Origin of the sequence: Pseudomonas sp. R15(2017), assembly GCF_002112685.1 — a bacterium.
Taxonomy (GTDB): Bacteria; Pseudomonadota; Gammaproteobacteria; order Pseudomonadales; family Pseudomonadaceae; genus Aquipseudomonas; species Aquipseudomonas glycinae.
On record NZ_NEII01000009.1, the window covers coordinates 1 to 57671 of the forward strand.

Consider the following 57671-nt stretch of genomic DNA (forward strand, 5'->3'; position numbering starts at 1 on the left):
CTTACTTAACTCATTGAATCTCAAGGAGTTTTCCGTTTCGACTGCGCCGGAAGTGGGGCGAATTATAGAGACTCAGAATCTGCCGTCAACCCTTAATTTGAGTTTTCTATCAAGACAGGGAAAAAGGCCGCTTCTATATAGACGGGAACGTAGCGAGTGCGCACTATATTGCTCAACACAACAGCTACCTCCCCGGATGATGCCACGCAATGAACCACCAGCCTCGCAGCCTTGCCTCAACCCTGTTCCCGGTTGGCCTACTATTAATAGCCATGGCATCGATCCAGTCCGGCGCATCCTTGGCTAAAAGTATGTTCCCCATTGTTGGCGCTCAAGGCACGACAACGCTTCGCCTGATCTTCGCCAGCGTGATCATGCTGTTACTGCTCAAACCCTGGAGAGCGAAGCTGACAGCCAAGTCGCTGCGCACAGTGATTGTCTACGGGATGGCGCTGGGAGGTATGAACTTCCTCTTCTATATGTCGTTACGTACCGTTCCGCTCGGCATCGCAGTCGCTCTGGAGTTCACCGGCCCGCTGGCAGTCGCCATCTATGCCTCACGTCGCGCTATCGACTTTCTCTGGATTGCACTGGCTGCCATCGGCTTGTTGCTGCTGATACCAACTGGCGCTACAACAGCGGGTATTGATCTGATCGGCGCAGGCTATGCGCTGGGAGCGGGGGTTTGCTGGGCGCTCTACATTCTGTTCGGCCAAAAGGCGGGCGCGGATAACGGTGTGACCACCGCGGCGCTTGGCGTGATGATCGCCGCCCTGTTCGTTGCCCCCATTGGCATTGTCCATGCCGGCAGCGCACTGCTGACACCTGCACTGATTCCGATCGCCATTGGCGTTGCAATCCTCTCCACAGCCCTGCCCTACACGCTGGAAATGGTTGCGCTCACCCGAATGCCCGCACGCACCTTCGGCACATTGATGAGTATCGAACCAGCGTTTGGTGCGCTATCAGGTCTGCTGTTTCTGCAGGAATACCTTTCTTTGTCACAATGGATGGCAATTCTGTGCATTATTCTGGCCTCGGTCGGAGCAACCATGACGATGGGCAGTACCTCTAAACCCGCCATCGCTGCAGATTGAAAGAGGATTTTACGAAGGTCTGGCAATTGGCGCTCATTTAGGCCATGTTTAGCCTCGCAACCCAATGCCAGACATGGATTTTTTCGGATAGGGACATCAGAACGCTTCAAGCGAGAGCGCATAAAGGCAGACCCGAGCGCCAGACTCGAGGCCGCCATAAGGACGGTAATGAAACGAATTTTGATACTGATCGCCATACTGGCTGTTGCAGGCTGCGCGGCGACGTCGAAGACCCACGTCAAACATGGCAAGAAAGGGTTACACATCAACTGTTCGGGGCTGTCCTCTTCTTGGGACAAGTGCTACACCAGCGCCGCCAACTCTTGCGCACCAAAGGGCTACAAAGTCATTGCAAAATCAGGCGATACGGTGGAAGAGCCGGGTGATTACCCCTTTGGCCTCAACCCTGCCGGCTATACCAGCCGCAGCATGATCGTCATCTGCAAATAAACCATCGCCGCTACTGCACTCGCGAAGCGGCGAGCTGGTTCCCGATCTCTTCATGACAGGACTTCAGCACCCGCTGCTGAACCTGCGGGGACGCCAGCATTCGTGCCACTACCAGCGCCCCGACACACTGCGACAGAATCGCCCAAGCCAGGCTGTCGCTTTCCAGAATCTGCGCCCAACTTTCCTGAAGCTTGCAAATCCACAGCTCGGCCTGTTCCCGCACAACATTATCCGACCGCGCAATCTCGGCGCCCAACGCAGGCAATGCGCAGCCCAACTCAGGCTGCTCGACATGGGCCATGCTCAGATAAAGTTTCAGGCACCGCTCCAGTCGCTCGCGATCCTGCGTACCCTGCCCGCCCAAGCGCTCAAGACTCTGGCACAACTCGCGTTCGACGATAGCCGCGAACAAGGCATCCTTGGACGAGAAATGACTGTAGAACGCCGCCCCACTCAGGCCGATTGCCTTCATCAGGCCATCGACACCCATTGATGAGAACCCGTTTCTTTTCGCAGAAAGCGAACTGCTTTGCAGAAGCTTTTCTTTGGTTTCCAGCTTGTGACCGGCGGAATACCGCATGTATTTGTCCTCACATTGAGTGCCTTGACGCTGGGAAAATCCTAGCATAACGTTCGTTCACTTAACGATCGTTTAATAAAGGGATCCACCCATGAATAACAAGAAGGTCGTATTGGTTGTCGGTGCAGGTGATGCCACGGGCGGCGCCATCGCCAAGCGGTTCGCCAAGGAAGGTTTCGTCGCGTGCGTCACGCGGCGCAGCGCCGACAAGTTGCAGCCGTTGGTGGAAGCGATTCAGGCGGACGGCGGTGAAGCCCACGGTTTTGCCTGCGACGCGCGCAAGGAAGAAGACGTCATTGCGCTGATCGAAGATATCGAAACCCGCCTCGGTCCGATTGAAGCATTCGTTTTCAATATCGGCGCCAACGTGCCCTGCAGCATCCTCGAAGAAACTGCACGCAAGTATTTCAAGATCTGGGAAATGGCCTGCTTCTCCGGTTTTCTCAATGCCCGCGAAGTCGCCAAACGGATGGTGACCCGTAGCCGCGGCACTATCCTGTTCACCGGCGCGACTGCCGGATTGCGCGGCGCCTCAGGCTTCGCCGCATTCGCCGGAGCCAAGCACGGTATCCGGGCTCTGGCACAGAGCATGGCCAGAGAGCTTGGCCCGATGAACATCCATGTCGCCCACGTCGTGGTCGATGGCGCCATCGATACCGACTTCATCCGCGACAATTTCCCTGAAAAATATGCCACCAAGGATCAGGACGGTATTCTCAACCCCGACCACATCGCCGAGAACTACTGGTATCTGCATAGCCAGCCACGGGACGCCTGGACGTTCGAGCTGGACCTGCGGCCCTGGAACGAACGCTGGTAATCCCCCAATAACAAAAACAGAGAGCAGCGAACATGAGCAAAACCGTGGAGTTCTATTTCGATCTCGGCAGCCCCGCCACTTATCTGGCGTACACCCAACTGCCGAAAATCTGCGCCGAGACCGGCAGCCAGTTGATCTACATTCCGATGTTGCTGGGCGGCGTCTTCAAAGCCACCGGCAACGCGTCTCCGGCAATGATCCCGGCCAAGGGTCGTTACATGTTTCAGGACCTGGACCGCTACGCCAAACGCTACGGCGTGCCCCTTAAATTCAATCCGCACTTCCCGATCAATACCCTGATGTTGATGCGCGCGGTCACCGGCATTCAACTGCGTCATCCCGATCGCTTCCAGGCGTTCATCGATTGTCTGTTCAAAGCGCTGTGGGTTGAAGGCCGCCCCCTCGATGAGCCGGCAGCGGTTGCCACCGTGCTCACCGAACATGGCTTCAATCCTGAAGAAGTACTGGCATTGACCAACGATGAAGCAGTCAAGGCCGCGCTCAAGGACAACACCGAAACCGCCGTGAAGCGTGGCGTCTTCGGAGCGCCGAGCATGTTCATCGACAAGCAGTTGTTCTTCGGTCAGGACCGGCTCGACTTCGTGCTGGAAGCCCTTCGCTAAATCTCCACCACCAGACGCCCCTGAGCTGCTTTCGTTGCAAGCAGCTCATGGGCTTCTGCTGCGGTTTCCAGCGTGAACCGATGCGGATCGAGCAGCGGTCGCAGCTGGCCGGACTCAATCAACGCGGCAGCCTGGCGCAAAATCTCGCCATGATGCTCACGCCCACTGCCGGTCAGTAACGGCAGCAAGGTGAACACTCCCGCGGCCAACGCATACACCTCATCGCCCGGCGTCCAATTCTGCACGCCCTCACCCACTGCTTCGATCACACCTGCCAGATCCAGTCCCACCACTGCCGGCAGCGGTTGCCGGGCATGGGTGGCCTGCCCCGCACGAATTTTCAGATAGTGCTGCGCGCCCTTGAAAATGAATTGGGCGGCAAGCTGATTGCCCGCAGCACACGCAAGCTGTCACTGACCGATGAAGGTCAGCGGTACTACAGCGAATGTCGAAATATCCTCGCGGCCGTGGACGCCGCCGAGCACAGTTTCCAATCCGGCAGGGAAACCGTGGCCGGACCTTTGCGGATCGGCTCCTCCGTCAGTTTCGGCCGTTTGCAGATCGCCTCGCGGCTGGCGGAATTTCTGCAACGTTATCCTCAGGTGCAGATCGACCTGCAACTGAGCGACCAGAACCTGTGGAGCTACGAGAAGGATGGCCAACACCACGACGTACGCATCCAGGGCAACGCCCAGAGCAACAACTCCGAAGCGATCCGTGAAATGGTCTTGGGGGGACTGGGGATTTCGCTGTCACCGGTCTGGCTGTTCAGCGAAGATTTGAAGGTGGGCCGAGTGGTCGCCCTGTTGCAGGACTACCAGACATTACCGCTGCCGATTCACGCCGTGTCCCCGGCGAACCGTCGCCAGTCCGCCAGGGTCAACGCGTTTGTCGATTTCATGACCCAGGCGCTGGCAGCAGCGCCCGAGCTTCAACCAATCAGATAGCGGCAGTACGCGTGTTCAGCCATTCCAGTGCCGCGCCTTCAAGCAGCGGGCTCAGACGCTCGCGCACTTCGGCGTGATAGGCATTGAACCATTGCTTCTCTTCCTGCGTCAGCAAGGACGGTTCCAGGCAACGGGTGTCGATCGGGCACAGAGTCAGGGTTTCGAACTTGAGGAACTCGCCGAACTCGCTGCTTCCTGCTTCAACGTTCATCGCCAGGTTCTCGATCCGCACACCCCAGCGGCCCGGACGATAAGTGCCCGGCTCAATGGAAGTGATCATCCCCGGTTGCATGGCGGTTTGCGGCGCCGGAGCAGCTTGATAGGCGATCACCTGCGGACCTTCGTGAACGTTGAGGAAATAACCCACACCGTGACCGGTGCCGTGACCGTAGTCCACGTTCTCGGCCCAGATCGGCGCACGGGCAATCGCGTCCAGCAGCGGCGACAGAATGCCTTTCGGGAAATGCGCGCGGGACAAAGCAATCACGCCTTTCAACACACGAGTGCAATCGCGCTTCTGCTCATCCGTTGGCGTACCAACAGCCACCATGCGCGTGATGTCGGTAGTGCCGCCCAGGTATTGACCACCGGAATCGATCAGCAACAAGCCATCACCTTCGATCACCGCGTGTTCTTCCGGGGTGGCATGGTAGTGCGGCATCGCGCCATTGGCGTTGAATGCAGCGATGGTATTGAAACTCAGCGACACGTAATCCGGACGACGCTCACGGGCCGCCGTGAGTTTTTCGTCGATGGTCAGCTCGGTAATGCGCTCGCGGCCCCAGGCCGATTCCAGCCAGGCGAAGAATTCACACAACGCCGCGCCATCCTGCTCCATCGCCTGACGTATATGCCCGGCATCCGCCAGGCTCTTTTGCGACTTGGCCAGAGTGGTCGGGTTCAAGCCTTCGACCAGCTTCACGCCACTGTCGAGGTTATCCAGCAGGCCACTGGTGACCCGCGCCGGATCCACCAGCAGGCTCGCGCCACTCGGAATCGCACGTAGGGCATCGGCGACTTCGCTGTAGTCGCGCAGGGTTACGCCGTCTTTTTCCAGCACGGCGCGCAGCTCAGCATCGACCTTGCTCAAGGCCACAAACAGTGTGGCTTGTTGCTGGCTGATCAGCGCGAAGGAAACGAACACCGGGTTGAACGACACATCGCCGCCGCGCAGGTTGAACAGCCAGGCGATGTCGTCGAGGGTGGCGATGAAGTGCCAATCGGCGCCGCGTTCCTGCAAGGTTTCGCGCAGTTTGCCGAGTTTCTCGCCACGGCTGACAGTCGCCTGCGGCGGCAGGTGCTGGTAGATCGGCGCGTTCGGCAACGCCGGACGATCGCTCCAGACTTCTTTCAACAAGTCGATGTCGGTCCGCAGGCTGGCACCCCGGGCTTCGAGCTTGCTGCCCAGCGTACGTGCCGACGCGACAGCCATCACCGCACCATCGACTGCGACCACGCCACCTTCCGGCGTCTGCTCGGCCAGCCAGTCCAGCGGGCTCGGCTGACCCGGTTGCAGTTTCACCAGCTCGATGCCGCTGCCCCTGAGTTCCTTGGTCGCCTGTTCCCAGTAGCGACTGTCGGCCCAGACCCCGGCGAAATCGGGGGTGACAATCAATGTGCCCACCGAGCCATGGAAACCCGACAGCCATTGCCGGCCCTGCCAGTAACCCGGCAAGTATTCCGACAGGTGCGGGTCGGCGGACGGCACCAGCAACGCGTGGATACCTTCGCGACGCATCAGTTCACGGGTGTGCGCGAGGCGCTGGGGAACCGTTCCTTCGGTCAAGGTCTGGGTACTCATCATGTCTCCTGCCAATCACTTCATCGTTATTGTTCGTAGCCGTCAGGTCGGCTGGTTAAAGTCCTGTCGCCCAGAATGCCGGAGCACTGGCGCAGGCGGTCTTGATCAGTTCTACAGCCTTGTCGATGTCTTCGGCGGTGGTGAAACGGCCGAGGCTCAGGCGAATCGTGCGGCCGGCCAGGTGCGCGTCGTGCCCCAATGCCAGCAAAACGTGGGACGGTGTATTGCTGGCGGAATTGCAGGCCGAAGTCGCGGAAAACGCGATCGAATGGCTCAGCGCCGCCGGGTTGAACTCGCCTTCGCTGAAGGTCAGGCTCAAGGTGTGCGGGATACGTTGGGTGCTGCTGCCGTTGAGGCGCACGCCGGGCAGGCTCAAGAGTTGTTCGAGCAGTCGCTCGCGCAACGCGACGATGGTTTTCTTCTCGTCATCGAAAGCCTCGGCGGCCAGGGCAAACGCCGAGCCCATGGCAGCGATCTGATGAGTCGCCAACGTACCGGAGCGCAAGCCGCCCTCGTGACCACCACCGTGAATCTGCGCCTGCAAGCGCTGCTGCGCACGCGGGCCGACATACAGCGCGCCGATGCCTTTTGGGCCGTAGAGCTTGTGCGCCGAGAACGACATGAGATCCACCGGCCATTGCGCCAGATCGATCGCGACCTTGCCGGCGCCTTGCGCCACATCGACATGGAACAACGCCCCACGCCCACGCACCACTTCGCCGATGGCCGGGATGTCGTTGACGGTGCCGAGTTCGTTGTTGACCAGCATCAGCGACACCAGAAAGGTGTCATCACGCATCGCTTCGCTGACCGCTTGCGCAGTGATCAGGCCTTCGGCGTCCGGCACCAGATAGGTCACGGCGACACCGGCGTCCTGCAATTGCCGGGCGGTGTCGAGGATGGCCTTGTGTTCGATCTGACTGGTGATGATGTGCCCGCCGGACACACCACGGGCCTGGGCCACGCCTTTCAGTGCAAGGTTGTTGGATTCGGTGGCGCCGGAGGTCCAGACGATCTGTTGCGCCTGGGCGCCAACCAGTTCGGCGACTTGCCGGCGAGCGTTCTCGACCGTTTGCCGGGCCTGCTGACCAAAGGCGTGGGAGCTGGAGGCCGGGTTGCCGAAATTACCGTTGAAACCCAGACACTCGATCATCACCTGGATGACCCGCTCGTCCACCGGGGTGGTGGCGGCGTAATCGAAATACAGCGGACGTGTGTTCATAAAAAGACTCGCAGAGCGTGTTCCGGGATCAGGATGCTCGTGTCTGCAAACGGCACGACGCAGCCTTGTGAGCTGCGTCCGGGTTCGAGAGCGTCATCAATACCTGATCGGAGGCCGTTAAAGAAGAACAACTTCATTTAAAAGTGCGTAGGAACGCTCCTGAACGCGACTTTAACAGGCATCGGGCCGGCGGTTGTAGCACTGCGTCAGCCAAAGCTTTCAAGGAGTAACGGATACAGCGAAATCACCAGCAGCGCCGCCATGCCCCAGTTGAACACCCGCAACCAGCGGCGATCCTTGAGCACGTTGCGCAACAGAGTCCCGCACGCCGCCCAGACACCGACGCTCGGCAGATTGATGATGGCGAACACCGCCGCAATCACGATTACATTGGTGAAGTAACCCTGCATCGGCGTGTAGGTGCTGATGGCGCCGATGGCCATGATCCACGCCTTGGGATTGACCCACTGAAAAGCCGCCGCGCCGAGATAGCTGATCGGCTTCGCTTCGCCCTGCTCGCTATCACCGACCGGGCCGGAATGAGCGATTTTCCACGCCAGGTACAGCAAGTACGCCGCCCCCACATAACGCAGGACCGTATAAAGCAGCGGATAAGTCTGGAATACCGCGCCCAGGCCAAAACCCACCGCCACCACCAGCACGAAGAAGCCGCAAGTAATGCCGAGCATATGAGGGATGGTGCGGTTAAAGCCGAAGTTCACGCCCGATGCCAACAACATGGTGTTGTTCGGCCCCGGTGTGATCGAGGTGACAAGGGCAAACAGGGCAAAGCCCAGCAACAGGTCGAGCGAGAGGGTCATGGCAGGCAGTCCGTCAGGGTCATTCAGGTGTTGACCCTATCCCACGGCGCCGTGCAAACCCAAGGACAGTTGGGCAAAACTTCGAGCAGTACAGTTCTCAATCAGCTTGGACGACCGTGCAGCTGTACGGCCCGTTCGGCGCTCATTTCACCCTTGGTATCGAAACCGAATGTCTTCTGTGGCTGGCCGAGCAATTCGGCTTTTTTCGCGTGGTATTCCTCGAAGGACAGACCGCGACGGTTCAGCGATTCAAGCGCCAGTTCGCGGGTTTCTTCCGCCGTGTAAGGACGCAGTTCCGGGGAAACGTGGCTCGCGCAACCGGCGAGAACGGAGACAGCGAGCATCAGCGAAACAGTCAGTAAACGATTCATGGGAGCGTCCTGGCGAGCAGTGTGGGTCGATGGAGAAAGGCTACGCCCGGGCCCGCTCTGGCAGAAATCAACGCTCTCAATAGTGGCTATCAGAATTCGGGCAGGAATCGCTCTCATATTCTCAAAAGACCTATCAATATCAATTAACAGTCTTTTGCGGAATAACAGTCAGCCTTTATAAATCCTTCATCGCGTTCGGCACTGTTGCTCCAGCAACTGTTTCCCAGGCAACAGCAGTTCAACAAACCGGCCTGAAAGTCACACGAGTACAGCCGCCGACAACGCTCGAAGCCCCGGAATACGGGCCTTACAGGAATTGGTACAGCGCTTGCTCTGACCCGGTGACTACTCACTGCTCGCCGAGCAACTGTTGAAAAAGGAACTGACCATGTCGCGTCCACTGAAAGTCGTCGCCCTGTCCGGCGGAACCTGGCGTCCGTCCCGCACCCTGGTGCTGACCCAGGCCCTGCTGGCCGAATTGTCCGGGCACCTGCCGGTCGAGAGTCACCTGATCGAACTCGGTGACATCGCCCGCCCGCTGGGCGCCGCGCTGTCCCGTCAAGAACTGCCAGCCGAGATCGAAGCCGAACTGCAAGCCATCGAACAGGCTGATCTGCTGATCGTCGCGGCGCCGGTGTATCGCGGCTCCTATCCGGGTTTGCTCAAACACCTATTCGACCTGATTGATCTGAATGCATTGATCGACACGCCTGTGCTGCTCGCCGCCACCGGTGGCAGCGAACGCCATGCGTTGGTCCTCGATCACCAGTTGCGCCCGCTGTTCAGCTTCTTCCAGGCCGTGACCCTGCCGATCGGCGTATATGCCACCGAAGCCGACTTCGCCAACTACCAGATCACCAGCGAACCGCTCAAGGCGCGCATCCGTCTGGCCGCCGAACGCGCCGCGCCGCTGTTCGGTGCTCACCTCAAACCGTTGCTGAAAATCGCCTGAGGAGCTGTTCATGGATGTTTTCTGGTTCCTGCCGACTCACGGCGACGGTCACTATCTGGGCACCACCCAAGGCGCACGCCCGGTCACCCTCAATTACCTGAAACAGGTGGCGCAAGCTGCGGACAGCCTCGGCTACCACGGCGTGCTGATTCCCACCGGGCGTTCCTGCGAGGACTCGTGGGTGATCGCCTCGGCGCTGGTGCCGCTGACCGAACGCCTGCGTTATCTGGTGGCGATCCGTCCGGGGATCATCTCGCCAACCGTTTCGGCGCGCATGGCCGCCACCCTGGATCGACTGTCCAACGGCCGCCTGCTGATCAACGTTGTGACCGGCGGTGACCCGGACGAAAACCGTGGCGACGGCAATTTCCTCAGCCACAGCGAACGCTACGAAGTCACCGACGAATTCCTCAAGATCTGGCGCCGCGTGTTGCAAGGCGAAGCGGTGGATTTCGAAGGCAAACACCTGAAGGTACAGAACGCCAAAGCCCTGTATCCACCGGTGCAGAAACCCTACCCGCCACTGTATTTCGGTGGTTCCTCCGACGCAGCTCACGATCTGGCCGCCGAGCAGGTCGACGTGTACCTGACGTGGGGCGAACCACCGGCCGCCGTCGCCGAGAAACTCGCCGACGTGCGCGAACGCGCCGCCCGTCACGGGCGCAAAGTGAAGTTCGGCATCCGCCTGCACGTGATCGTGCGCGAGACCGCCGAAGAAGCCTGGAAAGCCGCCGACAAACTGATCGAGCACATCAGCGACGAAACCATCGAGGCTGCGCAGAAATCCTTTTCCCGTTTCGACTCCGAAGGCCAGCGACGCATGGCCGCGCTGCACGACGGGCGCCGCGACAACCTGGAAATCGCCCCCAACTTGTGGGCCGGCGTCGGCCTGGTGCGCGGCGGTGCCGGCACTGCATTGGTCGGCGATCCGCAGCAAGTGGCGGCGCGAATCAAGGAATACGCGGATCTGGGCATCGAGAGCTTCATCTTCTCCGGTTATCCGCATCTCGAAGAAGCCTACCGCTTTGCCGAACTGGTCTTCCCGCTGTTGCCCGAACCGTACGCGAGCCTGGCCGGACGCGGCGTCACCAACCTCACCGGGCCGTTTGGCGAAATGATCGCCAATGATGTTCTGCCCGCCAAAGCCAACGCCTGAGGAAGACCGAGTGACTGCCAAACCGCAAAGCACCCTGCTTTCCCCGTTGCAGACCGCCCGCCAACTGGCCGCTGAATTCGCCCTGACCGCCGTCGAGCGCGACGAGCGTGGCGGCACGCCGAAAGCCGAACGCGACGCCCTGCGCGACAGCGGTCTGCTGGCCCTGAGCATTCCCACCCGTTACGGCGGCCTCGGCGCGCGCTGGAGCGAAACCCTGCAAGTCGTGCGCGAATTCGCCAAGGTCGACAGCTCGATCGCCCACGTCTTCGGTTTTCATCATTTGATGCTCGCCACCGTGCGCCTGTTTTCCCGCCCGGAACAATGGCAGCCGTGGTTCGAACAGACCGCGCGGCAGAACTGGTTCTGGGGCAACGCGCTCAATCCGCTGGACACCCGCACCGTGGTCAAGGACCTCGGTGGCTGGCGCGAGTTTTCCGGCAAGAAGAGCTTCTGCTCCGGCGCCAGCGATTCGCAGATGCTGATCGCCTCGGCGGTGGACGAAAGCAACGGCGGCAAATTGCTGATCGCGGCGATCCCGAGCGGGCGCAGCGGCATCACCCTGCACAACGACTGGAACAACATCGGCCAGCGCCAGACCGACAGCGGCAGCGCCACGTTCGAACGGGTGCGGGTCGAAGAATCGGAACTGCTGCTGGATCCGGGGCCGCTGAGCACACCGTTCGCCTGCTTGCGCCCGTTGATCGCGCAACTGACGTTCACCCACATGTTCCTGGGCATCGCCGAAGGCGCCTTCGAAGAAGCGCGGCAATACACCCTCAGCGAAACCCGGGTCTGGCACAAATCCTCGGTGCGCGACGTGCGTGAAGATCCTTATGTGCTGGCCCATTACGGCGAGTTCTGGGTCGCTCTCGAAGGCATCCGTCTGCTGGTGGAACGCGCCGCTGCGTTGCTCGACGAGGCCTGGGCCAAAGGCCCGAACCTCAGCGCCGAAGAACGCGGTCATCTGGCCACGGCGATTGCCACGGCCAAGGTCGCCGCCAGCCGACAGGGCCTGGAGATTTGCAGCCGATTGTTCGAAGTCACCGGCGCCCGTTCGACCCACGCCTCGCTGCGCCTCGACCGACACTGGCGCAACCTGCGCACGCAAACCCTGCACGACCCGCTGGATTACAAACTCCACGAGCTGGGCGACTGGGCGCTGAACCAGTCCCTGCCGGTGCCGACGTTCTATTCCTGATTTCCTTTCGTGGAGCGAGACCCATGCAACTGCTGACCCTGCCGCCTTCACCCGCCCTGGCCACCTCAATCCGCGCCACTGCTCAGGTCTTCGAAGACCCGAAATCCCAGGCCCTGCTCGCGCATCTGCAACAGGTCGCACCGAGCGAAGCCAGCGTGCTGATCATCGGCGAAACCGGCACAGGCAAGGAGTTGGTGGCGCGGCATATCCATAACCTGAGCAACCGGCGTAACCGGCCGTTCATCGCGGTCAACTGCGGGGCGTTTTCCGAATCGCTGGTGGAAGCCGAACTGTTCGGCCATGAAAAAGGCGCCTTCACCGGCGCCCTCAGTGCGAAGGCCGGGTGGTTTGAAGAGGCGGATGGTGGCACCTTGTTCCTCGATGAGATCGGCGATCTGCCGATGGCGATCCAGGTCAAATTGCTGCGGGTGTTGCAGGAACGCGAAGTGGTGCGCCTCGGATCGCGCAAGAGCATTCCCATCGATGTACGGGTGCTGGCGGCGACCAACGTGCAACTGGAGAAAGCCATCAACGCCGGGCATTTCCGCGAGGATCTGTATTACCGGCTGAACGTAGTGAATCTGGAGCTGAGCCCGTTGCGCGAGCGGCCCGGCGACATCCTGCCGCTGACCCGGCATTTCATCGAGGCCTACAGTCAGCGCCTGGGTTATGGGCGCGTCACCATCAGTCCCGGCGCCGAACACAAACTGCGCGGCTACAGTTGGCCGGGCAACATCCGCGAACTGGAAAACGTCATCCATCACACGCTGCTGATCTGCCGTAACGGCGTGATCGAACGCGACGATCTGCGCCTGTCGAACCTGCGCATCGACCGGCCCGACGATCAGCACGCGACCGCCGACGACTCACCGGAAGCGCTGCTGGAACGCGCCTTCCAGAAACTCTTCGAACAACAGGCCGGCGCCCTGCATGAGAAGGTCGAAGACGCGTTGCTGCGCGCGGCTTATCGCTTCTGCCATTACAACCAGGTGCACACCGCGTCCCTGCTCGGCCTGAGCCGCAACGTCACCCGCACGCGCCTGATCAAGATCGGCGAACTGGCGGTGAACAAGCGGCGGCCCACGGAAAACCTGCAAGGCGAGCGCTTGATCCAGCTGTCGATCTAGCCGACCAGTTGGCAGTGCAAACCGTCGTCATGATTGCGAGCGATGCTGCTCAGCACCTGGAAGGAACCGAAGGTCACGGTGCGCGCCTGATGAGTGCGAATCAGTTGCCAGAAATCCTGCTCGCCGGTTTCGAAACTCTGGAACGCCGCCTCCCCCGCCTCCCGGGACTGCCATTGCAGAAAGCTCAACACTCGCCGGCCATCGTCGCTGGCCTGGACGCTCGCGCTGACGAAGCCTGAGTAACGCTGTGCCAGACGTTCGGTCTGCAGCGCCAGCGCCGACACCAGCGCCGGTTGCTGGCCGGGTTCGATTTCAAATTCGATCAATTGGGTAAAGCTGCGGTTTTTCGCTGGTGCTTGCATGAGATCCCCACTCGGTCAGGCGAATCTTGCGATTCGAAGGCCTGCAGGGTAAAACCTCGAGTTAACTAGAGGTCAAGGGGCAATTTGCAGATGATCACTGCGCAAAATGTGCACAAGCAACTGACCGTCGGCGAAGTCGCGGCCCGCAGCGGCGTGGCGGTCACCGCCCTGCACTTTTATGAATCCAAGGGTTTGATCAAAAGCCAGCGCAACGCCGGCAACCAGCGGCGCTATCCACGGGAAGTGCTGCGGCGGGTCGCGTTGATCAAAGTGGCGCAACGCCTGGGCATTCCACTGGCGGAAATCGGCGAAGCGTTGAAACAGCTACCGGACAACCGCGCACCAACGGCAGCGGACTGGAAGGTGCTGTCGGAGCAGTGGCGGCGAGAGCTGGACGAGCGGATCAATCAGTTGATGCTGCTGCGCGACCGGCTGACCGGTTGCATCGGTTGTGGGTGTCTGTCGATGGAGGCCTGCCCGCTGCGCAATCAGGGCGACGTGCTGGGCGAGCGAGGGCCGGGAGCGCACTTTCTCGACGTTCCCGACTGAGGACTCGCTGCGCTCCGGCGTCGCGAGGGCTGCTCGTCGGCTGCTCGGTCATGGCGGCGGCACGGATCTATAGTTGAGCGACCGGCAACCCCGGCGAAGGCACACCTTCAACCACTAATAAAAACCAGGCAACAAATAACAGGGAGTACCGCCATGAGCGTCAAACCCATTCCCGAGGGGTATCACAGCATTACCCCGTACCTCGGCATTCACAAAGCTGCCGAAGCCATCGATTTCTATAAAAAAGCATTCGGTGCCACCGAAGTCATGCGCCTGAGCATGCCCGACGGCGGCATCGGCCACGCCGAACTGCGCATCGGCGACAGTGCGATCATGCTCGGCTCGCCATGCGATCAAGGGCCTTTGAGCAATCCGGACAAAGCAGTGTCGGTCGGTTTGCATCTGTACGTGACCGATGTCGACAAATCCTTTCAGCGTGCGCTGGAGGCCGGCGCGAGCTCGGTGTCCGAGGTCAAGGATCAGTTCTACGGCGACCGCAGCGGAACATTGAAAGATCCGTACGGGCATCTGTGGTTCCTCGCCACGCGCAAGGAGGACCTGACCCAGGCACAGATCGAGCAACGGGCAAAAGAGATGTTTCAGCAAGATTAGCCACGCCGAATATCCATTCCCGCGCAACGCGCGGGGGTGGGCGAACACGATTCATGAACCGTCGAACCACGCTTCACGTCTTGTCATGAACGCCCGGCGATTTCAGGATGCAGGCCACTCGCCTGAATAAAGGATCACCCGATGTTTGCCGGATTCGTCAAAGACCAGCGCCACGTCAACGGTGTGGACATCACCTACCGCATCAAAGGCAGCGGCCCGGGCCTGCTACTGTTGCACGGGCACCCGCAGACCCACGTCATCTGGCACAAGATCGCCGGGCAACTGGCCGAACACTTCACTGTGGTCGCTGCCGACCTGCGTGGTTACGGCGACAGCAGTCGTCCGCCGGCCGATGAAGCTCACCTCAACTATTCCAAGCGCGAGATGGCCCGCGACGGCGTGGAATTGATGAAGGCGTTGGGCTTCGAGCAGTTCTCGATCCTTGCTCACGACCGTGGCGCGCGAGTCGCCCATCGTCTGGCGCTCGATCATCCCGCCGTCGTGCAGCGCATGGTCCTGCTCGACATCGCGCCGACGCTGGCGATGTACAGCCAGACCAACGAAGCCTTTGCCCGGGCCTATTGGCACTGGTTTTTCCTGATTCGTCCGGCACCGCTGCCGGAAACCCTGATCGAAGCCGACCCTGAAGGCTATCTGCGCAGCGTCATGGGCAGTCGCAGCGCCGGGCTCGCGCCCTTTACCGACGAGGCATTCAGCGAATACCGGCGTTGCCTGGAACGTCCCGGCAGTGCTCGTGGGATCTGCGAGGATTACCGCGCCAGTGCCGGCATCGACCTGGAACATGATCGCGCCGACCTCGCAGCCGGCCGCCACCTGACCCTGCCGTTGCTGGTGCTGTGGGGCGCCGAGGGCACCGTCGGTCGCTGCTTCGATCCGCTGAGGGAATGGCAACATGTTGCCACTGATGTACGGGGCAAGGCTTTGCCTGCCGGTCATTACCTCGCCGAAGAAGTGCCCGAATTGTTACTGACCGAAGCACTCGACTTTCTCCGCTGATTCCCCTCCTCCAATCCGGCGGCATGCGCCGTCGGACTGCTTCGCCTGCCCCGCAGAAATTCGCCCACGCGACAGCAACCTGCAATCGCGAAACATTTACTTTCATATCGTTTATCGGGATTTGCTTCGGTCATCCGTCTTATAGAGATGCGGGCCGGTCGCGTAGGCAAAAGCCACGACCGGCCTTTCAGGGGAACCCGTGCTGCGAAGCCCGTAGTACCGCTCCCTCTCACTGAATCAAGACCCGTCATCATGTCGAAGAAGTCCCGCTCGAAACTGTGGTTCCTGGTACACAGCTGGCTGGCGTTGCCGATCTGGTTTTTCGTTTTGATCGTCTGCGTCACCGGCACCCTGGCGGTGGTCAGCCAGGAAATCGTCTGGCTGGCCAACCCGCAGATGCGCGCCAGCGCACCGTCGGACGATGCACCGCGCCTGAGTTACGACCAGATCCTCGCCGAAATCAAGAAAGCCGAACCTCAGACCCTGGTGCAGAGCATCAACCGCCCGGATGAGTCGCACTTTGCCCTCGACGTCGAGGTCAGCTATCCCGACGGCCGTTCGCTGACGGTCTACGTCAACCCCTACACCGGGGTGATCCAGGGCACGGCGCCAAACTTCAACTTCAAGGCGTTCACCCGCGCACTCCATGGCTGGTGGCTGGTGCCGTTCACCAACGGTTTCAGCTGGGGCTGGTACCTGGTGTCGTTCCTCGGCCTGCCGATGCTGGCCTCGCTGGTGACCGGGCTGGTGGTGTACAAGCGCTTCTGGAAAGGCTTTTTCCGCCCGACCCTGCGCTTCAATCATGGCGCGCGGATCTTCTGGGGCGACTTCCACCGCTTGAGCGGCATCTGGTCGATATGGTTCATCGCGGTGATTTCGGTCACCGGCACCTGGTTCCTGATCCAGGCGCTGCTGTCGGACAACCAGATTTCCATTTCCAGCGAGCCGATCATTCCGGCCATGTCCCGCGAAGCCGTGCCATTGTCGAGCGACGGTTCGCCACCGCCGCGTATCAGCCTGGACCGCGCCATCGAAATCGCCCAGACAAAAATCCCCGGCCTGGAAGCCAGCTTCATCAGCCTGCCGGGCAATGCCTACGCGCACCTGGATATCGGCGGTCGCGGCTGGTATCCGCTGATGTACCAGACCGCCACGCTCAATCCGTACAGCAGTGACGTGGCGGCCTCGCGGCTGTTGTCCGATCGCACGTCACTGGAGTTCGTCACCGAATCCATGCGTCCGCTGCACACCGGTGATTTCGGCGGTCTGTGGATCAAGCTGATCTGGTTCTTCTTCGGCCTGCTGCTGAGCATGATGGTCCTCAGCGGCCTGCTGATCTGGACCAAGCGCACCGCGCTGGCCACCGCCAACGCCCTCAAGCGCGAGCACAAGAAACAGCGCGTGCAGGCACAACCGGCCCTGCGCGGTGAAACGTCGGAGGCCAACCTGTGAGCAAGTCCACTAGCGTGGCTCAGCCTTCACGGCTGAGCGTGATCTGGCACAAATGGCGCTTCCACATCAATGTGCTGTTGCTGCTGATCCCCTTGGGCTTCATGCCCAAATACTTTGCCGACGCTGCGCTGTTCCGTGGCGACAGCGGCCTGGGCGAGCGCGAGATCGGCGAAATCCAGGTCGGGCCATGGAGTCTGCGTCTGGCCGAATTGCGTGACGAGGCCCCGCGTTCCGACGGCCCGGCAGGCTATCTGAAAGGTTTTAATGCCGCGCTGTGCGAGGCCTGTATCGAGCCGGTCAAGGCCACTTACCTGCGCATCGGCAAGCCGCGCAGCCTGCGAGCCGCCGGTTCGATCTTCTTCGGCACGCCATACCGCATGGGCATTCAGTTGCCGGTGCCGGAAAGAACCAAAGCCGACGCCGAACTGTGGATCACCATGGAAGGCTGGGACGGCAGCATGCATCAAGCCTCGATTCCACTGAGCCAGGCTTCCCCCGCCACGGTGGCCTGGCTGAACAAACAAGGAGCCAAACCATGAGCCGTCCTTTCCGCCTTGGCATGAGCGCCGCATGGCTGGCACTGTGTGCCGGTTTCAGTACCAGCGCCCTGGCCCACAATCCGATGTGCGAGTGCAAGGCCATCGACGCCGAGCAGATCAAATGCACCGGCGGCTTCTCCGACGGCAGCGGCGCACCGGGGGTAACCCTCGATGTGATCGGCTACGACGAAACCATCCTGGTGCCGGGCAAGCTCGGCGCCGATTCGACCCTGACCTTCAAGAAACCCGGCGCCGAATTCTACGTGCTGTTCGACGCCGGCCCCGGCCACGTGGTCGAAATCGACCAAGCGGATATCGAAGCCCCATGATCCCACCGACCACCCAGGTTGTACGCCCGGCCGGTGCCGGGCATGAAACCCTCAACGTGCTGCTGATGTGCCTGCTGATCCTCGCGGTCGCCGGATCGGTAATCGCATGGCGCGGCGTCTCCCACGAACCGGAGCCGGTTTCCAGCCATCAGCTCGATGCCCGGCGCGATCTCGGCGCCAGCGAGCAAGGCATCTATGCCGACTTGCGGGTAACCCTCGACGAGATCCGCCTGCTGCGCGAGGAACAGCAAGCGCTGCCGACCCCGCAGAACCTGGCGGATGAAGGTTTCGCACCGTTCGCCCAGGACGCCAGCTCTGTGAGCCGTGGCGGCCATGTCTGGCAATTGCTGGCCAATGCCGCCTACTTCGGCCACAGCCAGGCACCCGCCGTGGCCGGCTCGTTTCTGATGCGCCTGAACGACGCCGCGCCGGACATCTGGCTCAACCGCGCCACCGATCTGCAAGCGCCGACAGACCTGTCCGATGCAGCGCTAAGCGCTGCCGGCTGGAAACAGATCGTCGCGCAATTCGATGCCGGGGTGACCCGCGAACATCGTCATTGAACCCTCGCCTTCATTCGAGAGAAGACCGCTTGCCCATGCCTAGTTCATCTCAACGCCGTCCTTTCCTGCGCCTGCTGCTAATCGGTCTGTGCGCCTGCCTGCTGAGCCCGCTGGCCAGCGCCGATCAGGCCAAGCGCCTGCGCATCGGCATCACCCTGCATCCGTATTACAGCTATGTGGCGAACATCGTCGGCGACAAGGCCGAAGTCGTGCCGCTGATTCCCGCCGGCTTCAACCCGCACGCCTACGAGCCGCGCGCCGAAGACATCAAGCGCATCAGCGGGCTGGATGTGATCGTGCTCAACGGGGTCGGCCATGACGACTTCGCCGACCGCATGATCGCCGCCAGCGAAACGCCGAAGATCAAGACCATCGAAGCCAACGAAAACGTGCCGTTGCTGGCCGCCACCGGGGTTGCCGCGCGCGGTGCCGGCAAAGTGGTGAACCCGCACACGTTCCTGTCGATCAGCGCCTCGATTGCCCAGGTCAACAACATCGCCCGGGAGCTGGGCAAGCTCGACCCGGACAACGCCAAGACCTACACCCAGAACGCCCGCGCCTATGGCAAACGCCTGCGGCAGATGCGCGCCGACGCCCTGGCCAAGCTGACCCAGGCACCGAACGCCGAACTGCGGGTGGCCACAGTGCACGCCGCTTATGACTACCTGCTGCGCGAGTTCGGTCTGGAAGTCACCGCCGTGGTCGAACCCGCCCACGGCATCGAGCCTAGCCCGAGCCAGTTGAAGAAAACCATCGACCAACTGCGCGAGCTGGACGTGAAAGTGATCTTCTCCGAGATGGATTTCCCGTCCACCTACGTCGACACCATTCAGCGTGAATCCGGTGTGAAGCTGTACCCGCTGTCGCACATTTCCTATGGCGAATACACCGCCGACAAGTACGAAAAGGAAATGACCGGCAACCTCAACACCGTGGTGCGGGCGATTCAGGAGTCCGGCGCATGACGGCTCAGGAAAACCTGTCGATTGCCAGCAGCGGCCCGACCCTGGATTTCGCCGACGTCAGCCTGACCCTCGGCCGCACGACGATCCTCGACAAAGTCACCTTCCAGGTGCAGCCCGGCAGCGTGCATGCGCTGGTCGGTCCCAACGGCGGCGGCAAGAGTTCGCTGATCAAGACCCTGCTCGGGCAGATGCCCCATCAGGGCCGGCTCAGCCTGCAATGGCCCGGCGAGCCCGGCACCATCGGTTACGTGCCGCAGGCGCTGGAGTTCGATCGGGGCCTGCCGATGACCGTCGACGATTTCATGGCTGCCATGTGCCAGCGCCGCCCGGCCTTTCTCGGCCTGAGCAAACGCTACGCCGGCGCTATCGGTGATGCGCTGGAGCGGGTCGGTATGCAGGACAAGCGCAAGCGCCGGATGGGTGCGCTGTCCGGTGGCGAACGCCAGCGGGTATTGCTCGCCCAGGGCCTGATTCCGGCACCGCAACTGCTGGTGCTGGACGAACCGATGTCGGCCCTCGATGAAGCCGGGATTCAGGTCTTTGAACGCCTGCTGGGCGACTGGCGTGCGGCGGGCATCACCGTGCTGTGGATCGAGCACGATCTGGAAGCAGTCGGGCGTCTGGCCAATCGCGTCACCGGCCTCAACCGCCGAGTGCTGTTCGACGCCTCGCCGCAACAGGCCCTGACCCCGGAACGTTTGCTGACCCTGTTCTCGACCCATCCACGGAGCGCTGCCTGATGAGTTACGAAGCCTTTCGTTTGATGGTGCAGGGCTGGGCCGCCTCCGGTTACCTGCCGGAAGCCCTGGCCTACGGTTTTGTGGTCAATGCGCTGCTTGCCGGCCTACTGATCGGCCCGGTGCTCGGTGGCCTCGGCACGCTGGTGGTGGTCAAGCGCTTCGCGTTTTTCTCCGAGGCGGTGGGTCACGCGGCACTGACCGGCGTGGCCATCGGCATTCTGCTCGGCGAGCCCTACACCGGGCCGTACGGCAGCCTGTTCGGCTACTGCCTGCTGTTCGGCATTCTGCTCAACTACTTGCGCAACCGTACCGGCCTGGCTCCGGACACATTGATTGGCGTATTCCTGTCGGTGTCCCTCGCCCTGGGTGCCAGTCTGCTGCTGATTCTGGCGGGCAAGATCAACGTGCACATTCTGGAAAACGTGCTGTTCGGCTCGGTGCTGACGGTCAACGGCAATGACCTGCTGGTGCTGGCGATTGTCGGCTCGCTGGTCATGGCGCTGGCCCTGCCGTTGTACAACCGGATCATGCTGGCCAGCTTCAACCCGCAACTGGCGGCGGTGCGCGGCGTCGCGGTGAAAACCCTGGATTACCTGTTCGTGATTCTGGTGACGCTGATCACCGTCGCCGCCGTGAAAGTCATTGGCGCGATTCTGGTCGGTGCGCTGCTGGTGATTCCAGCGGCGGCTGCGCGCCTGCTCAGCCAGTCGCTCAAGGGCTTTTTCTGGTGCTCGGTGCTGATCGCCACGGTCAGTACCCTGTGCGGGATTCTTGCACCGATCGTGTTCGACCTGCCGATTCCGTCCGGCGCCGCGATCATTCTGGTCGCCGGTATCGCCTTCGCCCTCGCCGCGATTGCCCGGGGCGTCGTCCCCAGTCTGAAAGGGAACCTTGGATAAATGGCTTTTTCATTGCGACAACTGACCCTGGCCATCGCCCTCACCGGCGCGGTTTCGAGCCCTCTGCTGGCTGCCGAGAAACCGTTGCGGGTGCTGGCCTCGCTGCCGATCACTTATGGTCTGGGCGAAGTCCTGCTCAAGGGCACCGACATCAGCCTCGAACGCGCTGCGCCGGCGAATCTGCCGGGCAGCCGTCAGACTGCCTACTTCACCGGTCGCGGCGCCCCGGCGCTGAGCAAACTGGCCACCGGCGCCGATGCCGTGATCGGCGTGCGCTCGCTGTGGGCCGATGATCCGCTGTACCCGATCGCCAGACGCAGCAACATCCGCATCGTCGAAGTCGACGCCGCCCGCCCGGTGGACGGCGCCCTGCCCGGCATTGCTGTGCAACCGGGGCTCAAGGTCGACGGCCTGAACAGTCAACCGTGGCTGGCGAGCAACAACATGGGGCGCATGGCCGATGTGATGGCGGCGGATCTGGTGCGCCTGGCACCGAAGGACAAACCGAAGATCGAAGCCAATCTGGCCGCACTGAAACAGCGCTTGCTGAAACTCAGTGCCGACAGCGAGGCGCGCCTGGCCAGTGCCGACAACCTGAGCGTGATGAGCCTGAGCGATCACTTCGGTTACCTGATCGGCAGCCTGAATCTGGAATTGATCGGACAGGACGCCCGACCGGATGCCGAGTGGACGCCGGAAGATCTGAAAAAACTCACCGCGACCCTGAAAGACAACGACGTAGCAGTGGTGCTGCACCATCGGCAGCCGTCGGACGCGGTCAAAGCGGCGATTGCCGAATCGGGCAGTCATCTGCTGGTGCTGAGCACCGACGCGGCGGATCCGGTGGCAGAGCTGGAAGGCAATCTGGATGTGCTGCTCAAGGGCCTGGCCGGCGCCTGAGGCCAGTTGCCCCCCCGTTGATCGTTCCCACGCTCCGCGTGGGAATGCAGCCCGGGACGCTCCGCGTCCCTTGCGAAGCGGACGCGGAGCGTCCAATGAGGCATTCCCACGCAGAGCGTGGGAACGATCATCAAGGCCGATCTTCCAGACATGAAAAAACCCGCTGACTGTTTCCAGTCCAGCGGGTTTCTTTTTAGCTGAAGGCTTACTGGGCAGCCGCTTGCGCTTCCATCTTCTGACGCAGGCTCAGCGGGCGCATGTCGGTCCAGACTTCTTCGATGTAGGCCAGGCATTCCTTCTTCAGGCCGCTCTTGCCCACGGTGCGCCAGCCTTCCGGGATAGCCTTGTAGTCCGGCCAGATCGAGTACTGCTCTTCGTGGTTGACCACGACTTGAAAGAGGATGTCCTCGCGGTCGAATACTGACGTCATGCTGTGTCTCCATCGCTGTAAGGGTGGGCTGCACGACGGTGCAGCCGGGTATGTAGAAAGAACGTTCGACGCGGCGAAAAATTTACAGGGCTGCGGTCGCCGCGCTGAGTGCACGGCCGAAGATCTCGGCGACGCGATCGATTTCGGCGGCGGTGATCACCAGCGGCGGCAGAAACCGCACCACCGCACCATGGCGCCCGCCCAGCTCCAGAATCAGCCCGCGCTTGAGGCATTCGCGCTGAACCAGCGGCGCCAGACGCGCAAACGCCGGCGGATGTCCAAGAGCGTCCGGCGTGCCGCTTGGATCGACCAGTTCGACACCTAGCATCAGACCACGACCGCGAATGTCGCCCAGTTGCGGGAAATCGCGCTGCAGAATGCGCAGGTGCTCACTCAGGCGCTCGCCCATGGCGGCAGCGTGTTCGCAGACCTTGTGCTCGACCAGATAACGCATCACCGCGGAACCGGCGGCCATCGCCATCTGGTTGCCGCGGAACGTACCGGCATGGGCACCCGGCTGCCAGGTGTCGAGCCATTCGCGATACACCACCACCGCCAGCGGCAGGCTGCCGCCGATGGCTTTGGACAGCACCACCACGTCCGGGGTAATGCCGGCGTGTTCGAAGGCAAACATCTTGCCGGTGCGGGCGAAGCCGCTCTGGATCTCATCGATGATCAGCGCCACGCCGGCCTTTTCGGTGATGCGGCGCAGACCGCGCAGCCACTCGACGTCAGCCGGGATCACACCGCCCTCGCCTTGCACCGCTTCGACGATCACCGCTGCCGGCAATTGCACACCAGCCTCGGGATCATTGAGCAGGTTTTCCAGGTAGCTCAGATTAGCCTTCACACCCGCCGCGCCACCGAGGCCGAACGGGCAACGGTAGTCGTACGGGAACGGCATGAATTGCACGCCGTTGCTGAGCAGCGCACCCAGCGGCTTTTTCGGGCCCAGGCTGCCCATCAGGCTCAAGGCGCCCTGGCTCATGCCGTGGTAACCGCCGGAGAACGACAGCACGGTGCTGCGCCCGGTGGCGGTGCGCACCAGTTTCAGCGCGGCTTCCACGGCGTCGGTGCCGGTCGGGCCGCAGAACTGGATTTTCGCTTCCTTGGCCAATGCAGGTGGCAACAGGCCGAACAGGTCCTGCACGAACTGGTCTTTCACCGGCGTGGTCAGGTCCAGGGTGTGCAGCGGCAGTTCATCGGCCAGCACCTGCTGGATCGCCTCGATCACCACCGGGTGGTTATGCCCCAGCGCCAAGGTGCCGGCACCTGCCAGACAATCGATGAAGGTGCGGCCCTCGACGTCTTCGACGTACAGGCCTTTGGCGCGCTTCAGCGCCAGGGGAATCCGGCGCGGGTAGCTGCGGGCATTGGATTCCTGCTGGCTCTGGCGGGCCAGCAACGGCGACTCATTGAATTGATACAGCGTTTCTGCCGGCGCGGAGGCGATCCGGGCCGACGACTCTTCGATAAGGCTGGTGGCGACTGACATCTCTCGACCCCTCAATACGCTATGGATAGTGACCAAAACTGCACACCGGGCAGGTGCGCGTTCCGGTCGCGGAGCGCACATGCTGGTTTTCCTGTTCTGGAAACGCACCAGCGTGTCGAGGATTTACACCCTTGATCGAATGTCAGGCCGACAACCCCAGCGGCTTGTGCATCGGCAGGCTCAAAACGCCGTGATGCGTGAAAGCAGATGCTGCTTCGCGATACCCCAGACGCCGGTAGAACGCCTCGCCGGTTCGCGTGCTGGCGAGCGTGACGCAAGGCTGGCCACGAATCCGCAGCCAACCCTCGAGATCGCCCATCAGTGCGCGCCCCGCACCGCGACGAAACCACTCCGGCTGCACATGACAGAAGGTGACCTGGCCATTGGCCGCGGCCATGCCGACGCCGACCGGCTTATCGTAAAGAAGCGCGATATTCAGATAGAGATGCGGATCAGCGAGCCATCCGCTGATGTGTTCCGCCGATTGTCGGCGAACCCAGTGGTCGACCAGTTGTGGATCGTTGCGATGATCGAGCGCGCAACCGACGCGGATCGAGCGTTCGAGAATCCGGCTGATGATGCCGGCGTCGGCGACTGTGGCGGGACAGATGTGGATGGGTGCTTCCATGGCGCTGTTTCCCTCAATCCATTGAGTCAAAGGCTGGCCGACAATAACGTCGCGGCCGACGGATGACTAATGGAGAGAGGTTACATTTGATGTGCCCGGCATCAAGTCAGACCGGTTGCAGCGGCATGGTCAGCTCGACCCGCAAACCATCCGGGCGGCTGTCGAAATGCAAGGTGCAGGCGCAGCGCTGAACGATGGCCTGGACAATCGCCAGCCCCAGTCCACACCCGGTGCTCTGGCCGTTGCGCCAGAACCGTTGGGTCAGATGCTGCAGATCGTCCGGGGCAATGCCCGGGCCGTGATCACGTACCACGAAACGCACGCGATTGGCGGTGGTCTCCAGGCTCAGGTCCACCGCGCCGTCCGTCGGCGTGTGACGCAAAGCGTTATCCAGCAGGTTGCGCAGCGCCGCGATCGACAGGACCGCCGGCATTTGCAGGGGCGCAGCGGACAAGTGTTCCGGCAGGTGAAGCCTGATCCGCTGGCGCTGGTCGCTGGCCGAGTCCTGAATCGCCAGTTTCGCCACCTGCTCGGCGCTGCACTGCACGCCGTCGTCGAACGACAGACTGCCTTCGACCCGGGCCAGCAACAGCAATTGCTCAAGGGTCCGGTGCAGGCGGTCAGCGCCCTCCTCGGCCCGGGCCAGGGACTGATCGCGAGCGCTGCCTTCGGTCATGCGCGCCACTTGCAGGTGGGTCTTGATCGCGGTCAGCGGGCTGCGCAATTCATGGGCGGCATCACCGGTCAGGCGACGTTCGCGCTCGATGGTCTTGCCGATGCGCTGGAACAGCTGATTCTGGGTTTCGAGCAGCGGTTTCAGTTCACTGGGGAATGACTGCAACTGCAACGGCTCAAGCGAGTCGGCGTTGCGGCGCATCAAGGCTTCACGCAAGCGGTTGAGCGGTGCCAGACCCTGGCCGATCCCCAGCCACAACAGGCACAGGCAGCCGAGCAACGCCACGCCCACCGGCACCGAGGCCGCCAGCAGGATCGACATGTTCAGGGCCTCGCGCTCGATCACCCGGTCGGCAGTGGTAATTCGCACATCGCCCCGAGCCAGGGTGAAGCTGCGCCAAGGCGCGCCATCGATCATCTGATCGTGGAAACCCATTTTCTGCGCTTCCAGTGCCTGTTCCGGATTATTGTGGCTGCGAGCGAGGATTTCTCCGCGCAGCGAGCTGACCTGACACGCCATGCCGCCGGGAATGTTCAGTTGCTCGGCGCTGAAATGCGTACCCTCGCCTTTGCTCGGAATGGCCGGCAATTGTTCCAGCAAGCCGGCGACCATCCGCGCCGACGCCACCAGGCGCTGGTCGAGGGAAAACATCATCTGGTTGCGCAGGTCGCTGAGCATCCAGGCGGCCGCCAGGGCCCAGATCAGCGCGAACGCAGCGCCGAGAGTCAGGCTCAGGCGCAGGCGCAGACTCATCACTTGTCGGTTTCTCCGCCATCGGCCGGGCCCAGGCGATAACCCAGACCGCGCACGGTTTCGACGATGCCCTTGCCCAGTTTGCTGCGCAGGTGATGGATGTGCACGTTGAGCGCATTGCTCTCCAGTTCATCGTTGAAACCGTAGACGCTGTCCTTCAACTGCTCGGTGGACAGCACCCGGCCACGGTTGTGCAGCAAGGCTTGCAGCAGGGATTGTTCGCGACGGGACAGATCCACCGGACGGCCCGCCAGCGTGGTTTCGCGACTGCTCGGGTCGTAGGTCAGTGCGCCATGTTCGATCAGGTTGACGCTGCGCCCGGCCACCCGGCGCAACAGGGTTTGCAGACGGGCGAACAGTTCGCGCAGGTCGAACGGTTTGAGCAGGTAGTCGTCGGCGCCGGACTGCAAGCCGTCGACCCGATCCGTGACCGAATCCCGCGCAGTCAGGATCAGCACCGGAATTTCCAGCCCTTGCTGACGCAGTTGTTGCAGCAACTTGAGGCCATCTTCGTCCGGCAGGCCGAGATCGAGCACCATCACGTCAAATTCGGCGACCTTGAGAATCGCCCGCGCCTTGGAGGCCGTGTTGACGTGCTCGACGGTCAGGCCTTGCGCTGTCAGCCCGGCAACAATCCCGCTGGCGATCAACTCGTCGTCTTCGCAAACCAGTACGTGCATGGGAGCTCCATGAGAAAAAACGCGATTCAAGCAGCAGAGGATTAAGCGGCAATTATGGACACTGCCCGCGCCAAGGAAAAGCACGATCCCGATGGCTACGCCCACGGGCGAGTTTCTTATCAAAGCCGACTGCCGCAACGGCAACTAAAAACTTAACAAACAACAACTCAACAAGTTCCAACTGACACAAACAGCAATCACAAACCCAGTGCGAAAAAGTTATTCACCACGGTAATCTCAAAGCGCAAAAGATACAAAGCCGATACAACCGAATAATAACCACTACTTATCAAAGGAAAACCCAATGTCCAAACTCAATAACTTTGTCGCTATCGACTGGCGCTCCGGTGCTGACCGGATTTATTTTTTCTTCAAAGATGCTGACATCTTCTCCCGCTATGACAATGGCGACGAAAAAGTACTGAATGATTATCCAAAACCGATCAAGGGCAACTGGGAAGGGTTCGATGCCTATGCCAAGCACCTGCGCTTCGGATTTACACAAACACAGGCGGGCGACAAGGACATTAGCTGGTTGTTCTTTTACAACGGCAATCGTCCATGGGTTTGCGCCTATAACCAGGACACTGACAAGGCTGATGCCTTTTACAATCTCGCCAATTCTCTCTGGACCCCTATCCTGCCGTACTTCGACAGAATTGTTGCCGGCACCTGGCTGGAAGCAATCGGGCACAAGTACCTGTTTCGCTTCCTGTTGAATGATGGCACTCATCTGACATTCGATACTGTAACGCAAAAAAATAAACCACCAACCCAATTCAGTACTACCTGGACTTGAACCGTATAAACATCGTCTTATTACCGCTGCGCAAATCGACCCCACTTTCAGCGATAACCTCTGGTACATCTTCCTGACTAATGAGCAATTCGTGATTTACAACATGCAAAAAGGCCGAGTCGAAGGAGATGCGCACAATATCAATGGCAGATTCGCCGGATTAACCCGGGGGCTCTGACGGCCCATTTAGCTGGAAGCTTCAGTGCTTCGCGGTTTTGGCGCATGGATGTCCCCGGTTAATCATCGGTTAATCACTGCCCGCCATTGTGCCCCTCAATTGCACAGGGACAAGGCTTCTCCATGCGTCATTTTTTTCTGTTTTTTGCACTGTTGATTTCAAGTCTGGCCCAGGCGGGGAAAGATCCCTTTGCTTCAAAACCGGAGTTTCTTCCGGTCGACAAGGCATTCGTGTTGACCTCGGAACGTCTGGATTCCGGTGAGACCCAACTGTTCTGGCAAATCGCCGACGGCTACTACCTGTATCAGAAGCGTCTGAAATTCGACGGGCTGGCGACGCAGAACGTCCCGGCCCTGCCTGAAGGGGAATCCCACAGTGACGAATATTTCGGCGAGCAACCGGTTTATCGCCAGGGCCTCGAGCTGAAAATCCCGCCTGCCGCCCAGGGCCAGATCAAGGTCAGTTATCAGGGTTGTGCCGACGCCGGTCTTTGCTATCCCCCGCAGACCCGAGTGATCGACCTCGGCGGCAAAGCCGCAGCAACGACAGATGAGGCGCCGGATCAGGCACTGGCCAGCGGTCTGCAACAGCACTCGCTGGGCTGGAGTCTGCTGGTGTTCTTCGGCCTGGGGCTGTTGCTGGCGTTTGCGCCGTGTTCGCTGCCGATGCTGCCGATTCTGGCGGGCATGGTGGTGGGCAGCGGTGCCACGCCGCGTCGCGGTTTCGCGCTGGCCGGCAGCTATGTGGTATGCATGGCGCTGGTGTACGCGGCGATGGGCGTCATCGCCGCGCTGCTGGGGGCCAACTTGCAGGCGTGGTTGCAGAACCCGTGGCTGCTCGGGACGTTCGCGGCGGTGTTTGTGGTTCTGGCGCTGCCGATGTTCGGCTTCTTCGAGCTGCAATTGCCGGTCGCCCTGCGGGATCGACTGGAACACGCCTCACGCAGTCAGCGCGGTGGCAGCCTGATCGGCGCCGGCATATTGGGCGCGCTGTCCGGTCTGCTGGTCGGCCCGTGCATGACCGCACCGCTGGCCGGCGCCCTGCTCTACATCGCGCAAAGCGGCAACGCACTGCACGGCGGCCTGATCCTGTTTGCCCTGGGCATCGGCATCGGCGTGCCGCTGCTGTTGCTGGTGACGGTCGGCAATCGCTTCCTGCCCAAGCCCGGCGCGTGGATGAATCTGCTCAAAGGCGTGTTCGGCTTCCTGTTCCTCGCCACCGCGCTGCTGATGCTGCGACCGGTGCTGGATCCGTCGCTGTGGCTGGGTCTGTGCGGTGCGCTGCTGTTGATTGCCGCTTACAGCGCCTGGAAACAATCCGACGGCTTTGGTCGCGTGGCGCAGTTGTTCGGTGCCGGTTCGCTGTTACTGGGCTTGTGGGGCAGTCTGTTGGTGGTCGGTGCGGCGGGGGGCAGTGACGACCCGTATCAGCCGTTGCAGGTGTACAGCGCCGGACGCGTCGGCACGGCGGCCCCGAACGGCCACGAAGCCTTCACGACGATCAAGGATCCCGCCGCCCTGCAACGTGAGCTTGACGCCGCCAGAGCTCAGGGCCAATGGGTGCTGCTCGACTACTACGCCGACTGGTGCGTGTCGTGCAAAGTCATGGAGAAACAGGTGTTCGGCCAGGCGCGGGTGATGCAGGCCCTGAGCGATGTGCGCTTGCTCCGACTCGATGTCACCGCCGACAATGCCGCCAGCCGCGAACTGCTCGGCCGTTATAAAGTGCCGGGGCCACCAAGTTTCGTGTGGATCGGCGCCGACGGCGAAGAGCGCCGCAGCCAGCGCATCACCGGCGAGGTCGATGCCGATACTTTCCTGCAACGCTGGACCACCACCCGAGACGCCCGTTAATGCTGACCTTCACCCTCGGCACCTTTGCCATCGCCCTCAACCACCTGCTGCTGATCAGCGCGCTGGCGCTGGCGACCTTCGTCGGCTGGCGGGTGGCCAAGCGCGGCGGTGACAACCCCGAGTCGGCGCTGTTCAGCCTGTTTCTGCTCGGCATGCTGGCGGCGCGCATGGCGTTTGTCGCCATGTACTGGGGGCACTATCGCAACGATCTCTGGCAGATCATCGACTTGCGCGACGGCGGCTTCCTCGCCTGGCCGGGGGTGATCGTGCTGTTGCTCGCGGCGCTGTATCGCGGCTGGCGCCGGCCGGGTTTGCGTCGACCGCTGGGTTTCGGTGTGGTCAGCGGTGTGGCGTTCTGGGTGCTGGCGACCCTGTCGCTGAACATCTACGAGCAAGGCACGCGCCTGCCGGACATCACCTTGCGCAACGCCGCCGGGGAAACCGTGAAACTCACCGACTATCAGGGCGGGCCGCTGGTGATCAACCTGTGGGCCACCTGGTGCCCGCCGTGCCGACGGGAAATGCCGGTGCTGGAAAACGCCCAGCAACAACGCCCGGACCTGACGTTCCTGTTCGTCAACCAGGCCGAAAGCATGCAAAGCGTTGCGACTTTTCTCGAAACCCAGGGCCTGAGCCTGAACAACGTGCTGTTCGACCGCAGCGGACGCCTCGGCCAGGCCGTGGGCTCCATGGCCCTGCCGACTACCCTGTTCTACAGCCCGGACGGTCGTCTGCTGGGCAGCCATCTGGGCGAGCTGTCGAACGCCAGCCTGGCCCGCGCCCTGGAAAACTTCGACACCCCGGCTTCCAGCCCGAATCCGGCCACCTCTTCTTCAAGGAAACTGCCATGCCCCGCCTCCGCCACCTGCTGACGCTGACCATGAGCGCAGCCCTGCTGCACTTGCCGTCAGTACAGGCCGCCGAAGAATTGCCTGAAGCAATCAAGAAGATTGAAGCCAAGGGCGCAAAAATCGTCGGCCAGTTCGACGCACCGGACGGCTTGCGCGGTTACGCCGCGCAATACCAGAACCGCGGCATGGCGCTGTACCTGACGCCGGACGGCAAGCACGTGCTGCTGGGCAACCTGTACGACGCCGACGGTAACGACCTGAGCAGCGCGCCGCTGCAAAAACTGGTCTACGCGCCGATGGCCAAGGAAGTCTGGGCCAAGTTCGAGGCCAGCAACTGGATTCAGGACGGCAACAAGGATGCGCCGCGCACGGTGTACCTGTTCAGCGACCCGAACTGCCCGTACTGCAACATGTTCTGGGAACAGGCCCGTCCATGGGTCAAGGCCGGCAAGGTGCAGCTGCGACACATCATGGTCGGCATCATCCGCGAAGACAGCCCGGCCAAAGCCGCCGCCCTGCTCGCCGCCAAAGACCCGAGCAAAGCCCTGGAAGATCACGAGAAAGCCGGCAAGGCCAGCACGCTCAAGGCCTTGAAGGACATTCCGGTTGCCGTGCAGACCAAACTCGCGGCGAACATGCAGTTGATGGAAGACCTGGACTTGCAGGCCACCCCGGCGATCTTCTACATGGACGACAAGGGCGAACTGCAACAACAGCAAGGCGCGCCGACGCCGGACAAACTGGCGAAGATTCTCGGCCCGAAATAAAAAAACGCCCACGCAATGCGTGGGCGTTTTCGTTACTTCAGCCCAGCCAGAAACTTCAGCAGCGTGTCGGTCACGAAGGTTGGATTCTCCAGATTGGAGATATGCCCCGCCTCCGGCACCAGTACACACGGACAGCCAATCAACTCAGCCATTTCCCGTGCTTCCGACGGCGGGCGTGGTTTGTCCTGATCGCCGCAGACCACCAGCGTGGTGGCCGCATTCAGTTCGCCCAGACGCGGCAACAGATCGTCACGGCCAAAGGTGATGCGCCCCATCGGCACGATGCTTTGACGCAAGCGCTCCGCCGAATAGCCGGCGAGTTTGGCGCGGAAATCCTGATACAGCGCCGACGCCCGATCAATGCCCGGGCGGAAGAAGATCGGTACCACGATATCCAGCAGTGGCTCGGAGATCCCGCCGCTTTCCTCGATCTGCTTGAACAGCGAGAAATAGTACTGGCGGGTCGGCTCCGGCTCGACGCCGACGTAAGTGTCCATCAGTACCAGACCGTTGAGCCGCTGCGGCGCCGACAACGCCAGGCGCACGCCCCACATGCCGCCGACCGACAGCCCGACCAGCGTCACCCGGTCGATGTCCAGATGATCGAGCAAGGCCAGGGCCTGACGGGCGATGTCGTCCAGCGAAGCGGTGCCTTCAGGCAAGCGACCGGATTCGCCATGGCCCCACAGATCCAGTGCAATCACTCGATAGTGCGGCGACAGCGCAGCGATCTGCGGTGCCCACATGGCCTGGTCCCACAGGTAGCTGCCAGCCAGCAACACCGCCGGGCCCGTGCCTTGATCAATGTAGTGAAGCGCCTGTCCGTCAACTTCGAAGAAAGCCATCGATCACCCCCGCGACAAAAAAGAGAACCGGCAGACTGGGCTGCCGGTTCAGGATCGTCAACTATACAAACGTACATCCATGTTCCGGTTGATCGATGTTGAGTTCACTGACGCTGAAGACTACAACCCCTCCAGTTCCGCCATCAGGTCATTCAACCGATCAACCTTCTCCTCGGTAATGTCGCTGGCCGCCAGCCCTTCGATGTACCCGGCCAGTTCCTCCACCGTGCTGCATTCGAACATCGCTCGCAGCGGCACGTCCCGTTGCAGGGCTTTCTGCACCCGCGAGGCGATCTGCGTGGCGAGCAGCGAATGGCCGCCGAGCTCGAAGAAGTTGTCGCGTACCCCGACCTTCTCGACCTTCAGCACCTCGGCCCAGATATCGGCCAGGGTCTGCTCCAGCTCGCTGCGCGGCGCCAGGTAATCCTGGCCCTGCAACTGGCCGATCTCCAGCGCCGGCAAGGCCTTGCGGTCGAGTTTGCCGTTGGCGTTGAGCGGCAACCGGTCGAGCCACAACCAGTGCAGCGGCACCATGTATTCCGGCAGTTCGGCGCGCAAGCGCTGCTTGATTCGCTCCAGACGTTCGCTTTGGTTCAGTGCAGAATCTGCGGCGACCAGGTAGCCAACCAGATGCTTGCCGTTGACGCCCTCCTGCACACCGACCGCACCATCGCGGACTTCCGGTTGTTCGTGCAGACGCGCCTCGATTTCACCCAGCTCGATCCGGTAACCGCGAATCTTCACCTGATGGTCGACCCGGCCGACGTACTCCAGCACCCCGTCACTGCGACGGCGCGCCAGGTCACCGGTGCGGTACAGACGCTCGCCCGGCGCACCGAATGGATTCGGCACGAACACCGGCGCGGTGCGCAGCGGATCGCTGACATAACCGCGACCGACCCCGGTGCCCGCCACACACAACTCACCCACCGCACCCAGCGGCACCAGATCCAGCGCGCCATCGAGCAGGTACAGCAAATTGTTGTCGGTCGGCGTACCGATCGGCAGGTAACTGCCGCGAGTCGAGGCCAGGTCGACGCGGAAGAACGCCACGTCGTCGGAGCACTCCGCCGGGCCATAGGCGTTGACCAGACCGATCTGCGGATAACGCAGCAGCCACTGGTGCGCCAGTTCCGGCGGCATGGCTTCACCGGTCGGCAACATCCAGCGCAGGCCGTCGAGGCTCAGACGATCTGAAGCGAGCATGCCCTGAATCAACGACGGCACACTTTCCAGCACGGTGATGCCCTGCTGCTGCACATGCACCAGCAAGCCTTGCGGATCGTGGGCGATGGTGTTCGGCACGATGTCCACCCGCGCCCCGAACAGCGGCGCGGCGAGGAACTGCCAGACCGAAATGTCGAAGCTTTGCGAAGCGGTCTGGGCGATCACATCGGCGTCGCTCAGGTTCAGGTACGGCACCTTGCTCAACTGGTTGTTGAGCATGCCGCGCTGCTCGACCATCACGCCTTTCGGCAACCCGGTGGAGCCCGAGGTGTAGATCACGTAGGCCAGGTTGTCCGGGCCGCTGAAGATCCCCGGATTCGCCGACGAAACCGCACCGGCCTGAACCTCTTCCCACACCAGCAAGCGCGGACGGTTGGCGCAGCTGAACTCATCCAGCAAGGTCGTCGCCTGTTCACGGCAAGCTTCGGTGCACACCAGCACCGGCGTACGACTGAGCTCGATGATGCGTTGCAGACGCTGGCTCGGCAGTCCCGGATCCAGCGGCAGGTAACCGGCACCGGCCTTGAAGCTGCCGATGATCATGCCCAGCAGATCCAGATTACGCTCGCCCAGCAGCGCCACCGGTTGATCCCTCTGCACCCCGGCCGCGACCAGTGCATGGCCGAGACGGTTGGCGTTCTGGTTCAGTTGCTCGTAGCTCAACTGCTGATCAAGGCAACTGGCGGCAATACGTTGCGGATGTTGCGCGACCTGGGCTTCGAACAGCTCGACGTAGCTCTGCTCCAGCGGATAGTCGTGCTCACTCTGGTTGCAGCCGTGGAGCAGGAAGTCCTGTTCCTCATGGCCCAACAGCGGCAGGTCAGCCATATCGCCATGGAAGCCATCGACCAGCGCCAGCAGCAGACGTTTGAACTCGCCGAGCATGCGCTCGATGGTCGACTCGTCGAAATAGCGCTGGTCGTAAGACAGATGCAGACCGAGGTCATCGCCCGGATAGCAAACAGCAGTCAACGGGAAGTTGGTGTGGGTACGGCCCGAGTCCGAGGTCGCGTTGAGGCTCTGCGCGCGGTCCAGCACCGAGACTTCCACCGGGGCGTTTTCGAACACGAACAGGCTGTCGAACAGCGGCTGGCCTTTCGGCAGTTCGCTTTGTTCCTGGATGTTCACCAGCGGCAGGTATTCGTACTCGCGCAGTTGCATGTTGCTGTCGAGCAGACCGCTCAGCCACTGACGCACGCTGACGCGCTGATCGTCCGCCGGGATCTGCACCCGCAGCGCGATGCTGTTGATGAACAGGCCGACGGTGCGCTGCATCTCCGGCATTTCCACCGGGCGCCCGGCCACGGTCACGCCGAACAGCACGTCGCGATCACCGCTCATGCGGCGCAGCACCAGTGCCCACGCCGCCTGGGCGAAGGTGTTGATGGTCAGTTGATGGGCCTGGGCCAGCTCACGCAGACGGGCGCCGTCCTCGACATTCAATCGGGTGTAGCGGTCGCCGACGATCATGCCGCCACTTTCACCGGCGTGTTCACGCAGAAACGGACGGTCGCTCGGGATCGGCGTGGTGCGCTCGAAACCTTGCAGGTTCTGCTGCCACCACTGGCGCGCTTCGGCCAGGCTCTGGCGTTGCAGCCAGCCGATGTAATCGCGGTAGCGCGGCGGCACTGCCAGTTGCGCTTCGCGACCTTCGCCGAGGGCGGTGTAGATTTCGAAGAAATCGTTCATCAGCAGCGAGCGGCACCAGGCATCGATCAGGATGTGGTGGTTGCTCATCATGAACCAGTAACGCGCCGCGCCGACCTTGATCAGGCGCAGGTGGAACGGTGCCTGATTGAGCAGATCGAACCCGGCTTCGCGCTCGGCCTTGAGCAGCGCTTGCAGTTTCGGCTCTTGCTCGGCGTCAGCGATGGCGCTCCAGTCCAGATATTCGATCGGCGTGCGACCCGGCGTATGAATCACTTGCAGCATGTCTTCGCCAACGTTCCAGCAGAACGACGCACGCAACGCTTCGTGACGGGCGACCACTGCTTGCCACGCCTGGGCGAAACGCTCAGGGTCGAGTTCGCTGTTGATGCGGTAGCGATCCTGCATGTAGTACAGACCGGTGCCGGGTTCGAGCAAGGTGTGCAGCAGCATGCCTTCCTGCATCGGCGTCAGCGGGTACACGTCTTCGATGTGCGCCGCCGGTACCGGCAGTGCATCGAGTTGGGCCTGGGTCAGTTTCGCCAGCGGGAAGTCCGACGGCGTCAGGCCACCGGCCTCGTCTTGCAGGCAATGTTCGATCAGGCTCTGCAACTCGCCGACGTAGGCATCGGCCAGCTCGTTGATGGTCTGCGCGGCGTAGCGTTCGGCGCTGAAGGTCCAGCGCAGCAGCAGTTCCCCGCCGTACACCTGACTGTCGACGCTCAACTCGTTCGGCAACGGTGCGTGCGGATCGTGGGCCGCACCGACCGGCTCGTCGAGCGGACGGAACAGCGCATCGTTGCCGAAGCTCTGGTCGAACTGGCCGAGGTAGTTAAACGTGATCGGCGCATTCGGCAACGCCGCCATGCTCTGACGACTGGCGTCATCGGCCAGATAACGCAGCACGCCATAACCGAGGCCTTTGTGCGGAACGGCGCGCAGCTGTTCCTTGATCGCCTTGATCGAAGCGCCCTGCCCGGCCGCTTCTTCGATGTTGTGCGGAGTCAGGCGCAGCGGATAGGCGCTGGTGAACCAGCCGACGGTGCGGGTCAGGTCGATCTCGTCGAACAGGGTTTCGCGGCCGTGGCCTTCCAGTTGAATCAGCGCCGACGGCTGCCCGCTCCAGCGGCACAGCACGCGGGCCAGCGCGGTCAGCAACAGGTCGTTGACCTGCGTGCGGTAGGCGCTCGGTGCCTGTTGCAATAGCTGCTTGGTGCGCTCGGCATCCAGACGCACGCTGACGGTTTGCGCATGGCGGTTCTCGCGACCACCCTCGGGACGTTCGCACGGCAAGTCGGCATTCGGGCCGGCCAGGTGCGCTTGCCACCAGCTCAGTTCTTCACGCAGGGATTCGCTGCCGGCGTAGGCCTGCAAGCGTGCCGCCCAGTCCTTGAAGGCGCTGGTTTTCGCCGGCAGTTTCACCGACTGATCGGCGTCGAGCTGGCGATACACGGTTTGCAGATCGTCGAGCAGAACCCGCCACGACACACCGTCAACCACCAGGTGATGAATCGCGATGAACAGTCGTTGTTGAGCGTCCGGCCCATCGACCAGCACGGCACGCAAAAGCGGGCCGTGGGCGAGGTCGAGACTGCGCTGGGCATCGGCGAACAGCTCGGTGCACTTGTCCATCGACGGCACGCGAACCTGCCATAGCACGGCGGCATCGGTGACCGTTTGATGGGTTGCCTGCCATGCGCCGTTGACCTCGCTGAAGCGCAGACGCAAGGCGTCATGCTGCTCGATCACCGCCAGCAACGCCTGTTCCAGACGATGAGGTTCCAGCGCAACAGTCGGCTCCAGCAACAACGCCTGGTTCCAGTGCTGACGCTCGGGAATGTCGGTGTCGAAGAACCAGTGCTGGATCGGCGTCAGACTCGATTCGCCGGACACCAGACCTTGCTCGGCGGTGACGGTTTCAGTACGACTGGCGACAGCAGCCAGTGTCTGCACGGTCTGGTGCTGGAACAGATCGCGCGGGCTGAAGTGAATACCCTGCTGACGCGCACGGCTGACCACTTGAATCGATAGGATCGAGTCGCCGCCCAGTTCGAAGAAGTTGTCGTTCAGACCCACCTGCTCGACGTTGAGCACCTCGCACCAGATCTGCGCCAGGGTCTGTTCCAGTTCGTTGCTCGGCGCCACGTAATCCTGACGATTGAGCTCCGGATCCGGCGCCGGCAGCGCGCGGCGATCGAGCTTGCCGTTGGCGGTCAGCGGCATGCTCGCCAGCAGAATCAGATGGGTCGGCACCATGTAGTCCGGCAGTTGCGTCTTCAGGTGCGCTTTCAGCGCGTCGCGCAGTTCGGCCTGCTCGGCTTCGCTTCGCGAAGCGACCTCGGTCACGAGATAGCCGACCAGTTGCTTGCCGCTCGGCGCATCCAGCGCCAGCACCACCGCTTCGCGGATCGAGTCGTGATCGAGCAGGCGGGTTTCGATCTCGCCCAGTTCAATCCGGAAACCTCGGATTTTCACCTGATGGTCGATCCGCCCCAGATACTCCACCAAGCCATCGGCGCGCTGGCGTACCAGGTCGCCGGTGCGGTACATGCGCCCGCCATCGGCGGCAAACGGGTCGGCGACGAAACGTTCGGCAGTGATGCCCGCACGCTCGTGATACCCCAGCGCCAGACCGGCACCGCCGACGAACAACTCACCCGTCGCACCTTGCGGCACCAGCGCCAGATCGGCGTCGAGAATGTAGGCCACGCGATCACCGATCACGCTGCCGATCGGCACACTGCCGGCGCCCTCTTCCAATACTTCCGGCGCAAGGCTGGCCAGCGGCATGACCACGGTTTCGGTCGGGCCATAAGCGTTGAAGAACAGGCTCGGCTTGAACGCTGCGCGAATTCGCTGCAGGTGCTCGCCGGTCAGCGCCTCGCCGCCGGTGATGATCATGCGCACCGGCAGAGTGTCGTTTTGCGTCGCGAGGAACTGCGCCAACTGGCTGCCGTAGCTCGGGGTGAAACCAAGGATATTGATCCGATGTTCACGGATCAGGCCACAGATTTCTTCCGCGTCCCACTGACCCTGCGCACGCAGCACCACCTGCGCGCCGCTGAGCAGCGGCACCAGCAGACGTTCGGTGGCGGCGTCGAAGTTGATCGAATAGAAATGCAGTTCGCAGTCGTCCGGACGCATGCCGAAGCGCTCGATCACCGCCTGGCAGTGCATGGCGATTTCACCGTGGGACACCACCACGCCTTTCGGCTTGCCGGTGGAACCCGAGGTGTAAATCAGGTACGCCTGATGCTGCGGCAGGCTGATAAAAGGCAGCTCGGTAGCCGGGTAATCGGCCAGCGCGGCGCTGTCGTCTTCCAGGCACCAGCGCGCCACGTTCGACGGCAGTTCGCCGAGGGCCTTGAACATCGCGCGGTCACTGAGCAGCAGGCCGACGCCGCTGTCTTCGATCATGTAATGCAGGCGGTCGAGCGGGTATTCCGGGTCCAGCGGCACATAGGCGCCGCCGGCCTTGAGGATCGCCAGCAGGCCAACGACCATTTCCAGCGAACGCTCCAGCGCCAGACCGACCCGCACTTGCGGGCCGACACCGCGCTCACGCAGCGCCCAGGCCAGACGGTTGGCGCGGGCGTCGAGTTCCACGTAGCTCATGGTCTGCCCGGCAAAGGTCAGGGCCGGCGCATCTTTGCGCACCAGTGCCTGCTCGGCGAACAGATGATGAATGCACTGATCGAGACGACGCTCGCCCGGCTCGACGCCGAGGCTGTCGAGCAATTGCTGTTGTTCAGGCGCATCGAGCAACGGCAGTTCGCTGAGACGCTGTTGCGGGTCGGCGATCAACGCTTCAAGCAGATTGCGCCAGTGCCTGGCCATGCGTGCAATGGTCGGTTCGTCGAACAGATCAGTGCTGTACGTCAGGCAGCAACCGAGGCGATGGTCGAGATCGGTAACTTCCAGGTTGAGGTCGAACTTGGTCGCCCGCGCATCGTTGGCCAGGTACTCGACGGTCATGCCGGCGAGCATGCGGCTTTGCTGGAATTCCCAGCGCTGCACGTTGCACATCACCTGGAACAGCGGGTTGTACGCCGCGCTGCGCGGTGGTTGCAGGGCTTCAACCAGATGATCGAACGGCAAATCCTGATGGGACTGCCCTTCGATCACGGTATGACGCACCTGCTCGAACAATTCGCCGACCGACATCTGGCCGTCGAGCTGGCAACGCAGCACCTGGGTGTTGAGGAACGCCCCGATCAGCCCTTCGCTTTCCGGGCGGATACGGTTGGCCACCGGCGCGCCGATGCGCAGATCGGTCTGGCCGCTGTAGCGGTAAAGCAAGGTCGCGAGGGCGGCGGTCATGGTCATGAACAGGGTCAGGCCGTTCTGCGCGTTGAACGCCCGAACCCGCGCGGCAAGATCGTCGCTGAGGTCGAAACGGAACAGCTCGCCCTGGTGACTTTGCACCGGCGGACGCGGGCGGTCGCCCGGCAGTTCCAGCAGTGGATGTTCGCGGCCCAGTTGCGCAGTCCAGTAGTCGAGCTGACGCTGACGCTCGCCGGACTCCAGCCAGTTGCGCTGCCACACGCTGTAGTCGAGGTACTGCACCGGCAACGGTTGCAGCGGCGATTCGCGATCGTCGACGAACGCTTCGTACAGCGCGCTGAGTTCACGGGCGAAGATGTCCATCGCCCAGCCTTCGGTGACGATGTGGTGCAGGGTCAGGACGAAGTAATGCTCCTGCTCGGCGGTCTTGACCAGGCAGGCGCGCAGCAGCGGACCGGTTTCCAGATCGAACGGCAGGTGCGCTTCGTCGTCGGCCAGTTGCTGGACTTTCTGCTCGCGCACATCGGCGGCGAATTTCGAAAAATCCTTCCAGTCCATGCGCACGCCGGTCTCGGCATGCACCTGCTGACGGGCCACGCCGTCGATACTCGGGAACGTGGTGCGCAGGGTTTCGTGGCGCAGGATCAACGCTTGCAGCGCCGCTTCGAAACGCTCGACATGCAAGACGCCACGCAGGCGCGCCATGCCGCCGACGTTGTACGCCGGGCTGTCCGGCTCCATCTGCCAGAGGAACCACATGCGCTGTTGCGAGTAGGACAGCGGCACCGGTTTGCTGCGATCAACCTTGTCGATCGGCGGCTGTTGGTTGGTGCGACCGCTGGCCTGGATCTGGCGGATCTGCTCGGCGAAATCACCGAGTTCGCTGTGCTCGAACAAGGCGCGCAACGGCAGTTCGACGTCACAGGCCTGCCGGGTGCGGGAGATGATTTGCGTGGCCAGCAGCGAGTGACCGCCGAGGGCGAAGAAATCGTCACGCAGGCCGACCTGCTTCAGGCCGAGCACTTCGCGCCAGATCGCGGCGATCTGTTGTTCCAGCTCGGTGACCGGCTCGACGTGCTCGCGCACTTGCCATTGCGGCTCGGGCAAGGCGCGGCGGTCGAGTTTGCCGCTCGGGCTCAGGGGCATGGCGTCCAGGCGCATCAGTTGCGCGGGAACCATGTATTCCGGCAGTTCGGCGGCCAGTGCGGTTTTCAGGCGAGCAGTTTGCGCGTCCTGATTTTCGCTGGCATCGGTGGCGGTGAAATAGCCGATCAGTTGCGGGCCGGCGGCGGTTTCACGCACCAGCACGGCGGCCTGAGCCACGCCGTCCTGAGCCAGCAGACGCGCTTCGATCTCTTCCGGCTCGACGCGGAAGCCGCGCAGTTTGACCTGCTGATCGAGACGGCCGAGGTATTCGATCACACCATCGTGGGTCCAGCGGGCGCGGTCACCGGTGCGGTACAGACGCGCGCCTTGCTCGCCCAGCGGATCGACCACGAAACGCTCGGCGGTCAGCGCCGGACGGCCGAGGTAGCCACGAGCCAGGCCAATGCCGCTGATGCACAGTTCACCCGGCACACCGGCCGGCACTGGATTCAGATCACTGTCGAGCACGCGACAAACCACGTTACCCAGCGGCCGGCCAATCGGCGAACGCTCGCCATCGGCCACGCTGCAATGCCAGTGAGTGACGTTGATCGCGGTTTCGGTCGGGCCATAACGGTTGTGCAGTTGCACCGCCGGCAGTTGCGCCAACACGCGGTTGCGCAGTTCCGCCGGCAGCGCTTCACCGCCGGAGAACACGCGACGCAGGCTGGTGCACTCGGCGTTCAACGGTTCGTCGATGAACAGCGAAAGCAGCGGCGGCACGAAGTGCAGCGTAGTCACGCCGTACTGCTGAACCAATTGCGCAATGCGATGCGGATCCCGGTGTTCACCGGGGCTGGCGATCAGCAGGCGCGCGCCAGTGATCAGCGGCCAGAAGCACTCCCACACCGACACGTCGAAACTGATCGGCGCCTTTTGCATCAGCACGTCGGTGTCGTTCAGGCGATAAGTGTTCTGCATCCATTGCAGACGCTCGGCCAGCGCCGCGTGAGTGTTGCCCACGCCTTTCGGCTGGCCGGTGGAGCCCGAGGTGTAAATCACGTAGGCGAGGTTGTCGCCGTGCAGGTGCAGGCCCGGTGCCTGACTCGGCCAGTTTTCCAGGTGCAGGGTGTCCATGGCGATCACGCTGACGCCTTCGCTGGCCGGCAAGCGGTCGAGCAATGCCGTCTGGGTCAGCAGCAGTTCAACGCCGCTGTCGCTGAGCATGTAAGCCAGGCGTTCAGCCGGGTAATCCGGATCAAGCGGCACATAGGCGCCACCGGCCTTGATGATTGCCAGCAGACCGATCAGCAGTTGCGGCGAGCGCTCGGCGGCGATGGCCACGCACACATCCGGGCCGACGCCCTTGTCGCGCAGGTAATGGGCGAGACGGTTGGCCTGGGCGTGCAGTTCTGCGAAGTCCAGGCTGCCGCCGTCCCACAGCAGCGCGGTGCGATCCGGATTTTGCCGGGCTTGTTCGTTGAGCAGTTCCGGCAGCCATTGTTGCGCCGGAGTGCACGGGGCGACGCTCCACGCAGTTTGCTGAGAGTGTTCGGCGGCGGTCAGCAGTTGCAGCTCGCCGATGGATTGTTGCGGACTTTCGCAGACAGCACGCAGCAGGTTGCTGAAATGCTCGGCGAGGCGCTCGATGGTCGCGGCGTTGAACAGCTCATCAGCGTAGTCGAAGGACAGCGTCAGGCGACCGTTACGGTCTTCTTCACTGTGCAGTTGCAGATCGAACTTGGCCTCGCGGCTGTGCCACGGCAGTTCTTCGGCGAGCAGGCCCGGCAGGCGCTTGAGCGCACTCAGGTCACGTTGCTGGTGGTTGAACATGACCTGGAACAGACCCCGCTCGCGGGCCTGCGGGAAGGCTTCGAGCAGTTGTTCGAATGGCAGATCCTGATTCGCCTGGGCACCGAGCGCAGCCTGACGGGTTTGCGCCAGCAGTTCGGTGAACGTCAGACGCGAATCGACGTCGGCGCGCAGCACCTGGGTGTTGATGAAGAAGCCGATCAGGCCCTGGGTTTCCAGACGCGGACGGTTGGCGTTGGGTACGCCGATGCGGATGTCGCGTTCGCCGCTGTAGCGATGCAACAGGCTTTGGAAAGCCGAGAGCAGCAGCATGAACGGCGTGGATTGATAGGCCTGAGCGGTCTGGCGAATGGCGTCGCTGAGGCTGATCCCCAGGCGAACGCTATGACGCGCGGCGCTGTGCTTTTTCTTGGCCGAGCGCGGATGGTCGGTCGCCAGTTCCAGAGTCGGATGCTCATCGCCCAACTGTGCTTTCCAGTACGCCAGTTGTCGCTCACCCTCGCCTTGCGCCAGCCATTGGCGCTGCCAGCTGCCGTAGTCGGCGTATTGGGTTGGCAGCGGCGCCAGTTCGGCACGCTGGCCTTGGGACGCGGCGGCGTACAGACGCGAAAACTCGTCGATCAACACGTTCAGCGACCAGCCGTCGGCGATGATGTGGTGCATCGTCACCAGCAGTTGGTGATCTTCGTCGTCGAGGCGAACCAGCGTCACCCGCAGCAGCGGGCCTTTTTCCAGATTGAATCGGGTGCGGGCTTCGTCCTCGCGGATCTGTTGTGCGCGGGCTTCACGTTCGCTGGCCGGCAGGTCGCTTATGTCAATCAGTTGCAGGTTGAACTCGCCCGCCGCTTCGACCTGTTGCAGGGCCACGCCGTCGCGTTCAAAGAAGCGGGTGCGCAGGGATTCGTGGCGCTCGATCAGTTGCTGGAAGCTGGCGCGCAGGGCGTCCTCGTCCAGTTCGCCACGCAGGCGCAGGGCGCCGGGAATGTTGTAGGCGCTGCTGTGCGGGTCAAGCTGCCAAGTGATCCACAGACGGTTTTGTGCCAGGGATTGCGGCAAGGCTTCGTTGCGCGACAACGCGGTGATTTCGCCTTGGGCGCTGCCGCCGTCCTGTTGCTGTTGCGCCACGGCGGCGGCGAACGCGGACAGGGTCGGCGCTTCGAACAGCAGGCGCAGATTCAGCTCCAGGCTCAGCTCTTCGCGGACCTTGGCGATCACCTGAGCGGCGGCGATCGAGTTGCCGCCGAGCAGGAAGAAATGATCGTCGGCGTTGACCTGTTTGACGTTGAGTTGCTCGGCCCAGACTTTGCCGATCAACGCTTCCAGTTCGGAGGCGGACGCGGTCGAGTCCTGAGCGGTTTCAGCAGTGGCTGAGGGGAATACGGCGTAGCTGTCGAGGCTGCCATCAGCCAGACGATTGCGGCAGGCCGAACGTTGCAGCTTGCCGCTGGAAGTTTTCGGCAACGCGCCCGGATTGAGCAGCACAACCACGCTCGGTGCTTCCTGATACGCCTCGGCCACGGCCTGGCGAATGGCTTTGATCAGCGCTTCAGGCGGGAGGATTTTCTGCACGCTGCGGCTGATTTCCGCCGCGATGCCGATGCCCTCCTCGCCATTCTGATTGACCGCAAACGCCGCGACACGGCCCTTGCGCACCACCTCCACTTCGTTCTCGACCGTCTTTTCGAGGTCCTGCGGGTAGAGGTTGTGACCGCGCACGATCAGCATGTCTTTCAGGCGACCGGTGATGAACAGTTCACCGTCGCGAATGAAGCCCAGGTCACCGGTGCGCAGCCAGGTCTGGCCGGCGTGCTGGACGAAGGTCTTGGCAGTCGCCTCGGGGTTGCGCCAGTAGCCGAGGGCGATGCTCGGGCCGGCAGCCCAGACTTCACCGACAGCGTTGTCGGCCAGTTCTTCGAGGGTGTTCGGCTCGACAATCAGCATCGCATGTTCCGGCTGGCTGATGCCGCAGCTCATGATCGGGCTGCCCTCGCCCGGCTCGGCACGGTTCTGCGCCAGGGCTTGATCATCGACGCGCAGTGCAGGAATCCCTGTGCCGCGCGGTGTGCCGGCGACGAACAGGGTCGCTTCCGCCAGACCGTAGGACGCCATGAAGCTGTCTTCGCTGAAACCGCACGCGGTGAACTTCTCGGCGAAACGCTCGAGGGTGTCGAGCCGGATCGGCTCGGAGCCGGAATAGGCCACGCGCCAGCGGCTCAGGTCGAGGCGTTCCAGCGCCGATTCGCTGACCCGCTCGCTGCACAGACGATAAGCGAAGTCCGGGCCGCCGCTGATGGTGCCGCCGTATTGGCTGATCGCTTCGAGCCAGCGCAACGGCCGGCCGAGGAAGTACGCCGGCGACATCAGGATGCACGGCACGCCGCTGAAGATCGGTTGCAGCAGACCGCCGATCAGGCCCATGTCGTGGTACAGCGGCAGCCAGCTGACGATCACGTCGTCGGGGTTCACATCGATGCCGAAGCCGTGGCGGATCAGCCGTTCGTTGGCCACCAGATTGCCGTGGCTGACCTGCACGCCCTTGGGCAGCGCGGTGGAACCGGAGGTGTATTGCAGGAAGGCGATGTGGTCTTGCGGCAAGGCCGGTTCGACCCAGCGCTCGGCCAGTGCAGCGTCAAGGGTGTCGACGCACAACAGCGGCGGCGCGCCTTCGATTTGCTGCAAGGCGTCGCTCAGGTCGGCGCTGGTCAGCAGCAGACGCGGTTCGGCGTCGGCGATGATCGACAGCAGGCGTTCCTGATGGTGACGCTTGGCCGATTCCGGCGGATAGGCCGGCACCGCGATCACACCCGCGTACAGGCAACCGAAGAACGCCGCGACGTAATCCGGACCGCTCGGGAACAGCAATACCGCGCGATCACCGAATCCGGCCTCGGCCTGCAACGCGGCGGCGATGGCGCGTGCGCGTTGATCGAGTTCGCGATAACTGAGCACCACAGCCTGCTCCTCGGTTTCAGCGAGAAAGCGCAGGGCCAGCCGATCCGGCGTCAGGGCCGCGCGGCGCTGGAGGGCTTGGACCAGGGTGCTGGGGAGTTCGAACGCGTCGGTCATGAGGTTTCCTGCCTGAATTCGGCTTGCTGGTGGAATCGGGTTGGCTGCGGCATGCCCGTGCAAGGCATGCGGGACACGGTCTTCGCCGACCGTGCAAGGCATTGGAATGCGGTAGGTCCGGAGCTGCGTACCCGGATCCATTCACCAATGAGAACGGATGACGTCTTGAAATAATTAGTCGGCAGGCTGGATCGCCAACGGGGCTGGGCGCTTGGGCGAGTGCGGCGGCGTGTCGCAGTTCTCAGTTCGCACTGTTATGGATCATTAGTTCTCTTTCTCAATTGACAATCATTATCATTCAACATAATTTGTCGCTCGATGTGTAGGACGACCCCGCCCCCAGGCGTCCCACTAACCTATTGGCAGCAAGGTGATTTCCATGACGGAACAAGTATCCACAAGCAGGTGCGATTCACCGCTACTTCAGGCATTCGTCGACAATCGACTGATTCTGGTCAAGATTGCAGCCCGCATCACCGGCTGCCGGTCACGCGCCGAAGACGTGGTGCAGGATGCGTTCTTCCGACTGCAATCGGCACCGCCGATCACGTCGTCGATCAAGGCCCAGCTGAGTTATCTGTTCCAGATCGTGCGTAACCTGGCGATCGATCACTACCGCAAACAGGCGCTGGAGCAAAAGTACGCCGGCCCCGAGGAGGAAGGGTTGAACGTGGTCATTCAGGGCGCTTCGCCGGAAACCTCGCACATCAACTTCTCGACTCTGGAACACATCGCCGATGCGCTGACCGAGCTGCCGGTCCGCACTCGCTATGCGTTCGAGATGTACCGCCTGCACGGCGTGCCGCAGAAGGACATCGCCAAGGAACTCGGCGTTTCGCCGACCTTGGTCAACTTCATGATTCGCGACGCGCTGGTGCACTGCCGCAAGGTGTCGAGCAGTCGCGCCGATGCAGTGACCGCAAACCGTCGCTGACAAAAATCGGCCGCAAAAAAAGATCGCAGCCTTCGTCGAAGGGCTGCGATCTTTTTTGTTGTCAGCGAAATGTCACACCAGCGTGCACCGGTCGAAGAACCGCTCGCGCCCAAGGATCATCAGCGCCGCACGCTTGTGCGGGAAGTCGAATTCCTTCTCGCAGTGGAAGCACTGGTTGTGCATGTGGCCGATCATCCTCGCGTTGTCGGCACGGGGTTCGGCGACTACCCGCTGCGTGCGCGGATCATCCAGAAACAGGTAGTGCACCAGCGCCGACAGCCAACTCGCCACCTTGTGCGGGCCGCGATGATTTTCTTCCCCGACCAGCATGTGAATGCCGCGATCGTAATTGTCGGCATCGTAGAACGGCGCGATGCGATCTTCCTTGGCCCAGTAGGCTTCGAAATAGGCAAACGGCTGATCATCGAAACAACCGATCAGGGTCAGCGTGTGCGGATCGGCGTCGAGTTTGCTCAGGTACTCGCGATGCTGTTCGAGGCTGCCCTCTTCCTGCCAGAAACTGGCGACTCGCGGGCTGTTCTGCCAGCGATTGAAACGCGCCAGATCCTGCTCGATCTCCACCGTTCGCAGGGAAATCCAGGCACCGAGGCGCGCATCGAAGCGCCGATAAACCTCACCGCGCGGTTTGACCGGGCGCAACGGATGGCGCTTGCCGTTGCTGATGACCATCTGCTGCGGATAACTGCCGGTCAGCGAGGCCCCCAGCCACGGTTGCGGCAGTTGCCAGAACAGCGTGCGCTCGCAGCGATATTCGCCTGCCACTTCAGTGCTCACCAGCAAGCCGCTGAGCAAGGCTTCGGTCGGCGCCTGATCCAGTTGCCAGATCAATTGCTGACGCGCCGGATCCCGGGCAAACAGCCAATAACAGGCCGCCCACAGCGCCTGGCCTGGCGGCAGCGCGTAGCGTTCATCGATCTGGATCGGCCCCTGACCTTCACGATCAAGGCGCAGGCGAATCAGCGGTTGCCCGTCCAGGCTCAGGCTCAGACGGCTTTCGGTGGCATCGGCTACCAGTTGGCTGCCCGAAGGCAGGGCCAGGGCAGTCAGGTCATTCAGATTGGACATGGGTCGGGCTCACGATAATCGTCGACAGTTCAACGATGGGACGTGAGCCGGGGCGAAAAATTTAGGCCGCTCGACAAAAACCGCCGGTCATTGATGCGCTACCGGCACCACCGCGATCTTGTACGGATCGAAGATCTTCAACATCTGCCCGTTGTCGCGCAGCCCTTGCAGCAGTTTGCCGAACGCTTCGCCGGTGATCGGTGCCTTCGGACTAAGAATCGCGTAATGGTGATAGATCTGATCGATACGCTGGGACACCAGCAATTCGTCACGCACCTTTTCGTTGCGCAGCAGGTAATCGAACAGGTACGAGCGGGTCACCAAGGCAATGTCTGCGCGTCCGCGCAAGACCATCAGCAGGTTGCTGTCGTGGGAATAGGTCAGCGTGGCGCTGTAGGTTTCTGCGAGGTACTTGGGATCGGCGTTGAAATTGGCGAATTCGTAGTGATAACCGCTGTACAGCGCCAGCCGTTTGCCCTTGAGATCGGCGAAGTAATTCTGCTGGCGTCCGGGTTTGTTCTGCGCGACGAAAATCTCGGCGTCCTCAAGACCCATGTCGACGGTGGTGTGGGGGATGTCTTTCCAGCCCCACTCCGGGTTTTCGAAGATCGCCATGTCGGTGCGGCCATCCTTGAAATCACCGAACCGGCGAGGAATCGAGGTGGGTACCAGTTCAAAACGATAGTCGCTCTGGGCGCTGTTCAACGCGGCGACCAGCTCCGGCAGCAGGCCGGTGTCGGCGCCGTTTTCCGGGCGAATGGTGTAGGGCGGAAAATGCGCTGCGCCCACCCGAACCACCTGCGCCGCCGGAGCAGGCAATACCCATAAAGCAGCCAGCGCTGCGAGCATCAGCCCGGCGGCCGTCCGAATTGGCGAAGACTTCAAAACACCCCACTCCCCGAAAAAGTACCGATCATGCATTCAAGCTAGGCGGTTTCGCCAAGTTAGCCAGTTTCCCGGCCCGATAGAAAGCGCCTAGCGCTCTTCGAGCACCAGAATCAGCGCCTCTTCGGCCAGTTGATCCAGACTCAGACTGCCGCCGGCACGGAACCAGGTGGTGGTCCAGGACAGCGCGCCCGTGAGAAAACGTCGGGTAATGAACACGTCGCCACGGATGAACCCCTCCTCCTTGGCCTCGCCCAGCACTTGCAGCCAGAGGTCTTCGTAGATGTCCCGCAGCGCCAGCACCTTGGCCTGGCCGTCTTCGGACAGCGAGCGCCATTCATACACCAGCACCGCCATCGCCTCGCCGCTGCCGCCCATGATCGACTGCAATTCGCAGCGGATCAGCGCCAGCACCCGCTCACGCACATCGGCGGCATCGGCAAGGGCTGCGCGCATCAGCGCGGTGTTGTAGCGGATGGTTTCCTCCATCACTGCCCGCAGGATTTCATCCTTGCTCTTGAAGTGATGAAAGATGCTGCCGGACTGAATCCCCACGGCACCGGCCAGATCGCGCACCGTGGTGCGCTCGTAGCCCTTGTTGCGGAACAGGTGGGCCGCCACTTGCAGCAGTTTGCCGCGAGCGCTGTCCGGATCGGTCAGCTGGCCGGCATCGACCAGTTCACGCATGACCCTCAGGGCTTTTTGCTCATCCACCCATTGTCTCCTACAGTCGATCATTCAAGTGTGCCGTACGCCGCAGAAACGGCGGGGTTGCGCGGGCAATTTAAGCCGCCACCCGCGACCAAGCAAGCGCTTGGGCAGAAGAAAATTCCAGGTGTTTACAAACCAAGCGCTTGCTTGGTAGCCTCGATGCACTTCTGTCACAGGTTGCTGAGTCGGAGATCAAAATGCCCACCACGGTTCGCATCGGATGCGCCAGCGCATTCTGGGGAGACACCTCGACCGCCGCCGCGCAGCTCGTGGCCGCAGGACAGCTGGATTATCTGGTCTTCGACTACCTGGCCGAAATCACAATGTCGATCATGGCCGGCGCGCGCATGAAGGACCCGCAGGCGGGATTTGCCGGGGATTTCATCGAAGTCCTCACGCCCCTGCTGCCGCAACTGGCCGAACAGAACATTCGCGTCATCAGCAATGCCGGCGGGGTCAACCCAAAGGCCTGCGCCGCCGCGCTGCAAGCGGCCTGCGACAAGGCTGGCGTAGCACTGAAAATTGCAGTGCTGTCGGGCGATGACCTGCAACCCCAGTTCAAACACCTCGCCTCCCAAGGCATTACGGAAATGTTCAGCGGCGCCCCGCTGCCGCCGATGTGCGTGTCGACCAACGCTTACCTCGGCGCGCCGGGCATCGTCGAAGCCCTGCGCCTGGGTGCCGACATCGTGATCACCGGCCGGGTGGTCGACAGCGCGGTGGTCAGCGCCGCGCTGGTGCATGAATTCGGCTGGTCGTGGCATGACTACGACAAACTCGCGCAAGCCGCCCTGGCCGGGCACATCATCGAATGTGGCGCGCAATGCACCGGCGGTAATTTCACCGACTGGCGCGACGTGCCGGACTACGAGCACATTGGCTTTCCGATCGTCGAAGTCAACGCCGACGGCCAGTTCATCGTCAGCAAACCCGAAGGCTCCGGCGGGCTGGTCACGCCGCTGACTGTCGGCGAGCAGATGCTCTACGAAATCGGTGATCCGCAGGCTTATCTGTTGCCCGATGTGGTCTGCGATTTCAGCCAGGTCAAACTTCAGCAACAAGGCAAAAACGCCGTCCGGGTCCACGGCGCCAAAGGCCTGCCGCCCAGCGACCAATACAAGGTCAGCGCCACGTATCCGGATGGTTTCCGCTGCACCGCCAGTTGCCTGATTGCCGGCATCGATGCCGTGGAAAAAGCCCGGCGCGTCAGTCGGGCGATCCTCGACAAGACTTCGGAAATGCTCGAACAAAAAGGCTTGGGACCGTACACCGAAACCGATGTCGAACTGCTCGGCAGCGAAGCCACCTACGGCCCTCACGGCCAGCGTCGGGACAGCCGCGAAGTGGTGATCAAACTCGCCGTGCGCCACCCGAACAAACAGGCGCTGATCCTGTTTTCCCGGGAGATCGCCCAGGCCGCGACCGGCATGGCGCCGGGCCTGACCGGCATCGTCGGGGGGCGGCCGACGGTGTATCCGCTGATCCGGCTGTTCTCGTTCCTGATCGACAAAAGCGCCTGCACCTTGCAGATCGACATCGCCGGCGAATCTCACCCGTTCACCCTGCCCGCCCCCGCCACCCTCGACAGCCAGGATCTGCCCCTGCCCCACGAAACACCCAAACCCCAAGGCCGCGCCGACGCGAGTGTGCCGCTGGTGAAACTGGCCGTGGCGCGCTCCGGTGACAAGGGCAATCACAGCAACATCGGCGTCTTGCCGCGCCGCCCGGAATACCTGCCGTGGATCGCCGAGGCGCTGACCCCGGCGGTGGTCGTCGACTGGATGAACCATGTCCTCGACCCGATTCACGGCCGGGTCGAACGCTGGTATCTGCCCGGCACCCACAGCCTCAACTTCCTGCTGGAAAACGCCCTGGGTGGCGGCGGCGTGGCAAGCCTGCGCATCGACCCGCAAGGCAAGGCCTTCGCCCAACAACTACTGGAAATCCAGATCCCGGTGCCGCAGAGCATCGCCGAACAGTTCGACTAGAGGATTGGCACCATGGCGTTCGAATCGATTTTCAGGGCTGATCTGTTCAGCGGCCAGACCGTCATCGTCACCGGCGGCGGCAGTGGCATCGGGCGTTGCACCGCCCATGAACTGGCAGCGCTCGGGGCCAACGTGGTGCTGGTCGGGCGCAAACCGGAAAAGCTGCAAACCGTCGCCGCCGAAATTGCCGAGGACGGCGGTCGGGCGCACTGGCAGGCCTGCGATATCCGTGACGAAGAAGCGGTGAAGGCGCTGGTCAGCGAACTGATCCGTGAACACGGGCCGATCCACGGACTGGTCAACAATGCCGGCGGGCAGTACCCGTCGCCCCTGGCCTCGATCAATCAGAAAGGCTTCGAAACCGTACTGCGCACCAATCTGGTCGGCGGCTTCCTGATGGCCCGGGAAGTGTTCAATCAATCGATGAGCAAACACGGCGGCAACATCGTCAACATGCTCGCCGACATGTGGGGCGGCATGCCCGGCATGGGCCACTCCGGCGCCGCACGGTCGGGCATGGACAACTTCACCAAAACAGCGGCGTTCGAATGGGGTTATGCCGGGGTTCGGGTGAATGCGGTGGCGCCGGGCTGGATCGCTTCCAGCGGCATGGACACCTACGAAGGCGCCTTCAAAGCCGTGATCCCGACCCTGCGCGAACACGTGCCGCTCAAGCGCATCGGCACCGAATCAGAGGTCAGCGCGGCGATCGTGTTTCTGCTCAGCCCGGCTGCCGCGTTCATCAGCGGCAGCACCTTGCGCATCGACGGCGCGGCCAGCCTGGGCAGTCGCGCCTGGCCGCTGCACAAGGCGACCCACAGCGAATCCTTCAACGGTTTTCACCGGGCCTACATGCCAGACGTTTTGAAGGACAAGGAGTAAGCCATGCCGCAGATCCAGTCCCAACTCGACCCGCACAGCGAAGCCTTCGCCCGCAATCGCGCAGCGATGCTCGCGGCTATCGAGCAAGTCCAGCAACTCGAACAGAACCTGCTGCACAAGGCTGCCGAAGCCAAACCGAAATTCGACAAACGCGGACAACTGTTGCCCCGTGAACGTCTGAATCTGTTGCTCGACCCCGGCGCGCCATTCCTCGAACTGGCGAGCCTGGCCGGCTACAAACTGCACGACGACAAGGACGGCAGCTCGGCCGGTGGCGGCTTGATTGCAGGCATCGGTTACGTGTCCGGCGTGCGCGCCTTGATCGTGGCGAACAACAGCGCGATCAAGGGCGGAACGATTTCCCCGTCGGGCCTGAAAAAGTCCTTGCGTCTGCAACAGATCGCCCAGGAAAACAAACTGCCGGTCATCACCCTCGCCGAAAGCGGCGGCGCCAACCTCAACTACGCGGCAGAAATTTTCGTCGAAGGCGCGCGCAGTTTTGCCAATCAGGCGCGAATGTCGGCCATGGGTTTGCCGCAGATCACTGTGGTGCACGGCTCGGCCACCGCGGGCGGCGCGTATCAGCCGGGGCTGTCGGATTACGTGGTGGTGGTGCGCGGCAAGGCCAAGCTGTTTCTCGCCGGTCCCCCATTGCTTAAAGCGGCGACCGGTGAAGTCGCCAGCGACGAAGAACTGGGCGGTGCCGAGATGCACGCGCAAGTCGCCGGCACCGCGGAATACCTGGCGGAAAACGACGCCGACGGCGTGCGTCAGGTGCGGGAAATCGTCAGCCTGCTGAACTGGAACGAGCAACTGCCGTGGCTGCCCGAGCCGCAATTCAAGGAGCCGCTGTACCCCATCGACGAACTGCTCGGGCTGATCCCGGACGACCCGAAAAAACCCTACGACGTGCGCGAAATCATTGCGCGGATCGCCGATGAGTCGCGCTTCCTGGAGTTCAAGGGCGAGTTCGATCAACAGACCGTTTGCGGCCACCTGAAAATCCAGGGCCGCGCCTGCGGTTTCATCGGCAACAACGGCCCGATCACGCCCAACGGCGCGAGCAAGGCAGCGCAGTTCATTCAACTCTGCGACCAGAGCCAGACACCGCTGCTGTTCTTCCACAACACCACCGGGTTCATGGTCGGCACCGAATCGGAACAGCACGGCGTGATCAAGCACGGCTCGAAACTGATCCAGGCCGTGGCCAATGCGCGGGTGCCGAAACTGACGATTGTGGTCGGCGGCTCCTACGGCGCAGGCAACTACGCGATGTGCGGACGCGGGCTCGATCCACGCTTCATCTTTGCCTGGCCCAACAGCCGCACCGCCGTGATGGGCGGCGCCCAGGCCGGCAAGGTGTTGCGCATCGTCACCGAAGCCAAACAGCTCAAGGACGGCCTGGTGCCGGACCCGAAAATGCTCGACATGCTGGAGCAGGTCACCGCGCAGAAACTCGACAGCCAGTCCACTGCCCTCTACGGCAGCGCCAACCTGTGGGATGACGGGCTGATCGATCCGCGCGACACCCGCACCCTGCTCGGCTACCTGCTGGACATCTGCCACGAAGCCGACATCCGCACGTTGCAACCCAACAGCTTCGGCGTCAGCCGGTTCTGATCGCCTCGGATCAAAGGAGAACAACAACAATGATCTTCACCCCGGAACACGAAGCTCTGCGCCGCACCGTCCGCCAGTTCGTCGAGCACGAGATCAACCCCCATGTCGATGAATGGGAAAAGGCCGGGCGCTTTCCGATCCACGAGATTTTCCGCAAGGCCGGCGACCTCGGTCTGCTGGGGATTTCCAAGCCGGAAAAATTCGGCGGCATGGGCCTGGATTACAGCTATTCGATCGTCGCGGCCGAAGAGTTCGGCACCATCCATTGCGGCGGCATTCCGATGTCGATCGGTGTGCAGACCGACATGTGCACCCCGGCCCTCGCCCGCTTCGGTTCCGATGAGTTGCGCGAAGAGTTTCTGCGTCCAGCCATCACTGGCGAGCAGGTCGGCTGCATCGGTGTCTCGGAAGTGGGCGCCGGTTCCGATGTCGCCGGTCTCAAGACCACCGCGCGCAAGGACGGCGACGACTATGTGATCAACGGCAGCAAGATGTGGATCACCAACTCGCCGAGCGCCGACTTCATCTGCCTGCTGGCCAACACCTCGGACGACAAGCCGCACATCAACAAATCGCTGATCATGGTGCCGATGAACACGCCGGGCATCAGCCTCAGTTCGCACCTGGACAAGCTCGGCATGCGCAGCTCGGAAACCGCCCAGGTGTTTTTCGACAACGTGCGCGTGCCCCAGCGCAATCGCATCGGCCATGAGGGCGCCGGGTTCATGATGCAGATGCTGCAGTTTCAGGAGGAACGCCTGTTCGGCGCGGCGAACATGATCAAAGGCCTGGAATACTGCGTCGACAGCACCATCGAGTACTGCAAGGAACGCAAGACCTTCGGCAATGCGCTGATCGACAATCAGGTGATCCACTTCCGCCTCGCCGAATTGCAGACCGAAATCGAATGCCTGCGGGCGTTGGTCTATCAGGCCACCGAGCAATACGTCAAAGGCCAGGACGTCACCCGACTGGCCTCGATGGCCAAGCTCAAGGCCGGACGTCTCGGTCGGGAAGTCAGCGACAGTTGCCTGCAATACTGGGGCGGCATGGGCTTCATGTGGGACAACCCGGTGGCCCGCGCCTACCGCGACGTGCGGCTGGTATCGATTGGCGGTGGCGCCGATGAAATCATGCTGGGGATCATCTGCAAACTGATGGGCATTCTGCCGGGGAAAAAGAAATGAGCGCCCTGCCCGATTGCCAGACGCTGCTGCTGGAACGGCACAACGGCGTGTTGCACATCACCCTCAATCGCCCGGAAAGCCGCAACGCCATGAGCCTGCAAATGGTCGCCGAGTTGCGCGCCGTGCTGGCCAGCGTGCGCGATGACCGCAGCGTTCGCGCACTGGTGCTCAGCGGTGCCGGCGGGCATTTCTGTGCCGGCGGCGACATCAAGGACATGGCTAACGCCCGCGCCCAGGGCAGCGATGCCTATCGCGAATTGAACCGAGCGTTCGGGTCGTTGCTGGAAGAAGCACAGCACGCGCCGCAAGTGCTGATCACGGTGTTGCAGGGCGCGGTGCTCGGGGGCGGCTTCGGGCTGGCCTGTGTCAGCGATATCGCCATCGCCGATCATCAGGCGCAATTCGGTTTGCCGGAAACCAGCCTCGGCCTGCTACCGGCGCAGATCGCGCCGTTTGTGGTGCAGCGCATCGGCCTGACCGAGACCCGACGCCTGGCCCTGACCGCCGCCCGTTTCGACGGCCATCAGGCCCGGCGCCTGGGACTGGTGCATTTTGTCGAGCAGGATCCACAGGCGCTCGCCGAGCGACTGGATGAAGTGCTCGACCATGTCCTGTGCTGCGCCCCCGAAGCGAATGCCGTGACGAAAAAATTGCTGCTGGCCAGCGCCGGCCAGCCGTCGAGTGAACTGCTGGACGAAGCCGCGCAGTGGTTCAGCGCAGCGGTGACCGGTGCCGAAGGCATCGAAGGCACGATGGCGTTTGTGCAAAAACGCAAACCGAGGTGGGCCCCTTAGAAGCATCGCGGGCAAGCCCGCTCCCACAGTTTTTGTGAGCACCACTGAATCCTGTGGGAGCGGGCTTGCCCGCGATGAGGCCCTTCAATCCACCGCCAACATTCAGGAAAAACCACCATGCCCGTCATCCATAAAATCCTGATCGCCAACCGCGGTGAAATCGCCTGCCGCATCCAGCGCACCGCGCAGGCCCTCGGTTATCGCACGGTCGCGGTTTTCAGCGACGCGGACGCCGATGCACTGCACGTGCAGATGGCCGATCAAGCGGTGAACATCGGCCCGGCGCCGGTGCAGCAGTCCTACCTGAACATCCCGGCCATCCTCGACGCCGCCCGCCGCAGCGGCGCCGACGCGATCCATCCCGGCTACGGTTTTCTCTCGGAAAATGCCGAATTCGCCCGTGCCTGCAAACAGGCCGGCCTGACCTTCATCGGCCCCAGCGTCGAAGCCATCGAACTGATGGGCAGCAAACGCCAATCGAAAATCGCCATGCTCGCCGCCGGTGTGCCATGTATCGCCGGCTATCAAGGTGCCGAGCAGGACGACGCAACCCTGACACGCGAAGCTGAACGCATCGGTTATCCATTGATGATCAAGGCCAGCGCCGGCGGTGGCGGGCGCGGCATGCGGCTGGTGCACAGCGCCGAAGAATTGCCGGCGCAATTGCGCACGGCGCGCTCCGAAGCCTTGAACGGTTTCGGCAGCGATGAACTGATCCTCGAACAGGCGCTGATCGAGCCGCGCCATGTCGAAGTGCAGCTGTTCGGCGATCACCACGGCAACCTGATCTACCTCGGTGAGCGCGACTGTTCGATTCAGCGCCGCCATCAGAAAGTCATCGAAGAAGCGCCCTGCCCGGTGATGACCGCAGAATTGCGCCAGGCGATGGGCGAAGCGGCACTCAAGGCCGGGCGTGCGGTGAACTACGTAGGTGCCGGCACCGTGGAGTTTTTGCTTGATACCGATGGCCGGTTCTACTTTCTGGAAATGAACACCCGGTTGCAGGTCGAGCACCCGGTGACTGAACTGATTACCGGGCTGGATCTGGTGGCATGGCAACTGTCGGTCGCCGAAGGTCAGCCGCTGCCGCTGACCCAGGCGCAGGTGAAACTCGATGGCCACGCCATGGAAGTGCGCCTCTACGCCGAAGATCCGGCCCAGGGTTTTCTTCCGCAGACCGGGCGTGTCGAAGCCTGGGCGCCGGCACTGGATCGCGGTTCACGGATTGATCACGGCCTGATCGAAGGGCAGTCGATCTCACCGTTCTACGACCCGATGCTCGGCAAACTGATCGCCCACGGCGCTACCCGTGAAGAGGCTCGGCGCAAACTGCTGTGCGCGGTGCAGGACAGCGTTTTGCTGGGCGTGCAAAGCAATCAGCGGTTGCTCGCCTGCCTGTTGCAGCATCCGCAATTCATCAGCGGCGAGTTCGGTACTGGCTTCATCCCTCAACATTTCGCCGATCACGATTGCCTGCACGCCTATTCGCCCAGTGCCGAAGAACTGGCCATCGCGGCGCTGCTGTTTTACCAGGCCGCCGCCCAGCAACACCGCGCCCCGTTGTCCGGATGGCGCAACAACGCCGGTGCGCCGTTGCTCTATCGCATCGGTCTCGACGCCTGCGACTGGAACGTGCAACTGCGCGCCAGCCCGGACAACACGTTTGAAGTGCAGGTTGCGGAACGCGTTATCGAACTCAAACTGATCGAGCACACCGCCGGGGCCGTGACGCTGGAGGTCGATGGCCTGCGCCAGCGCCACGCTTATCGCCTGTGTGATGAGCAGCTCTGGCTGTTCACCCACCCCGGCAGCCTGCACCTGGTGGATCGAACTCATGCGGTGATCGACAGTCAGACCAGCGTCAGTTCCGGCACGTTGAAAGCCCCGATGGATGGCGCCATCATCGATGTGCTCGTCAGCGAAGGCAGCCCGGTCAGCAAGGGCCAGCTGCTGGTGGTGCTGGAGGCGATGAAAATGGAGCACCCGCTCAAGGCCGGCATCGACGGCGTGCTCAAGCGGGTGCAGGTCAAGGTCGGCGATCAGGTGAAAAATCGTCAGGTTCTGTTGCAGGTCGAGTAGTCGCCGCGCGCATTCGCAAGGTTTGGCTACGCTCTGAATAATCAGGACGCGGAAATCAGGAACCCTGCGATGCCCCATTGGCTGGTCATAGATCTGGAAGCCACCACCGATGAGGGTGGCTGGCCGGTTACGGAGATGGAGATCATCGAGATCGGCGCGACCCTGGTGGATCGCGCGGGTCGCGAGCAGGATCACTTTCAGCGCTTCGTCAAACCGACGCGGCGCCCCTTGTTGACGCCGTTTTGCCGCGAACTCACGCACATCACCCAGGCCAACATCGACGCAGCGCAGCCGTTGAGTGAAGTGTGGCCGGCGTTCGAACGCTGGCTCGGTCAG

At 62.2% G+C, this 57671-nt stretch carries 48 protein-coding genes and 1 pseudogene (1 of these 49 running past the window's edge); 32 read left to right on the forward strand and 17 right to left on the reverse strand.

Going from position 1 to position 57671, the window contains the following annotated elements; genetic code table 11:
• Positions 1-209 precede the first annotated feature (209 nt).
• Together rhtA and CAF77_RS18635 are read left to right on the forward strand one after the other, a co-directional pair.
• Positions 210-1097: a threonine/homoserine exporter RhtA gene (gene rhtA / locus CAF77_RS18630; RefSeq protein ID WP_064378542.1), complete on the forward strand. Its 888-nt coding sequence runs from the start codon at positions 210-212 to the stop codon at positions 1095-1097.
• A gap of 168 nt (positions 1098-1265) precedes the next feature.
• On the forward strand, positions 1266-1547 hold the full coding sequence (locus CAF77_RS18635; RefSeq protein ID WP_064378543.1) for a hypothetical protein: 282 nt from the start codon (positions 1266-1268) through the stop codon (positions 1545-1547).
• A gap of 10 nt (positions 1548-1557) precedes the next feature.
• Here CAF77_RS18635 and CAF77_RS18640 read toward each other — a convergent pair whose 3' ends face one another.
• The gene (locus tag CAF77_RS18640) at positions 1558-2127 is read right to left on the reverse strand and encodes a TetR/AcrR family transcriptional regulator (RefSeq protein WP_064384019.1); all 570 of its coding nucleotides are present in this window, start codon (positions 2125-2127) and stop codon (positions 1558-1560) included.
• 91 nt (positions 2128-2218) lie between these two features.
• On the opposite strand from CAF77_RS18640, the gene CAF77_RS18645 reads away from it, so the two are divergent.
• Complete coding sequence (locus CAF77_RS18645; RefSeq protein WP_064378544.1) at positions 2219-2947, forward strand: SDR family oxidoreductase; 729 nt, start codon at positions 2219-2221, stop codon at positions 2945-2947.
• A 32-nt stretch (positions 2948-2979) separates the two neighbouring features.
• Entirely contained in the window at positions 2980-3570 is a 591-nt protein-coding gene (locus CAF77_RS18650; protein ID WP_064378545.1) for a 2-hydroxychromene-2-carboxylate isomerase, read from the forward strand.
• Here the strand turns inward: CAF77_RS18650 and CAF77_RS18655 are convergent.
• Positions 3567-3911 (reverse strand): annotated as a pseudogene (locus CAF77_RS18655) (zinc-binding dehydrogenase); the annotation flags it as partial. The gene CAF77_RS18650 and the pseudogene CAF77_RS18655 sit on opposite strands and share 4 nt — an antisense overlap.
• Between CAF77_RS18655 and CAF77_RS18660 the strand changes: the two are divergent.
• Positions 3885-4517: a LysR family transcriptional regulator gene (locus CAF77_RS18660; protein ID WP_084776869.1), complete on the forward strand. Its 633-nt coding sequence runs from the start codon at positions 3885-3887 to the stop codon at positions 4515-4517. The pseudogene CAF77_RS18655 and the gene CAF77_RS18660 sit on opposite strands and share 27 nt — an antisense overlap.
• Here CAF77_RS18660 and CAF77_RS18665 read toward each other — a convergent pair.
• From CAF77_RS18665 to CAF77_RS18680, 4 genes are all read right to left on the reverse strand, one after another.
• Positions 4510-6318: an aminopeptidase P family protein gene (locus tag CAF77_RS18665; protein ID WP_064378547.1), complete on the reverse strand. Its 1809-nt coding sequence runs from the start codon at positions 6316-6318 to the stop codon at positions 4510-4512. The genes CAF77_RS18660 and CAF77_RS18665 overlap by 8 nt on opposite strands.
• Positions 6319-6373: 55 nt before the next feature.
• The gene (locus tag CAF77_RS18670; protein ID WP_064378548.1) at positions 6374-7540 is read right to left on the reverse strand and encodes an aminotransferase class V-fold PLP-dependent enzyme; all 1167 of its coding nucleotides are present in this window, start codon (positions 7538-7540) and stop codon (positions 6374-6376) included.
• A 206-nt stretch (positions 7541-7746) separates the two neighbouring features.
• Entirely contained in the window at positions 7747-8361 is a 615-nt protein-coding gene (locus CAF77_RS18675; protein WP_085655096.1) for a LysE family translocator, read from the reverse strand.
• 101 nt (positions 8362-8462) lie between these two features.
• Positions 8463-8732 (reverse strand): hypothetical protein, encoded by a 270-nt coding sequence (locus CAF77_RS18680; protein ID WP_011335229.1) that lies wholly within the window; start codon positions 8730-8732, stop codon positions 8463-8465.
• 388 nt (positions 8733-9120) lie between these two features.
• Between CAF77_RS18680 and msuE the strand changes: the two genes are divergently transcribed.
• From msuE to CAF77_RS18700, 4 genes are read left to right on the forward strand one after another with little or no spacing between them, the layout of a single operon-like run.
• Positions 9121-9684, forward strand: a complete 564-nt coding sequence (gene msuE, locus CAF77_RS18685; RefSeq protein WP_085655098.1) for an FMN reductase — start codon at positions 9121-9123, stop codon at positions 9682-9684.
• Between the two features lie 10 nt (positions 9685-9694).
• On the forward strand, positions 9695-10840 hold the full coding sequence (ssuD, locus tag CAF77_RS18690; RefSeq protein WP_085655100.1) for an FMNH2-dependent alkanesulfonate monooxygenase: 1146 nt from the start codon (positions 9695-9697) through the stop codon (positions 10838-10840).
• A 10-nt stretch (positions 10841-10850) separates the two neighbouring features.
• Positions 10851-12038 (forward strand): acyl-CoA dehydrogenase family protein, encoded by a 1188-nt coding sequence (locus CAF77_RS18695; protein ID WP_085655102.1) that lies wholly within the window; start codon positions 10851-10853, stop codon positions 12036-12038.
• Between the two features lie 23 nt (positions 12039-12061).
• Positions 12062-13165, forward strand: coding sequence for a sigma-54-dependent Fis family transcriptional regulator (locus CAF77_RS18700; protein WP_064378552.1), 1104 nt, complete (start codon positions 12062-12064; stop codon positions 13163-13165).
• Here the strand turns inward: CAF77_RS18700 and CAF77_RS18705 are convergent.
• A complete protein-coding gene (locus tag CAF77_RS18705) occupies positions 13162-13527 on the reverse strand; it encodes an antibiotic biosynthesis monooxygenase (protein ID WP_064378553.1) in 366 nt (121 codons plus the stop codon). The genes CAF77_RS18700 and CAF77_RS18705 overlap by 4 nt on opposite strands.
• A gap of 90 nt (positions 13528-13617) precedes the next feature.
• Here CAF77_RS18705 and soxR point away from each other — a divergent pair, with 90 nt between their 5' ends.
• From soxR to CAF77_RS18760, 11 genes are all read left to right on the forward strand, one after another.
• A complete protein-coding gene (soxR, locus tag CAF77_RS18710) occupies positions 13618-14076 on the forward strand; it encodes a redox-sensitive transcriptional activator SoxR (protein WP_064378554.1) in 459 nt (152 codons plus the stop codon).
• A gap of 153 nt (positions 14077-14229) precedes the next feature.
• Entirely contained in the window at positions 14230-14688 is a 459-nt protein-coding gene (locus tag CAF77_RS18715; RefSeq protein ID WP_085655104.1) for a VOC family protein, read from the forward strand.
• A 141-nt stretch (positions 14689-14829) separates the two neighbouring features.
• Positions 14830-15705, forward strand: a complete 876-nt coding sequence (locus tag CAF77_RS18720; protein WP_085655106.1) for an alpha/beta fold hydrolase — start codon at positions 14830-14832, stop codon at positions 15703-15705.
• Positions 15706-15957: 252 nt separating this feature from the next.
• Positions 15958-17157 carry a PepSY domain-containing protein gene (locus CAF77_RS18725; RefSeq protein ID WP_085655108.1) on the forward strand — a complete coding sequence of 400 codons (1200 nt, stop codon included), beginning with the start codon at positions 15958-15960 and terminating at the stop codon, positions 17155-17157.
• Positions 17154-17696 (forward strand): thiamine pyrophosphate-binding protein, encoded by a 543-nt coding sequence (locus tag CAF77_RS18730; protein WP_085655110.1) that lies wholly within the window; start codon positions 17154-17156, stop codon positions 17694-17696. The genes CAF77_RS18725 and CAF77_RS18730 overlap by 4 nt, the downstream gene beginning before the upstream one ends.
• Positions 17693-18025 carry a hypothetical protein gene (locus CAF77_RS18735; protein WP_064378559.1) on the forward strand — a complete coding sequence of 111 codons (333 nt, stop codon included), beginning with the start codon at positions 17693-17695 and terminating at the stop codon, positions 18023-18025. Before CAF77_RS18730 ends, CAF77_RS18735 begins: the two co-directional genes overlap by 4 nt.
• Positions 18022-18588 carry a DUF6162 family protein gene (locus CAF77_RS18740; RefSeq protein ID WP_085655112.1) on the forward strand — a complete coding sequence of 189 codons (567 nt, stop codon included), beginning with the start codon at positions 18022-18024 and terminating at the stop codon, positions 18586-18588. Before CAF77_RS18735 ends, CAF77_RS18740 begins: the two co-directional genes overlap by 4 nt.
• A gap of 35 nt (positions 18589-18623) precedes the next feature.
• Complete coding sequence (locus CAF77_RS18745; protein WP_085655114.1) at positions 18624-19553, forward strand: metal ABC transporter substrate-binding protein; 930 nt, start codon at positions 18624-18626, stop codon at positions 19551-19553.
• Positions 19550-20293 (forward strand): metal ABC transporter ATP-binding protein, encoded by a 744-nt coding sequence (locus CAF77_RS18750; RefSeq protein ID WP_064378562.1) that lies wholly within the window; start codon positions 19550-19552, stop codon positions 20291-20293. The genes CAF77_RS18745 and CAF77_RS18750 overlap by 4 nt, the downstream gene beginning before the upstream one ends.
• Complete coding sequence (locus CAF77_RS18755) at positions 20293-21192, forward strand: metal ABC transporter permease (protein ID WP_085655116.1); 900 nt, start codon at positions 20293-20295, stop codon at positions 21190-21192. The genes CAF77_RS18750 and CAF77_RS18755 overlap by 1 nt, the downstream gene beginning before the upstream one ends.
• Positions 21193-22092 carry a metal ABC transporter solute-binding protein, Zn/Mn family gene (locus CAF77_RS18760; protein WP_085655118.1) on the forward strand — a complete coding sequence of 300 codons (900 nt, stop codon included), beginning with the start codon at positions 21193-21195 and terminating at the stop codon, positions 22090-22092.
• A 205-nt stretch (positions 22093-22297) separates the two neighbouring features.
• Here CAF77_RS18760 and CAF77_RS18770 read toward each other — a convergent pair whose 3' ends face one another.
• The 5 genes from CAF77_RS18770 to CAF77_RS18790 form a co-directional block, all read right to left on the reverse strand.
• Positions 22298-22522 carry an MbtH family protein gene (locus tag CAF77_RS18770; protein ID WP_011335246.1) on the reverse strand — a complete coding sequence of 75 codons (225 nt, stop codon included), beginning with the start codon at positions 22520-22522 and terminating at the stop codon, positions 22298-22300.
• 82 nt (positions 22523-22604) lie between these two features.
• Entirely contained in the window at positions 22605-24017 is a 1413-nt protein-coding gene (locus tag CAF77_RS18775; RefSeq protein WP_064378566.1) for an aspartate aminotransferase family protein, read from the reverse strand.
• Positions 24018-24159: 142 nt separating this feature from the next.
• Positions 24160-24645 carry a GNAT family N-acetyltransferase gene (locus CAF77_RS18780; RefSeq protein WP_064378567.1) on the reverse strand — a complete coding sequence of 162 codons (486 nt, stop codon included), beginning with the start codon at positions 24643-24645 and terminating at the stop codon, positions 24160-24162.
• Positions 24646-24751: 106 nt separating this feature from the next.
• Positions 24752-26074 (reverse strand): ATP-binding protein, encoded by a 1323-nt coding sequence (locus CAF77_RS18785; RefSeq protein WP_064378568.1) that lies wholly within the window; start codon positions 26072-26074, stop codon positions 24752-24754.
• Complete coding sequence (locus CAF77_RS18790) at positions 26074-26754, reverse strand: response regulator (protein WP_064378569.1); 681 nt, start codon at positions 26752-26754, stop codon at positions 26074-26076. The genes CAF77_RS18785 and CAF77_RS18790 overlap by 1 nt, the downstream gene beginning before the upstream one ends.
• Positions 26755-27058: 304 nt before the next feature.
• On the opposite strand from CAF77_RS18790, the gene CAF77_RS18795 reads away from it, so the two are divergent.
• The 4 genes from CAF77_RS18795 to dsbG all read left to right on the forward strand — a co-directional run bounded on the left by CAF77_RS18795 (position 27059) and on the right by dsbG (position 31202).
• Complete coding sequence (locus CAF77_RS18795; protein ID WP_256576165.1) at positions 27059-27553, forward strand: hypothetical protein; 495 nt, start codon at positions 27059-27061, stop codon at positions 27551-27553.
• Between the two features lie 300 nt (positions 27554-27853).
• On the forward strand, positions 27854-29584 hold the full coding sequence (dsbD, locus tag CAF77_RS18800) for a protein-disulfide reductase DsbD (RefSeq protein ID WP_085655120.1): 1731 nt from the start codon (positions 27854-27856) through the stop codon (positions 29582-29584).
• Positions 29584-30456 (forward strand): TlpA disulfide reductase family protein, encoded by an 873-nt coding sequence (locus CAF77_RS18805; RefSeq protein WP_064378572.1) that lies wholly within the window; start codon positions 29584-29586, stop codon positions 30454-30456. The genes dsbD and CAF77_RS18805 overlap by 1 nt, the downstream gene beginning before the upstream one ends.
• Positions 30432-31202, forward strand: a complete 771-nt coding sequence (gene dsbG, locus CAF77_RS18810) for a thiol:disulfide interchange protein DsbG (RefSeq protein WP_085655122.1) — start codon at positions 30432-30434, stop codon at positions 31200-31202. The genes CAF77_RS18805 and dsbG overlap by 25 nt, the downstream gene beginning before the upstream one ends.
• 32 nt (positions 31203-31234) lie before the next feature.
• Here dsbG and CAF77_RS18815 read toward each other — a convergent pair whose 3' ends face one another.
• The gene (locus tag CAF77_RS18815) at positions 31235-32047 is read right to left on the reverse strand and encodes an alpha/beta fold hydrolase (protein WP_085655124.1); all 813 of its coding nucleotides are present in this window, start codon (positions 32045-32047) and stop codon (positions 31235-31237) included.
• Positions 32048-32167: 120 nt separating this feature from the next.
• The gene (locus CAF77_RS18820) at positions 32168-45169 is read right to left on the reverse strand and encodes a non-ribosomal peptide synthetase (protein ID WP_085655126.1); all 13002 of its coding nucleotides are present in this window, start codon (positions 45167-45169) and stop codon (positions 32168-32170) included.
• A gap of 379 nt (positions 45170-45548) precedes the next feature.
• Between CAF77_RS18820 and CAF77_RS18825 the strand changes: the two genes are divergently transcribed.
• Positions 45549-46103, forward strand: a complete 555-nt coding sequence (locus CAF77_RS18825) for an RNA polymerase factor sigma-70 (RefSeq protein ID WP_011335256.1) — start codon at positions 45549-45551, stop codon at positions 46101-46103.
• Positions 46104-46175: 72 nt separating this feature from the next.
• Here the strand turns inward: CAF77_RS18825 and CAF77_RS18830 are convergent, their stop codons facing one another.
• The 3 genes from CAF77_RS18830 to CAF77_RS18840 form a co-directional block, all read right to left on the reverse strand.
• On the reverse strand, positions 46176-47189 hold the full coding sequence (locus CAF77_RS18830) for a GNAT family N-acetyltransferase (RefSeq protein ID WP_064378576.1): 1014 nt from the start codon (positions 47187-47189) through the stop codon (positions 46176-46178).
• An 87-nt stretch (positions 47190-47276) separates the two neighbouring features.
• A complete protein-coding gene (locus CAF77_RS18835) occupies positions 47277-48074 on the reverse strand; it encodes an ABC transporter substrate-binding protein (protein ID WP_064384020.1) in 798 nt (265 codons plus the stop codon).
• A 90-nt stretch (positions 48075-48164) separates the two neighbouring features.
• Positions 48165-48788 (reverse strand): TetR/AcrR family transcriptional regulator, encoded by a 624-nt coding sequence (locus CAF77_RS18840; protein WP_064378577.1) that lies wholly within the window; start codon positions 48786-48788, stop codon positions 48165-48167.
• Between the two features lie 194 nt (positions 48789-48982).
• Between CAF77_RS18840 and CAF77_RS18845 the strand changes: the two genes are divergently transcribed.
• The 7 genes from CAF77_RS18845 to CAF77_RS18875 form a co-directional block, all read left to right on the forward strand.
• A complete protein-coding gene (locus tag CAF77_RS18845) occupies positions 48983-50773 on the forward strand; it encodes an acyclic terpene utilization AtuA family protein (RefSeq protein ID WP_064378578.1) in 1791 nt (596 codons plus the stop codon).
• A 12-nt stretch (positions 50774-50785) separates the two neighbouring features.
• On the forward strand, positions 50786-51655 hold the full coding sequence (locus tag CAF77_RS18850; protein ID WP_064378579.1) for an SDR family oxidoreductase: 870 nt from the start codon (positions 50786-50788) through the stop codon (positions 51653-51655).
• A gap of 3 nt (positions 51656-51658) precedes the next feature.
• On the forward strand, positions 51659-53275 hold the full coding sequence (atuC, locus tag CAF77_RS18855) for a geranyl-CoA carboxylase subunit beta (RefSeq protein ID WP_064378580.1): 1617 nt from the start codon (positions 51659-51661) through the stop codon (positions 53273-53275).
• A gap of 29 nt (positions 53276-53304) precedes the next feature.
• A complete protein-coding gene (gene atuD, locus CAF77_RS18860) occupies positions 53305-54462 on the forward strand; it encodes a citronellyl-CoA dehydrogenase (protein WP_007908685.1) in 1158 nt (385 codons plus the stop codon).
• Positions 54459-55256, forward strand: coding sequence for an enoyl-CoA hydratase/isomerase family protein (locus tag CAF77_RS18865; protein WP_064378581.1), 798 nt, complete (start codon positions 54459-54461; stop codon positions 55254-55256). The genes atuD and CAF77_RS18865 overlap by 4 nt, the downstream gene beginning before the upstream one ends.
• Positions 55257-55373: 117 nt before the next feature.
• The gene (locus CAF77_RS18870; RefSeq protein ID WP_064383250.1) at positions 55374-57335 is read left to right on the forward strand and encodes an acetyl/propionyl/methylcrotonyl-CoA carboxylase subunit alpha; all 1962 of its coding nucleotides are present in this window, start codon (positions 55374-55376) and stop codon (positions 57333-57335) included.
• A 69-nt stretch (positions 57336-57404) separates the two neighbouring features.
• Positions 57405-57671 carry the 5' portion of an exonuclease domain-containing protein gene (locus tag CAF77_RS18875; protein WP_064383252.1) on the forward strand. 276 nt of this gene lie beyond the right edge of the window, so the window shows 267 of its 543 coding nt (coding positions 1-267); it begins with the start codon at positions 57405-57407; its stop codon lies beyond the right edge, outside the window.

What these genes read in the sequence shown, in the direction of transcription:
- rhtA (WP_064378542.1), top strand. Translation starts at nt 210, where the DNA reads ATGAACCACCAGCCTCGCAGCCTTGCCTCAACCCTGTTCCCGGTTGGC.
- CAF77_RS18635 (WP_064378543.1), top strand. Translation starts at nt 1,266, where the DNA reads ATGAAACGAATTTTGATACTGATCGCCATACTGGCTGTTGCAGGCTGC.
- CAF77_RS18640 (WP_064384019.1), bottom strand. Translation starts at nt 2,127, where the DNA reads ATGCGGTATTCCGCCGGTCACAAGCTGGAAACCAAAGAAAAGCTTCTG.
- CAF77_RS18645 (WP_064378544.1), top strand. Translation starts at nt 2,219, where the DNA reads ATGAATAACAAGAAGGTCGTATTGGTTGTCGGTGCAGGTGATGCCACG.
- CAF77_RS18650 (WP_064378545.1), top strand. Translation starts at nt 2,980, where the DNA reads ATGAGCAAAACCGTGGAGTTCTATTTCGATCTCGGCAGCCCCGCCACT.
- CAF77_RS18660 (WP_084776869.1), top strand. Translation starts at nt 3,885, where the DNA reads ATGGGTGGCCTGCCCCGCACGAATTTTCAGATAGTGCTGCGCGCCCTT.
- CAF77_RS18665 (WP_064378547.1), bottom strand. Translation starts at nt 6,318, where the DNA reads ATGAGTACCCAGACCTTGACCGAAGGAACGGTTCCCCAGCGCCTCGCG.
- CAF77_RS18670 (WP_064378548.1), bottom strand. Translation starts at nt 7,540, where the DNA reads ATGAACACACGTCCGCTGTATTTCGATTACGCCGCCACCACCCCGGTG.
- CAF77_RS18675 (WP_085655096.1), bottom strand. Translation starts at nt 8,361, where the DNA reads ATGACCCTCTCGCTCGACCTGTTGCTGGGCTTTGCCCTGTTTGCCCTT.
- CAF77_RS18680 (WP_011335229.1), bottom strand. Translation starts at nt 8,732, where the DNA reads ATGAATCGTTTACTGACTGTTTCGCTGATGCTCGCTGTCTCCGTTCTC.
- msuE (WP_085655098.1), top strand. Translation starts at nt 9,121, where the DNA reads ATGTCGCGTCCACTGAAAGTCGTCGCCCTGTCCGGCGGAACCTGGCGT.
- ssuD (WP_085655100.1), top strand. Translation starts at nt 9,695, where the DNA reads ATGGATGTTTTCTGGTTCCTGCCGACTCACGGCGACGGTCACTATCTG.
- CAF77_RS18700 (WP_064378552.1), top strand. Translation starts at nt 12,062, where the DNA reads ATGCAACTGCTGACCCTGCCGCCTTCACCCGCCCTGGCCACCTCAATC.
- CAF77_RS18705 (WP_064378553.1), bottom strand. Translation starts at nt 13,527, where the DNA reads ATGCAAGCACCAGCGAAAAACCGCAGCTTTACCCAATTGATCGAATTT.
- soxR (WP_064378554.1), top strand. Translation starts at nt 13,618, where the DNA reads ATGATCACTGCGCAAAATGTGCACAAGCAACTGACCGTCGGCGAAGTC.
- CAF77_RS18715 (WP_085655104.1), top strand. Translation starts at nt 14,230, where the DNA reads ATGAGCGTCAAACCCATTCCCGAGGGGTATCACAGCATTACCCCGTAC.
- CAF77_RS18720 (WP_085655106.1), top strand. Translation starts at nt 14,830, where the DNA reads ATGTTTGCCGGATTCGTCAAAGACCAGCGCCACGTCAACGGTGTGGAC.
- CAF77_RS18725 (WP_085655108.1), top strand. Translation starts at nt 15,958, where the DNA reads ATGTCGAAGAAGTCCCGCTCGAAACTGTGGTTCCTGGTACACAGCTGG.
- CAF77_RS18735 (WP_064378559.1), top strand. Translation starts at nt 17,693, where the DNA reads ATGAGCCGTCCTTTCCGCCTTGGCATGAGCGCCGCATGGCTGGCACTG.
- CAF77_RS18740 (WP_085655112.1), top strand. Translation starts at nt 18,022, where the DNA reads ATGATCCCACCGACCACCCAGGTTGTACGCCCGGCCGGTGCCGGGCAT.
- CAF77_RS18745 (WP_085655114.1), top strand. Translation starts at nt 18,624, where the DNA reads ATGCCTAGTTCATCTCAACGCCGTCCTTTCCTGCGCCTGCTGCTAATC.
- CAF77_RS18750 (WP_064378562.1), top strand. Translation starts at nt 19,550, where the DNA reads ATGACGGCTCAGGAAAACCTGTCGATTGCCAGCAGCGGCCCGACCCTG.
- CAF77_RS18755 (WP_085655116.1), top strand. Translation starts at nt 20,293, where the DNA reads ATGAGTTACGAAGCCTTTCGTTTGATGGTGCAGGGCTGGGCCGCCTCC.
- CAF77_RS18760 (WP_085655118.1), top strand. Translation starts at nt 21,193, where the DNA reads ATGGCTTTTTCATTGCGACAACTGACCCTGGCCATCGCCCTCACCGGC.
- CAF77_RS18770 (WP_011335246.1), bottom strand. Translation starts at nt 22,522, where the DNA reads ATGACGTCAGTATTCGACCGCGAGGACATCCTCTTTCAAGTCGTGGTC.
- CAF77_RS18775 (WP_064378566.1), bottom strand. Translation starts at nt 24,017, where the DNA reads ATGTCAGTCGCCACCAGCCTTATCGAAGAGTCGTCGGCCCGGATCGCC.
- CAF77_RS18780 (WP_064378567.1), bottom strand. Translation starts at nt 24,645, where the DNA reads ATGGAAGCACCCATCCACATCTGTCCCGCCACAGTCGCCGACGCCGGC.
- CAF77_RS18785 (WP_064378568.1), bottom strand. Translation starts at nt 26,074, where the DNA reads ATGAGTCTGCGCCTGCGCCTGAGCCTGACTCTCGGCGCTGCGTTCGCG.
- CAF77_RS18790 (WP_064378569.1), bottom strand. Translation starts at nt 26,754, where the DNA reads ATGCACGTACTGGTTTGCGAAGACGACGAGTTGATCGCCAGCGGGATT.
- CAF77_RS18795 (WP_256576165.1), top strand. Translation starts at nt 27,059, where the DNA reads ATGTCCAAACTCAATAACTTTGTCGCTATCGACTGGCGCTCCGGTGCT.
- dsbD (WP_085655120.1), top strand. Translation starts at nt 27,854, where the DNA reads ATGCGTCATTTTTTTCTGTTTTTTGCACTGTTGATTTCAAGTCTGGCC.
- CAF77_RS18805 (WP_064378572.1), top strand. Translation starts at nt 29,584, where the DNA reads ATGCTGACCTTCACCCTCGGCACCTTTGCCATCGCCCTCAACCACCTG.
- dsbG (WP_085655122.1), top strand. Translation starts at nt 30,432, where the DNA reads ATGCCCCGCCTCCGCCACCTGCTGACGCTGACCATGAGCGCAGCCCTG.
- CAF77_RS18815 (WP_085655124.1), bottom strand. Translation starts at nt 32,047, where the DNA reads ATGGCTTTCTTCGAAGTTGACGGACAGGCGCTTCACTACATTGATCAA.
- CAF77_RS18820 (WP_085655126.1), bottom strand. Translation starts at nt 45,169, where the DNA reads ATGACCGACGCGTTCGAACTCCCCAGCACCCTGGTCCAAGCCCTCCAG.
- CAF77_RS18825 (WP_011335256.1), top strand. Translation starts at nt 45,549, where the DNA reads ATGACGGAACAAGTATCCACAAGCAGGTGCGATTCACCGCTACTTCAG.
- CAF77_RS18830 (WP_064378576.1), bottom strand. Translation starts at nt 47,189, where the DNA reads ATGTCCAATCTGAATGACCTGACTGCCCTGGCCCTGCCTTCGGGCAGC.
- CAF77_RS18845 (WP_064378578.1), top strand. Translation starts at nt 48,983, where the DNA reads ATGCCCACCACGGTTCGCATCGGATGCGCCAGCGCATTCTGGGGAGAC.
- CAF77_RS18850 (WP_064378579.1), top strand. Translation starts at nt 50,786, where the DNA reads ATGGCGTTCGAATCGATTTTCAGGGCTGATCTGTTCAGCGGCCAGACC.
- atuC (WP_064378580.1), top strand. Translation starts at nt 51,659, where the DNA reads ATGCCGCAGATCCAGTCCCAACTCGACCCGCACAGCGAAGCCTTCGCC.
- atuD (WP_007908685.1), top strand. Translation starts at nt 53,305, where the DNA reads ATGATCTTCACCCCGGAACACGAAGCTCTGCGCCGCACCGTCCGCCAG.
- CAF77_RS18865 (WP_064378581.1), top strand. Translation starts at nt 54,459, where the DNA reads ATGAGCGCCCTGCCCGATTGCCAGACGCTGCTGCTGGAACGGCACAAC.
- CAF77_RS18870 (WP_064383250.1), top strand. Translation starts at nt 55,374, where the DNA reads ATGCCCGTCATCCATAAAATCCTGATCGCCAACCGCGGTGAAATCGCC.